Genomic DNA, 52669 nt, shown 5'->3' on the forward strand with positions numbered 1-52669 from the left:
CTCCAGTTGCGCGCGCCCGCCCCGCTGGGACTCCCGCCGCCGCGTCGAGACCGACACCGCGGAGGCGGAAACGAATGAAGTGAGCACACACATGGCATCGCCGAGCGTGGACAAGGTCAATCTTGCCCAGAAGCTGACCCTGTTCTCCGAGCACTGGTCCCCCAAAGTGGTGGGTGAGCTGAACGGACAACACGTCCGGCTGGCGAAGCTGATGGGCCCCTTTACCTGGCACCACCACGAGCACGAGGACGAGCTGTTCCTGGTCCTCCACGGCCGGCTGCGCATGGAGCTGCGCGAGCGCACCGTGGAGGTGGAGCCCGGCGAGTTCATCATCATCCCCCGGGGCGTGGAGCACCGGCCCGTCGCGGAGGAGGAGGTCCATGTCCTCCTCTTCGAGCCGGCCACCACCCTCAACACCGGCAACGTCCGCGAGGAGCGCACCGCGGACACGATGGAGAAGCTCTAGCCTAGGTCGCCCCGGGCGGAGCCGGCTCCATGGCGTCGTCCTCCAGCTCCGCGCCCAGCTCCATCAATGGCAGCTCCACCGTGAAGGTGGAGCCCTCGCCCGGCGTGCTGTCCACGTGGACGGAGCCCGCGTGTGCGTCCACCAGTTGCCGGACGATGTAGAGCCCCAGTCCGAAGCCCGCGTGGCGGCCCGCCGAGGGCACCCGCTCGAAGCGGTCGAAGATGCGCCGCTGCGACTCCAGGGCGATGCCCTCGCCGAAGTCGCGCACCACCAGTCGCGCCCGCGCCAGCCCCGCGCGCTCCACCCGCACCACCACCGGATGTCCCGCGCCGAACTTCAGCGCGTTGGACACCAGGTTCGTCACCACGCGGTCCAATCGCAGCCGGTCCCACTGGCCCACCAGCCCCAGCTCCGCGTCGAAGACAAACTTGCTGCCCACCTCCGCGGCGTGCGCGGCGAAGCGCTCCACCACCTCGTGCGCCAGGTCCGCCAGGTCCACCGGCGCCACGTCCAGCACCAGTCGCCCCGAGGACAGTCGCGACAAGTCCAGCAGGTTGAGCAGCAATTGCCCCAGCCGCTGCGTCTGCTTCAGCGCCGTGCCCAGGCCGTCACGCACCTTCTCCCGCTCCACCGCCTGGTCCGTGCGCAGCAGCCTGCGCAAGAGCAACTGGAGCGTGTTGAGCGGATTGCCCAGGTCATGCGCCGCCACGCCGATGAGCTCCACCGCCTCACGCGCCTCGCGCAAGAGCCGCGCGTTGTCCAGCGCCAGCGCCGCGCGCCCGGCCAGCTCCTCCATGAAGACCTGGTCCGACAGCGTCAGCCGCCGCTCCGGCAGGGACATCAGCAGCACCAGCACCCCCTGCGTCCGCTCTCCGGCGCGCAGCGGTACCGCCAGGTACGAGCGCACGCCCACCTGCTCCATCAGTCTCAAGTGCTCCGCGTCCTGCGCTCCCTGCGTCAGCATCTCCGGCGACACGTCCGGCACCCACTGGGAGCGCCCCGTGCGCACCACCTGCCAGAGGCCCTGGGGGACATCCGGCGGAGGTTGATAGCGCCGCACCGCCTCCCACAGCGAGGGCTCCTTCTGCGCCACCACATGCTTCACCGCCCGGGGCCGCAGCTGTCCGGACGGGGTCAGCATGTACAGCAGACAGACATCCGCCACCTCCGGCACCATCATCCGCGCCAGCTCCGCCACCATCAGGTCCGGGTCCAGGTACTGCTGGAAGACGCGGCCGGCCTCCGCGAACAACCGCTGCGTGCGCTCGGCGCGCTGCCGCTCGGTGATGTCGCGCGTCACCGCCGCGTAGCCCCGCACCTCGCCGTCGTCGTCGAGCAGCGTGTTGATGAGGGCCTCCGCGAAGAAGTGCGTGCCGTCCTTGCGCGTGCGCCACCCCTCCGTGCGCAGCCGCCCGTCCCGCCGCGCGCGCGCCAAATCTTTCTCCGGAAGCCCCAGCGCCACCTCGTCCGGAGGGTAGAAGCGGTCCACCGACTCGCCCACGACCTCCGCCGCCTGATAGCCGGTGATGCGCGTGGCGCCCGGGTTCCAGCTCGCCACCCGGCCCCGCTCGTCCAGCAGCAGCAGCGCGTAGTCCTGCACCCCCTCGACGAGCAGTTGGAAGCGCTTCGTGCTGGCCTCGGCCTCCTCCCGCAAGGGACGCAGCCGCCGCAACAACACCCACGCCAGCACCCCGGCCAGGGCCAGGCCCAGGCTCGCCGCCACCAGGGTGAGCACCAGCACCCGCTCGTCCACCTCCACCGCCGCCTGGATGCCCAGCGCGAGCCGCTCCTCCACGCTCGCGGAGAGCTGCTGGAGCGATTCATAGGCGCGCAGGCGCGTGTCCCCCACCCGCTCCTCGAAGAGGGTCTCCAACCGAGAGCGGGGCACCTGGCTGGCATGCGCCACCACCAGCTCCCGCACGGCCTGCTCATGCTCCTGCTCCGCGCGCATCACGGACTCCAGGAGCGACGCCGAGGGCTCCGTGCCCAGCCGGGGCTTCAGCCGCTCATAGGTGGCGATGAAGCGCTCGCGCGACGCCACCATCTCCTCGGCGAAGAGCGCGTCACCCGACAGCGCATAGCCCCGCTCGCTGGACACCTTGTCGCTGAAGGCCCGGCGCAGGCGCTCCACCTCCAGCAGGTCCATGGACAACTCGAGCAGGCTCGCCTTGTGGCCGGAGCGCACCGACAGCAGCGCCACCGCCGACGTCACCGCCAGCGCCAGCGCCACGAGCAGGGACGCGATGAAGCCAGCGCCGACGCGCTGTGAGAACGTCCACGGCCGCCCCACGCCGCCCCCCTCCGGACATCAGCCTCCAGCCCGAACCTCACCCAGCCCACAAGGTGGCGCTGCCGGCCATGAGCCCACACCCCCGCCCATGGGACGGCTTGGCGTCGGGTGGCGGGCAGTCGGGCCCGCCGCGAGTCAGGGGAGTGCCTGGAGCGGAGGGACTACCGCGAGCCCGCGGTGGACGACGGGGCCGCCGCTTCCGGGGCGCCGGTGGGCGCGGGCGCCACGTCGCCGGACGGGGCCTTGAAGCTGCCCGTCTCCGGCTCCACGGACCACGCGGAGAACTTCTGCTGCTTCACGTCCCTCAGCTTCCCGTCCTCGTAACAGACCGAATAGACGAGGAAGAACTCCTTCTCCACCGACGGCGCGCCGTGGCGGTAGCAGTCCGCGCCCGTCGCGTCGCGCTCGCGCGTCATGGGGCGGCCCAAAAGCGCCATCACCTGGTCCGTCGTCATGCCGCCGTGCATGGACTTGAAGCCATGGGGCGTGACGACCTGGAACGTCGGGCGCTGCTCGCGCACCATCGTCCAGAACACCACCGCGAGCACCACCGGCACCAGGGCGGCCAGGAGCGCCAGCGCCCAGCGGCCTCGGGACGCCTTGCGGTCCTCCTTGTCATAGGCCGTGAAGAGGTTGCCAGCGTCCGTCGGCGCGGAGACCAGGGAGGCATTCAAGGGGTTCTCTGTCGGGCTCACGTCGACTGACATGCCGTTCCAACAGCGCGGATGCAAGAAACTCCACGCGGGGCTTCCGGTAACGCCCGCCCGGCAACTTCCCGGGCGTGTACCGTGCGCTGGAGGGCTTCCTTTCGTGACATCGAAGTTCACAATCGGTGGGAGGCCGGCCTGCTACATCCCCGCCGAGGTAGGAACCAGGAGTCGTGAAAGATGGCGAAGCGAGGCGCCGCCGGACGCAGCGTCCCCCCCCAGAAGTCCTTGGAGCGGGATGCCCTGCCAGCGGGGGCGGAGATGGATGAGGGGCTCTTCTTCAATCGCGAGCTGTCCTGGCTGGCCTTCAACGACAGGGTGCTCCAGCTGGCGGAGTCCGCGGACGAGCCGCTGCTGGAGCGGCTCAAGTTCGTGGCCATCTACGCGCGCAACCTGGACGAATTCTTCATGATTCGCGTCGCGCGCCTGCACGAACAGGTGCGCGCCAACGTGGCTCGGCTGGTGCCGGACGGCGCGGCCCCGGGCAACACGCTCGACAAGCTGCACGAGGGCATCTTCGAGCAGAGCAAGCGCCACAGCGCCATCTTCGAGAAGCTCCTGCGGCCCGCGCTCGCGGAGAAGGGCCTGCGCATCCTCAACGCGAAGGAGCTGGACGCCGACCAGCGCGCCCAGGTGGATCAGCGCTTCCGCGAGCAAATCTTCCCCGTGCTCACCCCGCTGGCCATCGGCCTGGGCCGGCACTTCCCCTACATCTCCAACCTGTCGCTCAGCCTGGCGGTGCTGCTGAGAGACCCGGAGGCCGGCGAGGAGAGCGTGGCCCGGGTGAAGGTGCCCAAGGAGCTGCTCCCCCGCTTCCTGCCCCTGAAGAACAACGTCTTCGTGCCGCTGGAGGAGGTCATCGCCCAGCACCTGGGAGACCTGTTCCCCGGCATGGAGGTGCTCAGCTGGAGCCTGTTCCGAGTCACCCGCGACGCGGACTTCACCGTGTCCGAGGACGCGGAGGACCTGCTCAAGGCGGTGGAGACGGAGCTGCGGCAGCGGCGGTTCGGCGACGTCATCCGCCTGGAGGTGCAGGCGGGCATGAGCCCCAAGCTGCTGGAGCCGCTGGTGGAGGCGCTGGGGCTGGAGTCGCGGCAGGTGTACGAGGAGCAGGGCCTCTTGGGCCTGGGGGACGTGCAGGCCATCGCCTTCGCGCCCGGCTTCCCGGAGCTGAAGGACCCGCCGTGGGTGTCCGTCACCCAGCCCCGGCTGCGTCCGGACACGGACTCGCCCGAGGGCGTCACGGTGATGGCGGCGATGCGGCGCGGGGACTTGCTCGTCCACCACCCCTACGACTCGTTCGCCTCGTCGGTGGAGCGCTTCGTCACGGAGGCGGTGGCGGACCCGGATGTCCTGGCCATCAAGCAGACCGTCTACCGCACGTCCGACAGCTCGCCGCTGGTGCCCGCGCTGATTACCGCCACGGAGAACGGCAAGCAGGCGGTGTGCATGGTGGAGCTGAAGGCCCGCTTCGACGAGCGCACCAACATCAAGTGGGCCAACGCGCTGGAAGAGGCGGGCGTGCACGTCGTGTACGGCATCCCCTCGCTGAAGACACACGCGAAGGCCATCCTCATCGTCCGGCGCGAGGGCGAGCGGGTGCGGCACTACGTGCACATCGGCACCGGCAACTACAATCCGAAGACGGCGCGCCTCTACACGGACATGGGCCTGTTCACCACGGACCCGGACATCGGCGCGGACGTGGCGGACCTGTTCAACTACCTCACCGGCTTCGGACGCCCCAAGAGCTTCCGCAAGCTGCTGGTGGCGCCCCTCACCATGCGCGAGGGCCTGCTGGAGCACATCAAACGCACCGTCGTCGCCCACACGCTGGAGCGCCCCTCGCGCATCCAGATGAAGATGAACGCGCTGGTGGACCCGGGCATCATCCGCGCCCTCTACGACGCGTCGCGCGCCGGAGTGAAGGTCGAACTCAACGTGCGAGGCATCTGCTGCCTGCGCCCCGGCGTCCCCGGCATTTCGGAGAACATCCGCGTCGTGTCCACGCTGGGCCGCTTCCTGGAGCACGCGCGCGTCTACATCTTCGAGCGCGGCACGGAGCTGCGCTGCTACATCGGCTCCGCGGACCTGATGCCTCGCAACCTGGACCACCGTGTGGAAATCCTCGCGCCGGTGGAGGACACCACGCTGGCCGCGCAGGTGCGTGACTCGCTGGAGCGCAGCCTCGCGGACAACACCCACGCGTGGGAGCTGCAGGCCGACGGCGCCTGGCGCCGGCTGACGCCTCCCGCGGGCGCGGAGAAGCGCTGGGCCCAGGGAGAAGTCATGGAGCGCGCCACCCGCCTGGCCCAGTTCCAGGGCGGCCGTCCCCTGCCTTGAACCACGGGGCCCCGACGTCCGGAGCCCCACCGACAGCCCGCTTCAGCGCGCCGACGAGGGCCGCCGCGTCGTCCACCACGAGCACTTCGCCTTGCGGCGCGGGGTGCGCAGGGGCGGACGCTGACGCGCCCTCGGCGCACACACCTGCTTGGGCGTCCTCGAACACCGCCAGACCCCACGCGCCTGGGACCAGCGCGGTGAGTGACCAGCAAAACGGATGCACCAGGTGGCCACGCGAGAACTCGCTTCCCTCAGGGATGTGGAAATAACGGACAGACCGGATAATCAGGTGCGCCTGTGCCACAACTGAAGGTTGGAATTCAAGCATTACTCACAAAATGATGCCGACGCTGTAATTTCGTAAGTCAGCCTCCGAGGTCCCTGGAGACCTCCTCACGACGATGGGCCTCCACCTCGAGGACCTCCTTCCACTGAATCCACCCGGAGCGGGCCGCGTGGCGGGCAGCCGTCGTGGTGTCGTCCACGACGAGCAGCTGGCTGCCGGCGTCGCGGATGTCGGCGGCGATGCGCTCCAGCTCGCGTGCGCGGTCGGGGTGGCCGGGCACGTTGCGGATGTAGACGCAGAGGACGCGGCCGGGGAACTCGCGGACGATGGTGCGGTAGTGCTCCGCGTCCTCCTGGCCGCTGTCGCCGATGAGGATGAAGGGCAGGTGCTCCAAGTCGCCAAGCAGCCCGCGCATCTTGTCCAGCTTGTGGCCGTGGCCGCCGCCGGGCGCGAAGCCCTGGCTGGACAGGCCCCAGTCGCGCAGCAGCAGCGGGCCGGTGGGGATGTGGTGCAGCGCGAGGAACTCGTCCAGGTGCTCGTACAGATTCCACGGGCTGCTGGAGACGTAGAAGATGGGGTTGTCGCCCGTCCCCTCGGCGCCCGCCTGGAGCGCGGCGTAGAAGGCGTCCACGCCCGGGAAGGGCAGGCGCACGCGGTGCTCGGTGAGGAACAGGGCCCAGGCGCGCTTGAGCGGGTCCGTCACGCCAGTGACGATGACGGTGTCGTCGATGTCGCTGATGACGCCGTAGCTCGCGCTCGCGCCGGCCACTCGCACGGGGGCCGCCACGCGAGGCACTCCTTCCGGCTCCGGCGACAACAGCTCCAGCTCCACCATGTGCCAGCCGGAGCGCACGCCCTCCGGAGGGGTCACCCACAGCTCCAGGAAGCCCTCCTCGTCGGTGGTGCCCTCCCAGCGCTTGTCGCCCCAGCGCACCGCCACGTGGGCGCCCGCGATTTCGCGCGTCATGTAGCGCTTGTAGGAGGCCACCGCGCTGCTCCACAGCGTGTGGCGCTGCTTCTGCGGGCGGATGTGGCGGTCCTCCAGGACGCGGGCCTTGATGACGGCGCGCTCGGAGGTGCCATGGCCCCGGTAGGGGAGGATGCGCAGCGGCGGGGCGATGCCCAGCGAGCGGCGCAAGCTCCGGCTCATCGCGTCATAGTGGGCGTCGACGCGGACGGCGAGTCGGTAGAAGGCGAGTCTTGGGTCGGCCATGGCGCGGAGCGTAAGGAGTGGGGGAGCCCGACTGTAGAAGACTCCGGGGCGGCTCGCGGGGCAAAGCCGCGAGGAAGTCGCCGTGGCCCGTGGAGCCGTCGGCCCGCGTATCCCTGGTGCCGTGCCTCTTTCGACAAGGAGTCCTGCCTTGCTGCGTCGTCACTTCCGGTGGTTGCTGGCCGCTGTCTCCGTGCTCGTCGCCTCGGTGGCCGTGTCTCAAACGGCGCCGAGCATCACCTTCCAGTCCCCGTCCCAGGGCTGGAATGTCTTCGCCTCCTCCAACCCGCTGCCCTTCGGCGGCGCCGTGAGCATCGTCTACGACGCCTCGCGATTGACGCAGTGCCGGGGCAACATCAACGCCAACACGCCGGGGTGGACGATTACCGGCCACTACCAGTTCAACAACGGCCCGGTGCAGAGCTTCTGGGTGGCGGGCTTCTCGTCCACGCCCAACCCGCCCGCGCCGTCGATTCCGCTCAACACGCGCGGCGACCTGGCCATCTGGTTCGAGAACACCAGCCGCTGGGGCTGCCAGGCGTGGGACTCCAACTTCGGCAACAACTACCACTTCAACGTGCAGTGACGTGACTCAAGCGCGCGAGGCTTCACGGGCCTCGCGCGCTCCAAAGTCATGAGGGCCGGGTGACGAGCTCCGCGCGGCCGATGGGGTTCTCTCCCTTGGCGAGCAGCGCGCGGGCGGCGAGCACGGACACGCAATCCTCCGTGCTGTGGATGTCGCCGTAGAAGGTGAGCAGCGTGGCCGGGTCCACCACGCGCACGCCGCGCGCCTCCACCGACGGGACGCTCCGGACGAAGACGTCGAGGATGACCTTGCCGCCCGCGTCGTGCCGCGCGTAGCGGTAGAAGTGCGTGCTCGTCGCGTCGAAGCGCGTCCAGATGCGGTGGTAGCCCCGGGCGGTGAGCACCGGGACGACCTCCGGGAAGCGCGAGGGCTCCACGAAGAGGTCCACGTCCTTGTGGTCGTGGAAGAGCTTCAGCTCCTCATGCGGGGGCGCCATGAAGTGCCACGCCCAACCGCCGGACACCGTCACCCACGGCGCCAGCGCGAGCACTTCCTCCTCGCTGACGCGCAGTCGCTCGGGGTTCCAGGGCTCGTTCGCCCGCTTCGGATTGCGTGGGTCTCCCATGGCCGTGTCCTTTCGTGCGCCGGCCGGACGCGGGCGGACAAGGGCGGCTGACACGGGTGGAGACGCGCCGGGCGCCGGGCCTCACATGCCGGCGATGCCGCCGATGCCGGGCTTGAAGCGCCAGATGAAGTAGGGGCCGTTCGCCGCGATGTGCGCCTTGGACTGGAGCATGTGGTGGGGAATGGCGCTGTCGGCCACGTAGAGCCAGCCGTCCGGCCCGTGGTTGAGCGCGTCCGCCCAGCGGATGCGCGGGGACTTCACCAGCGTCTCCAGCCGTCCCTCCGGACTCATGCGCAGCACGGCCCCGTGCTCCACGTCCGTCATCAGCACGTTGCCTTGCGCGTCCGCGCTGAGCCCGTCGTTGAGCGGCTTGCGGCCCACGGCCTGGAGCCGCTGGGCGAGCGCCTCGTCATCCAGGCTGGCGTCGCGCAGGTCCTGGGTGCGCACGCGGTACATGGTGTCGTGGTTCATCGCGGCGAACCACAGCCACTCGTCGCTCGGGTCCAGGGCGATGCCGTCCACGCCGCACTTCAACGCGGCGAGCCCGCCGAAGAACACCATCTCCTTGATGGGATTGCGGATGACGAAGTCGCGCGGGAAGACGGACTCGTGTTTCTCCAACACGCGGCGCGCCTGCTTCGCGGCCACGTCGTAGACGATGAGCGCGGGCGAGCGGCGCCAGAAGCCCACGTCCGCGATGAACACCGTGCCACCCTGGGCATCGACCCGCAGGTCCTGGAGGAAGGAGCCCGGCGGCGCGATTTGCGGCGGGAAGTCGAACTCGTGCGCGAGGTGCCCGTTGGCCAGGTCGAAGGCGAGCAGTCTCGGTACGCCGAGGCCGTGGTTGCCATGGTCGATGGTCCACAGCCAGTCACGCCGGTCGATGGTGATGCCGAGCACCGTGTCGAAGAGCCTCTTCTGGAGCGCCTCCGCGGGGAACGGCACGGCCTTGCCGTCCACCCACTCCCACAGCTTCGCGCCCTCCGGCCGGCTCTCCGGGTGGAGCGTGTAGAACAGGCGCCCCGTCGAGGACACCGCCACGTTGCCGATGGGCTCCGCGCTGCGCACCACCTCTTCGAGCGCGCTGTCCGGCAACAGGGGCATGCCCGTCACGTCCGGGTACGGTTCGCCTCCCCCGTAGCGAAGGCGCACGCCGAGGGTCGCGAGCACCAGCAACCCCACGACGGCGACAACGCCCTTGAGGACCCGGAGGACACGAGCGCCGGGTGCGGGGGAGGACACGGGGACGGACGGAAGCGGAGCGGCCATGAAGGGAACCGGAGAGGTGAGCCCACCTGACGCGGTGGAGCCTCACTCTCCCTCAATACGGAGGCCGACGACGAGTGGTTCTGCGCCCCGTCAGTCCTTGCGCCCCAACGTCCGGTCCAGGTTGTACGCGGCGCTGATGAGCGACAGGTGGGTGAGCGCCTGCGGGAAGTTGCCAAGCGACTCGCCCGACATGCCCGTCTGCTCCGCGTACAGCCCCACGTGGTTGGCGTAGCCCAGCATCCGCTCGAAGGTGAGCCGCGCCTCCTCCAGCAAATCCGGCCGCACCGGGTTCGCTCGCGTCATCGCCTCCACCAACCAGAAGCTGCACAGGTTGAAGGTGCCCTCGCTGCCGGCGATGCCGTCCAGCGTGGCCTCCACGTCGTAGCGGAACACCAGCCCGTCCGACGTCAGCCCGCCCTTCGATGGCGGCTGGCGCATGTGGTCCAGCGTGGAGATCATCCGCGGGTCCACCGGCGACAGGAAGAACACCAGCGGCATCAGCAGATTCGCCGCATCCAGCGTGTCCTTCCCATACGCCTGGATGAAGGAGCCGCGCTCCTCGCTCCAGCCCCGCGCCATGATGTCCTCGAAGATGGCGTCGCGCGTCGCGAGCCACCGGGGTCGGTCCGCCGGGAAGCTGCGCTTGTCCGCCAGCCGGATGGCCCGGTCCACCGCCACCCAGCACATCAGCTTCGAATACACGAAGTGCCGCCGCCCTCCGCGCACCTCCCAGATGCCCTCGTCCGGCTGGTTCCAGTGCTCGCACACCCAATCCACCAGCCTCCGCAGGTGCCGCCAGAAGTCGTAGGAGATGGGCGCCGCGTACTTGTTGAACAGGTACACCGAGTCCATCAGCTCGCCATAGATGTCGAGCTGGAGCTGGTCCGCGGCCCCGTTGCCGATGCGCACCGGCTTCGCGCCGCCGTAGCCCGCAAGGTGCGGCAGCTCCACCTCGTCCGGCACCCGGCTGCCATCCAACGAGAACATCAGCGGCAGCGGCCCATCCCCCTGCTCCGCGCACCGCGCCTCCACCCACCGCATGAAGGCCGCCGCCTCCTTCTTGAAGCCGATGCGCAGGAACGCATAGACGGTGAAGGCCGCGTCCCGCAGCCAGCAGTAACGGTAGTCCCAGTTGCGGGTGCCACCGGGTGACTCGGGCAGGCTGCACGTGGGCGCCGCGACAATCGCGCCCGTCGGGGCGAACGTCATCAGCTTCAGCGCCAGCGCCGAGCGCTGCACCGTCTCCCTCCAGCGCCCCGTGTACTGACAGCCCGACAGCCAGTGGCGCCAGTACTCCACCGTGGCGCGAAAGACCTTCTCCGCCGAGTCGTGGCTGTGCACCAGCTCCTCGCACGACACCCGCATCCCCTCGCGCAGCGTGAAGACGGCGGACTCGTTCTCCCGCAGCACGAAGCTCGCCGTGACACCCCGCTCCGCGCGCCGCATGGGCACGGAGGACGCCAGGGTGAGCTGGAGCTTCTCCGACTCGAAGGCGGCCCCGCCGGCGATGAGGTGCGTCGTGTGCGTGTCCCGCGCGTAGTTGAAGGCCGGGAAGCACTCCATCTCGAACGCCATCTCTCCGCGCACCACGCGCACGCGCCGGAGCACCTCGCGCACGTCCTTCTCGTCATCCCGCCCCATGGGCATGAAGTCGATGAGCTCCCCCACGCCGTCCGGCGTGTAGAAGCGCGTCACCAGCACGTTGGTGTCCGGCCAGTAGAACTGCTTGCACATCACTCCGTCCGGCTGGGGATGGAGGCGCCAGTGGCCACCCTTCTCCGGGTCCAGCAGCGCGGCGAAGACACTGGGACTGTCGAAGTGCGGGTAGCACATCCAGTCGATGGTGCCCTCGTTGCCTATCAGCGCCACCGTGCGCAGGTCGCCAATGACGCCGTGGTCCTCGATGGGCACCGAGCCCCCCGCCACCGAATGTCTGCCTCCCTGCATACGCACCTCGCCCTCAGCTGAAGGTGATGACCTGCTTGATTCCCTTGCCCGCCTTGCCCGTCACCACGTCGAGGAAGGCCTCCGGCGGATGGCGCGAGGTGATGAGCCGCTCCAGCCCCCCCGGCCAGCGCGCACGGAAGCGAGCCAGGTCCTCCAGCGCCGCGTCGAAGTCCGTGGCCGCCGCGTTCACCGTGCCCAGCAGCACCTGGTTGCGCAGCACCACCTGCTTGAGGAACTCCGCGCCCTCGAGCGTCAGCGGCTGTTTGTCCGACGGCACCCCCGTGAAGATGAGGACGCCGTTGTTCGCCAGCGCCTCGAGCGCGTCGAACGCCGGCTTCACCACGCCGGTGGCCTCGTAGATGACGTCCGCGGGACCCACGCGGCGGACCAGCTCAGCCGGGGACACGTCCTGGGTGGAGAGGTAGGGCGCGCCCACCGCCTCCGCCGCGTCCGCCTTCGGGTTCGGCTTGCGGCTGTGCGAGTACACCGTGGTGGCGAAGCCCCGCCGCAGCAGCGTCAGCACCGCGAGCTGTCCCACCGGACCCGCGCCCAGCACCACCGCGCGCCCCGGTGCGGGCCGCCACGGCAGGCGCTCCTGGATGTGCTCCCACTGGCGCAGGCCCTTCTCGGCGATGGTCAGCGGCTCGGTGAGCACGGCGACCTCGCGCAGCTCCGTGGGCACTCGGTGCACATACGCCACGTCCTCCACGAAGTGCTCCGAGCAGAAGCCATGGGCCTCCTTGATGCCGCGCTCGGTGAAGTCCCCGGTGATGCAGAAATCGGGATGACCGCCGCGACACGCGGGACAGGTGGCGTGAGGACACGGCCTGCGCACGCGCGGGACGACGAGGTCCCCGACTTGAAGCCCCTTCACGGCCGAGCCCACCTCCACCACCTCGCCCAGACACTCGTGGCCGAGGATGAGGAAGTCCGAGCCCGGAGGCGGCGAGCCGTAGGTGAACGAGACGATGTCCTTGTCCGTGCCGCACACGCCCACCTCGCGGGTGCGCACCTTCACCTGAGTGGGAGACTGGAGCTGGGGCTCTGGCGCGTCGATGACGCGCACCTCTTTCTTCCCGGGAAAGACGGCGACGGCCTTCATGCGCGGCTCCTGCCCATTCGAGTGCCGAATCCTGGTTGAGGTGTTCACCGCGCGGCTGGGACACCAGGGTCAAGGGTTGGGGGGTACACAGCGCCCGGTCGCCCGCTGACCGGGGGCGGCTGTCGACGAGTGCACGAAACCGCTGCCAGCCGGAGGCTCCCGGTCTATGAGTGGTGACCGTGAGCGAGCCCCTTCCCGCTGCCCCCACCGACGACACGCCCCTCGCCAGCCGCTCCACGGCCATTGGCACCGCGGCCTTCCTCCTCCTCGCCCTGCCCTTCCTGGTGTTCGGCCTGTGGCTCCTGGACGGAAAGTCGCGGATGGACCTCCGCTGTGAGCCGGGTGGGCCCTGCACCCTCACTCGCTCCGGGTGGCTCACGCGCGAGCCTTTGGCCACGCTGCCGCTGGACGCGATTCAGGCCGTCAAGGTGGAGCGCAGCCGCAGCGCCCGCCGCGCGTCCGTGCCCATCTTCCGACCCCAACTGGAGACGACGCAGGGCAAGCTGCCCCTCTTCGCGCAGTGGGCCACCGAGGAGGGCGAGGCCACCGCCGTGAAGGAGCAGGTGGAGCGCTACCTCGCCGCGCCGGGCGCGGGACCGCTGGAGGTGACCCGGGATGACCGGCGCGCGTCCCTGCGCGTGGGCGGCGCCTTCACCGGCGTGGGCGTGGCGCTGTTCATCTTCAGCCTGTGGCTGGCGTGGCGCACGCGGACCCACCGCCGCGTCGAGCGGGCCGCTCAGGCTTCAGCGGCCTGACACGGTCACTCCGCACCCGGTCAACCCCAGACATCCAGCGCGTGTCCCGTGGGCTCGCCGCCCCAGGGGGGTGGATTCCTGTCCACGGCCTCCGTGCTAGCTTTGCCAGACATGGAAGCTTCGACGAACCCGAGAAGCTGGGGGGCCTGGGTGGTGGTGCTGTGGGCCTGGCTCGCGCCGGGACTGGCCACCGCGAATCCCCCCGACGCAGAGAACTCTTCAGGGCTCTTCCGCCACCGCATCGAGCGCGCGGGGACGCTGTACGAGTCGCTGGAGTACGAGAAGGCGCTCAACTGGCTGACGCAGGCGAAGCAGGTCGCGTCCACCACCGACGAGCAGGTGGAGGTGGCGCTCTATCGGGGGCTGGTGCTCGCGGACCTGGGCCGCAGGAAGCAGGCGCTCGAGGAGTTCCGCACCGGCCTCACACTGCGGCCCCTGGCGAAGCTGCCTGTCGCGGCGGCGCCCAAGGTGGAGCGGGACTTCGAGTCGGTGCGCAAGCAGGTGCAGCTCAAGCAGGGCACCGAGTCCGCGAAGGCCGCGCCCGTGGAGGCCCCTCCTCCCGTCGTCGAGGAGCCGAAGGCCGTCGCGCCCGCGCCCGTGGAGAAGCAGGCGGACGCCACGCCCGAGCCGAAGCCGCTGCCCATCCACGAGTCGAAGCCAGGCTTGCGTTCGCGCCTGGGCGCCGCGGGCTCCTCGCTGGGAAAGAATGTCGGCTCGGCGCTGGGCTCCGCGCTGGATACGGTGATGGGCCCGAAAGACAAGCCCGCGACTCCGCCACCATCCGAGCAGCCCGCCGCCGCCGCGAAAGATGAGCCGTAAGCGCTCCGTCCCGCCGCCCGCCACGCGGGATGAATCTCGGCTCAGTCCTCCTGCAACAGATTGAGCTTGAAGACATTGGCCACGCCCGCCTTCACCTCGAAGCTGCGCGTCACCTTCTTCCCCAATCGCGGGTTGGAGGCCGTCACGGTATGGATGCCCGCCGGGACGTCGATGACGGCGAGCGGTGTTTCGCCCAGCAGCCTTTTGTCGAGATACACGACGGCATAGGGGCGGATGCGAAACTCCACCGAGCCCAGCGCGCGCTTCACCGCTGGTGACGCGGGCTCCTTGCTCTCCACATGATTGTCACTCGCGGGAGGCACCACGGGCGCGAGCAGGTCGAAGTCGTCTGTGTCGGGGGGCCCTTCGTCCTGCTCCCGCTTCACCGCGAGCTGGGCCTCCAACTCGGCCTCGTCCGGCTTCTCCTCCACGCCCTTCGTGTCCTTCGTGTCCGCGGGGACCGTGGGCGCGGCGGCCACGAGCGCGGTAGCCCCTGGTGCCTGCGTCGCCGCTCCCGGCTGAGCCTGGGGCACAGGGGACGGAGTTCCTCCGAGCAGCGCGTAACCACCCCCCGCGACGAGCAGCGCCGCACCCACGAGCGCCACCGGCACGAGCCTCTTCTTCCGCGCGGCGCCCGCCTCCGAGCGAGGACGCTGCTCCGTGTCCTGTTCGAACACCGAGGGAGCGGGCGGGTCCTGTGTCTCGGGGTGCTGCCTTCGTGAGGGGCCGGAGGGCACCGTGCGCTCGGGCGTCTCCACCCGAGCGTCCCGCAGCTCGGGCCGAGACGACATCGGCGCGGGCGTCGGAACGAGGCGCTCCTCCACCACCTGCCCGACGGCCTGGGCAATCTGATACGCGCCCACCGGCTCGCCCAGGGACAACACGAAGCGCTCCAGGTCCGCATGGAGCGCGCGACAGTCCGGGTAGCGGTCCTCGCGGTCCTTGTGCAGCGCCCGGGTGATGATGGCTTGAAGGGCGCTGGGAACGTCCTTGCGATGACGGCTCACGGGCACCGGTTCGCTCGAGACGATGGCCTGCATCATCGCCAGCTCCGAGGGCCCATCGAAGGGCAGACGTCCCGTGAGCAGCTCGTACAGCACCACGCCGAGCGCATACACATCCACGCGCCGGTCCAGCGGGTCCGCCCGCACCTGCTCGGGCGGCATGTACGCGACCTTGCCCTTCACGATGCCGGTCTGCGTGCGGTGCTTCTGTCCCGCCACCTTGGCGATGCCGAAGTCCACCACCTTCACCGCGCCCTGCCGGGACACCAGGATGTTGTCCGGGCTCACGTCGCGGTGAATCAACCCGAGCGGCTGGCCCGTCGTCGGGTCCGCGAACTCATGCGCGAAGGCGAGGCCCTCCGCCGCCTGCGCCACGACCTTGGCGCAGATGCCGGGGGCCAGCGGCTGCCCCCGCGTCGCGGCCTGTCGCTGCCAGCGCCGCAGGTTGGGCCCGTCGATGAGCTCCATCGTCAGGAAGTAGCTGCCCTCGGCTTCACCGAAGTCGAAAATCTGGACGACGTTCGGGTGGTTGAGCCCCGCGACGAGCCGCGCTTCGCCGAGGAACATCTCCACGAAGGACGGGTCCTCCGCCAGATGCGGGAGGATGCGCTTGAGCACCAGCGTCTTCTCGAAGCCCCCGGGCCCGGCCGCCTTCGCCAGGAACACCTCCGCCATGCCTCCGGTCGCCAGCTTGCGGACGAGTTCGTATTTCCCCAGGTGCATTGGCGGGAGATTCCCCCAGGTCTCTCTCCAAGGGAACCCCCACACCTGCCCTCCGGTCCGGGACAGCCGGGCGGGCACCGGAAGCAAGCGCCTCCGGAGTCCCTACGTTTCAGAAGCCGAGGTCACGAAGTGCTTGTACCCACGTCCAAGCACCGGGCCTCCCTGGTTGCTGGACGAGGAAGCAGGATGGCGAGCGCTCTCGAAGCGGCTCGCCACCCCCCTTCCGCCCTGCCCACATGTGCCTAGCTTGTGGCCGATGCTGCGTGCCCTCCTTGGCCGATGGCGAAGCTCGCTGCGCCTGCTCCGGCCAGCGCACGTGGAGGCCGACCACGCGAAAATCTCCGTCACCCAGCTGGGCCACCGCTACGCCAACAAGGTCGTGGCGCTCCAGGATGTGGACCTGAACGTCCGCTCGGGGGAGCTCGTCTGCCTTCTGGGGCCTTCGGGCTGCGGCAAGTCCACGCTGCTCTACGCGCTGGCGGGTCATGTGCAGCCCACCGGCGGCACGGTGTCCATTGATGGACAACGCATCCGAGGCCCGGGGCCGGACAGGCTCCTGATGTTCCAGGAGGCGGCGCTCTTCCCGTGGCTCACGGTGCGCGGAAACATCACCTTCGCCCTGGCCGCTCGAGGCGTGCCGCGCTCCCAGCGCAAGGAGCGCGCGGACCAGTACATCCGCCGCGTGCAGCTCCAGGGCTTCGAGGAGACGCTGCCGCACCAGCTCTCCGGCGGCATGAAGATGCGCGCCAGCCTGGCCCGAGCGCTCGCGGTGGACCCGACGGTGCTGCTCATGGACGAGCCCTTCGGCTCGCTGGACGCGCAGACGCGCATCCACATGCAGGAGATGCTTCAGTCCATCTGGATGCGCACCCACAAGACGATTGTGTTCGTCACGCACGACGTGCACGAGGCGCTGATGCTGGGCACCCGCGTCGTCCTGATGGCGCCGCGGCCGGGGCGCGTCGTGAGGGACTTGGAGGTCCACCTGCCCATGCCGCGCCACCCCGAGGACGCGGCGCTCACGGAGATGGTCCGCCACGTCCAGGGCCTCTTGCGCGAGGTGGAGCGAAACGCCCTGCCGGAAGCGACACCGCCGCGAGCCGCGCCCTCGGCGTCGAGCGCCGCGATGCCCGCGTCGGGACTGCCTCGGCCCGTGAGGTGAGCCATGAAGCGCGATGCCCCCTTGAAGAACTACGGGCAGAAGCTGGGCCTGATGCTGTTGCTGCTGGGCGCCTGGGAGGGCCTGTCCCGGCTGGGCATCTGGTCTCCGTATCTCTTCCCCGGTCCGGTGACGGTGGCCAAGAGCCTCTGGACCATGGCGGCCGACGGGCGGCTGTTGGATGCCACGCTGCGCTCCCTGGGGCGACTGGGCCGTGCCTATCTGATGTCGGTGGCCATCGGCGTTCCCCTGGGCCTGCTGATGGCGCGGCTGGCCTTCTTCCGCAACGCGGTGAAGCCGGTGGTGATGGGGCTGCAGGCGCTGCCGTCCATCTGCTGGCTGCCGCTGGCGCTCCTGTGGTTCGGGCTGACGGACACGTCCATCCTCTTCGTCGTGGTGATGGGCAGTGTGCTGGGCATCGCCATCGCCACGGAGGACAGCGTGCAGGGCGTGGACCCGCAGCTGTTGCGAGTGGCCAGCACGCTGGGCGTTCGCGGCCTGCGCTTCCAGTTCGGCGTGTTGTTGCCGGCGGCGCTGCCGGGCATCGTCACGGGGCTCAAGCTGGGGTGGAGCTTCGCGTGGCGCGCGTTGCTGGCTGGCGAGCTGTTGTTCGTCTCGGGAGGCTTGGGACAGCTGCTCACGGTGGGGCGCGAGCTGATGGATGTTCCTCAAGTGATGGCGGTGATGGTGGCCATCATCCTCATCGGCATCACCGTGGACCGTGTCTTCTTCCAGACGGTGGAGGGGCGGTTGCGGCGTCGGTGGGGGCTGGAAGGCACGCTGTGAGGCGTGGGACGTGAAGCGCCCGACGCTTGTGTTTCGACACCCGTTGCCAACCCGTCCCGCCGTCCCACTCTTGGGTGCCTATGCGCGCCTTTCGTTCCCTGGCTGTCCTCGTGCTCGCCGGCCTTGTGGGGCTGGGTGTCGGTTGCAAGCGTGACGCGTCTGGCGGTGCCGACGCGCCCTTGCGCATGGGGTTCTTCCCCAACATCACGCATGCGCAGGCGCTGGTGGGCAACGCGGAGGGCGCCTTCGCGGCGGAGCCTGGCGTGGGGAAGCTGGAGGTGAAGCAGTTCAACGCGGGGCCCGCGGCCATGGAGGCGCTGGTGGGCGGCTCGCTGGACGTGTCGTATGTGGGCACGGGGCCCGCCATCAACACGTACCTCAAGGCGGGCAAGGACCTGCGCATCATCGCGGGCGCGGTGAATGGCGGGGCGGTGCTGGTGACGCGCACGGCGAAGTCGGCGGCGGAGCTGAAGGGGAAGAAAATCGCGACGCCCCAGCTTGGCAACACGCAGGACATCGCGCTGCGCCACTGGCTGAAGCAGCAGGGCTTGAGCACGAACCTGGATGGACAGGGCGACGTGCAGATTGTGCCGCTGACGAACTCGGACATCCTGGTGCAGTACCTGCGGGGAGGAATCGAGGGCGCGTGGGTGCCGGAGCCCTGGGGCACGCGGATGCTGCTGGAGCCGGAGGGTGGCGGACAGATTCTCGTGGACGAGAAGACGCTGTGGCCCGAGGGGCGCTTTCCCACCACGGTGATAGTGACGACGCGCAAGGTGCTGGAGACGCAGCGGCCACGCATCGTCGCGCTGCTGCGCGCGCACGTGAAGCTGACCGAGCGGTGGCAGCAGAACCCGAAGGGTTTCACGGCGGAGGTGAATCAGGCGTTCGGGAAGCTGACGCAGAAGCCGTTGCAGCCGGCGATTCTGCAGGGAGCGTTCTCACGACTGGAGCCGAGTCTGGACCCGGTGCCCACGGCGCTGAGCACCGCCGCGAAGCATGCGCAGGAGCTGGGCTTCATTCCCACCTCGGACATCAACGGGCTGGTGGATTTGAGCGCGCTGAATGAGGCGCGGGGGAGCGGGGCGAAGAACTGAGGGGCTGGCTCTGGTCCGACACGAAGGGCGTGCGCGGGGCCTCAGGGGATGGGTGCGTCAGCCGGGGGATAGACGAGCACCCGAACGGAGGGGATTCGCGCGAAGAACTCCTGGATGAGGGGGAAGACCTCCGTCCACGCCAGGCCTCCGTTTCCGCAGCCCAGGGCGGGAACAGCCAGTGATTGAATCCCCTGGCGTTGGACCTCCTCGACGAGGGACTCGAGGCCCGTGCGAATCCACTCCAGGCGCGAAGGCTGGCGCCAGCTCCGCTTCGTCGGGAAGTTGATGATCCACCGCGGGCCCTTCAGCGCTCCCAGGTCGAAGACATGGACGCGGCCCGTCTCGAGGCGACCCGCCTTCGCCTCGCGTTCGTACTCCTTGAACATCGCGGGGAAGGCCCGCTTGAACTGGAGCGCGATGCCCTTGCCCATCACTCCTTCCGTGTTGACGGCGTTGATGAGCGCCTGGACGTCCGCTTGAAGGAGATTGCCTTCGGCGAGTTCAATCATGGGTGTTCCTCTTGATGGGTTTTCGCGGCGGGAGCGACACCTTCCTGTCGGGCGCACCACTCGCATGCCTCTGGCGTCAGCGATGCTAGAAGTACGACTCCTGCCATCGAAGAGGGAGCACTACCGAAGCCCCTTCAACGGAACGTTCATGAGCGTTCGACCCGGATGTGCCGCAGCGTTCTGTGTATTCCTGGCCTGCTCCACGAGCACGCCCGTTCCTGGTGGAGAACGCGACTACTGGAGAGAAGGCCCCCATGTGCATGTTCGTGGGCCCTGGACCGCTGTTACCCCATCGACGGACGTAGATGAGGTCATCGACCAACTCTGCCCGGCCATCATGTCGCAACCACGCGCACGGGACCGTGACTACGGCCAGGAGTACTGCGGCGTCATCTACTCTCTGAGCGATGGCCAGTACTACGCGAGCATGCCTTCTCCCTTGGGAGAGCCCGTTCCTGTCGGTCCCTCGAAACAGAAGAAGTGCATTCCCCCTCGCTACGTTGTCGATGCGCGAGGCCGCCCCGTCGTCCTCGCGGACTTCCACAGCCATCCCTGGGCACCCTCTCCCATGTCTGCGACAGACCGGATTGCCGCGACTCAGGTCTGGAGCATCCGCATCCAATTCGACAATGCATGCACCGTCATGAAGCTGGTTCCTCATCTGGGCAGTTCGCTGCCAGGAGAAGTCTACGTGCGGACGGAGAAGCAGTGGAGTCTGGTCGGCATCATCAGGCCCGCCGACAAGCGGTATGGCATCGTCATCGCGGTAGACCAGAACTGAAGGCGTACCGTGCGGACGACCCAGGTTCGTGACACAAGAGGCACCGCAGCCACGAGGACCCCATGACGCGCGCGTTGATGATTCTTCTATTCCTCCTGCCCGCCTGCGCTCTCTTCCAACGCCCTCCTCGCCCTGTTCACGCGTCCCAGGCAGAGGCAGCAAAGGTCGAGATCCCGCTCGCGTTTCCTGAAGAGGGGCGTCAGATCATCCCCGGAACAACGCTGAGGGCCATCCAGCTCGCGATGGAGGACTACCTGCCCTGGGACTACAAACTCCCCGGAACGGCGACTCCTCTTCAGCAGTGCCTCGCTCGCCGCGAGGCCTACGATGTCGTGGCCGCACCGGGTCCTCACGGTGTCGTGTTCGTCAGCATCGTTCCCAACCCGGAGGTCTGCGACGTCGGCGGCCCTCCGCTGCTGGACATCGGCGCCACCTACGCCATTGATGTCACAGGCTGGCGGATCCTCTCCGTGCAGCAGTAGCGACTCAGTGACCCAGGCTGTCCACGCCGCGCAGTGGGCGCATCAGCGCGGAGATGAGCCGCTCGCGTCGCACGACGAATTCCGCAGTGCCCGTCATCCCCGGACGCAGCCGCACGGGCACTCCCGCCGTGGAGCGGGGCTCACCGGGGACTTTCACGTCGACGCGATAGGGCGCGGCGCCCAGCGTGTCCTCCTGCCGCCGCGTCGTGTCCCCCGCGATTCGCGACAGCTCCCCCAACAGAACGCCGAAGTCCTGGAAGGGATACGCGTCCAGCTTGATGCGCACCGGCTGCCCGTCTCGCAGGAAGGCGATGCCCTCCGATGCCACCACCGTGCGCAGCACGAGCCCATCCTCCGATGGCACCACCAGCGCGAGCACACTCCCCGCCTGCACCACGTCCCCTCGGTCGAACACCGTCAACCCCTGCACCGTGCCCGCTCGCGGCGCCACCACCTCCAGCCGCGCGGCCTCCAATCGCGTCTCCTCCAGTTCCCCCGTGTAGCGCTCCAACTCCACCTTCGCCGCCGACAGCGCAGCTCCATCAGAGAGCGAAGCCACGCGGGAGTCACCCTCCAGCCCACGCTGCTCCAACTCCAATCGCCCCAGGCTCGCTTCCAGCTCGCGCACGGAGGCCTGCGCCGCCACCACCTGCGAGCGAGCCACCTCCGCTTGCACGGACGCGTTCTCCGCTTCCACCGAGGCGACGAATTCCTTCTCGCGCAGATGTTCAGCGTTCCGAGCATCCCTTGAGCGCGCCTCCGCCTCACGCTCCTTCGCGTGGATGAGCGCTCGCGCCGCCTCCAGCCGAGCCGCTGTCTCCAACGCCGTCGCCTTGCGCACGCGAACCTGCATCCCGAACGACTCCGTCCGCGACGCCACCAGCGCCTCCAGCATCACCACCCGCGAGCGCGCTTCCACCACCTGCTGCTCCAGCAACCTCACCCGCGAGCGCACCTGCGCATCGTCCAGTCGAAGTAGGACCGCTCCCTGCTCCACCTGCTGTCCCTCGCGCACCGCGATGTCCAACACCACACCGGAGCGCGGCGCCTGCACTCGCGCCGTCTCCCCCACGGGAGCCACCACGGCCTGGCCCCGGACCACCACATCCATCTCGACGAAGAACAGCGCACCGAAACCCAGCAGCGCCAGCGCCGCGCACACCGCATACAGCCCACGCAGCACGCGGCGCGTCCGAGGAAAGTCGAGGACCGGCAACAACTCCCGATAGGTGTCCTCAATCACCGCCATGAGCATCCTCCGCTCCATGGAGCTTCCCCGCGCCGCTTCCCCGCCGCGTTCTCAGTCAGAACCATGAGCACCCTCCGCTCCATGGTGCTTCCCCGCGCTGCGTCCTCAGTCGGCACCATGAGCATCTCCGCTCCATGGCGCGTCCCCGCCCCATTCTCAGTCACCGCCATGAGCACCCTCCGCTCCATGGCGCTTCCAGTTCGGTGTCGCCTGCGCGAGCGCGCTGTACAACTTGCCCTGCGCGGACATGAGCGACTCGTGCGTCCCCATCTGGGAGATATGTCCCTCGTTCATCACCACGATGCGGTCCGCGTGCTGCAACGTCTGGAGCCGGTGACTGATGATGAGCGTGGTGCGCCCTCGGACGATGTCGCGCAGCCGGTCATGAATCGCCTGCTCCGCCAGCGGGTCCAGCGCCGCCGTCGCCTCGTCGAAGATGAGGATGCGTGGGTCCGTCACCAACGCTCGAGCGATGATGACCCGCTGACGCTGTCCCCCCGACAACGTCAACCCACGCTCCCCCACCAGCGTCTGGAACCCATACGGCAGCTCCGTGACGAAGTCATACGCCCCCGCGAGCCTCGCCGCCCGCACCACCGCTTCCTCCGTCACCGGACGCCCACAGGCGATGTTGTCGAACACCGTCCCGGAGAACAGCTGCGTCTCCTGCGTCACCATCCCTATCTGCCCACGCACCGACTCCGGCGTCACGTCCCGCAGGTTGTACCCATCAATCGAGACCGTCCCCTCGCTCGGGTCATGCAACCTCAGCAGCAGCCGCACCAGCGTGCTCTTTCCACACCCCGATGGCCCCACCAGCGCCACCACTTCCCCTGGCGCGAACTCCAGGTCCAGCCGCTCCAATGTGTTGGACTCACGGCCAAGCCCATAGCGGAAGCTCACCCCCCGGAAGCGGATGTGCCCCTTCACCTGCGGCAGCTCCAGCACCGCCGACGCCCGCTTGTCCCCCTCCCCCGCCACGTCCTGCACCGCACCCACTCGCTCCAGATGCGCCTGCACCCGCTGGTAGTCCCGCCACTGCGTCGCCAGTCGCACCACCGGCCCACTCATCTGCCTTGCGAACAAGGTCGCCGCGATGAGCGCTCCCACCGTCAGCTCCCCCCGCAACACCGCGCGCGAGCCCACCCACAACACCAACGCACTGCCCACCAGGTCCAACGTCTGCGACACACTCGCGCCAATCGCCCCGTGCATCGAGGCCTTGAAGCCATGCTGCAGCGACGGCGCCAGCAAGCGCTGCATCGTGCGCAGGAACGGCAACTCCAGCGCATGCGCCTTGAGCGACTCGAAGCCCTTGAACGAGTCCATCAGGTGCGTCTGGTACAGGTCATGCTGTGACAGGTACGCCACCGTGTGGTTCCGCACCCAGCGGCCCACCACGGCCGACACCAAGAGGTGCAGCGGCATCAACCCCAGTGCGAGCACCGCCAGCGTGGGCGAGTACATCATCAACACCCCCGCCGTGCTCAACACCAGCGCCACATCGATGGTGATGGCGATGGCGTTGTCCACGATGAAGCCTCGAATCAGCCCCACCTCCATGAACCGGTTCAGGATGTCGCTCGTCGTGAAGCGCTGGAACAACCCCGACGCCCCATCCAGCACCCGTCGATAGAGCGTCTCCACCACGTCGCGTTCGATTCGCGTGGACACCTCCAGCACCAGATAGCTCCGCGCGAAGGCCAGCACTCCCGACAACAGCGCCGTGCCCACCAACCCCGCCAACAACACATCGAGCAGCTGCGCATCCGCCCGCATCAACACCCGGTCGATGACCACCTGACTTCCCAGCGGAAACGCCAACGCCAGCACCTGCAACAACAACGACAGACCCACCAACTCCGCGATGACCCCTCGGTACGGTCGCAGCAACACGGAGAAGCGCGCCAGCGCGGACTTCTCCTGCTGCTTCGGCGGAAGCGCCGCCACCGCCGTCGCCATCCGGTCCGACGGCTTGAGCAACAACAGCACCCCACGCCAGGAGCGCAGGAACTCCTCCCTCGGAATGAAGCGCGTGGAGAACGACGGGTCACCCACGACGACACCCTTCCGGGTGACTCGCCACACCACGACGAAGTGGTGCCGGTCTTGAAGATGCGCGATGGCCGGCAGGTCCACCGAGCGCAACAGCTCCCAGTCCGCCTGGACGCCCGTGGTGATGAACCCGAGCTGCTCACCCGTGCGCGACAAGTCCAACAGGCTGGTGCCATACCGGCTCACACCCGCGAGCTTCATCAGCGACGGGTAGTCCAGCTCGTGCCCGTAGTACCGCGCCACCATCCGCAGGCACGCGGCACCACAGTCCATGTGCTCCTGCTGCCGATAGAACGGCACCTGTTTCCACGGCGACGCGGCCGTGGGGCGCTCCGGCAGCTCCATCGAGGACTCCTCTTCGGGAGGTGCCTCGGGTGGAGCATTCACGTCCGTGAGGACCACGTGCGGCCAGCGATTGAACTGCGCGCTGCTCCTCGCCACACGCCGACCCAGCGCGCGTCGCACGCCCGGGAAGCGCAGCAACACCTCCGCCGCGGCGCCTCTGGGAGCGGACAGCAGGGTGCTGGTCTCCAGCGCTGTCGCCGCCGCGAAGACGGGTGCGTCCAGCAGCAGCGCATCCAACGCGAAGTCCTCGCCCGGCCCCAGCGCCCGCTCGCCATAGCGCACCGAGCCCTGCCTCAACACCCACCACTCCGCCGCCGTCGCTCCCGCCGGCATCAACACCGTGCCCTCCGGAACCGCGCCCTCCCGGAAGCACGCCGCGAGCCGCAACACACCCTCCGGCTCCACATCGTCCCCGAACAAGTCGAGCAGCGCCCGGCGCAACGCGGGACACAGCAGCGCCGTCAGCCCACCCGTCTCGTCCAGCGCCAACGCCTCCCGGAAGTCCGCGCCGGGCACCTCCAGCACGCGCGTCCCTCCACCCGTCACGACGTCGAAGCCGTGCGTCGCTCCGTCTTCACGCGCATGCGCGCCATACAGCTCGCCCGCCGCCACATGCGTCACCCGGAGGAAGGCCCCGTGATTGGCACCCAGGTGCCCCATCACCAACATGCCCTCAAGGACCAGGCGCACCGTGTCGCAAGGCTGACCCCGATTCGCGACGAGTTCCTGCGACACGTACTCACGCACGCGGCCCGTCTTCATCAAGTGTCGGCGCACCTCATCCGGCAGAATGCGCAGCACGCCGGACACGCGGCGCGCGTCCAGCGGGGAGACCTCAACGGAGTCCGCGAGCACACTCATCTCGGGTGGACTCAGTCCTCCACGGTGAAGACCGTCGGCCCTTCCTCCGGGCCGTAGAAGTCGAGCAGCTCGCGGTGATAGGCCATCGTCAGCCGGCAGAAGGTGATGAGCCGTCGCCGGATGCGCGCCTGGTCCGCCGCGGTGAGAGGGCCCGCGTCCGCGAAGGGCTCGCGACCGAACTGGTCATGGTCGTCGCTGCAATCCCCCACGTCGTGGTCCCTGAACGGCCCGAACGCCTCCACCGGCAACACCGCGTGCTCCGTGAAGCGCTCCCAGAACTTCCCCACCGTGGCCAGCGCCGTCGGGTCTCCCTCACCCACGCCGATGCAGGCCGAATACGACAGCGGGTCCGCCATCCCCAGCCAGCGCAGGTGGTTGATGAGCGCCTGCATCGCGATGAGCGGCGACGCGCGCTCCAGGTCCGCCTCCGTCAACCCCGCCGCGAGCAACCCGCGCTTCAACCACGCGTGGTGCCAGTACTCGAACGACAGGTGCTCGCTCAGGATGGTCTTCAGCCGCTCCGTCGGCTGCGACGCCACCGCCGCGCTCTGATGCGACGAGGCCGCCGCCGCGAAGTGGTAGTTCTCCAGCAGGTAGCCCACCGCCAGACGCCGCGACACCGGCCCCGTCCAGAACCGACGCAGCATCGACGACGGCCCCCAGCGCTGCTGCGCGATGCCCGCCAGCGAGCGCAGGTGCTCGTAGTACGTCAGCGCATCCACCTCCAGCCCGCTCGTCTGCACCAGCACCGCGCGGTGATACAGGTCCTGCGCCACCGACGACACCAGCTCAAGCCCCAGCCGCGTCTCCTTCGCGATGTCCGCCAGGGTCCGCTTGCCATCCAACAACTGAATCACGCGCCACGCCTGGTCGGCGCTCTCGCTGTCGATGGTCATCACCTCCCAGGGCTCACCCTCCGCCGCGCCGAGCACCAGCTCGCGCCGCGCCAGTCCCTCCGGGCGCACCCAGTTCGCCAGGGCAAGTCGAGTCGCCGGCAAGAGCGGCCCCGGCTCACGGGTAGAGGGATGCCAGGCACGTCCGATGATGGGAAGGTGGCCGTTGTTGTCACTCATGGGTTTCACCGCCTGCGGATGGGTTGCTTGTGGAAGGGTGGGCGACGAGCGAGACGAGCTCCTGCTCGGCGAAGGCACTCAGCGTGTCGCGGGTGATGGACCGGGCCAGCTCCAGCGCCCAGCCCCGCTCGCTGTGCAGCGCCTCCGCCACCTGGGCCACCGTCCTCACGCCGTCACAGGCGCGCCAGACGGCGTCGGTGCCTTCGTCCAAATCGAAGTAGTAGTTGTCGAGGATGAGGTGCACCTGCCCCTCGGCTCGACGGCGCCGCACACGCAGGTGTGTGACGGGAACGAGCGTGTCCAAATCCATGGCGCTCATTCCTCGATGACATCCGTGAGCTGGTTGCACAGCCGGATGCATGTCTCCAGATAGGTCTTCAAATCCTCCGGACGCTGACGCAGCCGCGCGCCATCCGGGAACTGGAGCTCCCAGAAGCGCTGCTCGAACTTGCGCGCCTCTTCGTCCCCACTCGCGACGAGCTGCCCCAGGATGCGCGTGCGCCACTTGCGCCGGATGTTCGTGCTACCCCGGTAGTGACAGAAGGCGTCGCAGGTGGAGTTGAGCAACTCCCGCGCGCGCATCAGCGCCACGTCCGGCTGCTCCATCATCCCGTAGAGGTCCTCGAGCGCGTCGTCGACCTCGCGAATCTTCACCTCCAAGAGCCACCGCGACAGGCGACGGAAGTCGAAGCGCGAGCGCAGCCTGTCCAGCCGGCCGTCATGCATCAGCGCCACCCCCGTGCGCACGCGGTGCAGGAAGACGATTTCGTCCTCCGTCATCCGCCGCTCCATCATCACGTTGTCCCGCCCGCCTTCTTTCAGGTCCAACGCGGCGAGCTTCGCGGCGAGCACCTCCACCGACGCCTCGCTCCAGTACTCGAAGTCCACGCGGCGCTTGCCGAGCATGTGCACGGAGAAGAGCGCGTCCCCGGCCTTGTGCAGGCTGGTGCCCGTCGGTTCGCCTCCGCCGACGACGAACACGTCGATGTCGGAGAAGGCATTGCCCATGCCCTCCACCAGGGAGCCGGACAGGAACACGGCGGCCTCGATTGCGGGCGTCAGCGACTCCAGCGCCAGCAGGTGGCCAAGGTCCACGCCAAGCAGGTTCATCAGTTCGTCACGCGAGGGCTGAGTCATGAGGGCGGCGACACCAGAAGCGAGAAGAGGAAGGAAGGCGCGAGCCGGGTTCAGTGGCCCGCGCCTCCCCTGCATGAGCCTCAACGGCTCACGCGGTCAGCCTTCACCCGGCAATCACAGCACCGGGAAGACGCGGCCCGGCCCGATGACGATGGGACCGGGCAGCGTGACGATGGGGCCGGGCAGCGTGACGACGGGACCCGGGATGGTGGAGATGGAACCACCGACGACGCACTTCATGGTGTCGGCGGACAGCTTGATGGCAACGCTACGGGGCTTGTTCATGGTGTTGCTCCTTGAGGTGTCTGCGTTTCACTACGTGCTGCGTGCTGCACCTGGCGCGGCCAGGACTCGGGCCGCTTGAATCGGAAGAGACGTGGGAGACACACGACACGGCGGCCATGCGAGGATGGGCCCCTGGAACCCGGAGGTCCGTCGATGCGTGCCCCTGTGCCGACACCCCTGCTGCGCGTGGGTCTCAACAAGGTCGCCCTGCTGCGCTCGTCGCGCGGCGGCGCCGTGCCTGATTTGACGGAGGCCGCGCGCACGCTCATCGAAGGCGGCTGCCGCGCGCTGATGGTCCACCAGTGGTCCGACCACCGGCACGTGAAGCCCCATGACATCACCGCGCTCGCCGCCCTGGACGCCGTGCGCGACGGCCACGCCACGCTGCATGTCGGAGGAGACCTGCGCGAGGACCTCGGCGCGCTGCTGGAGCGCACCCCCGGCGTCGGCTGCTGGGTGGTGACACCCTTCGAGGCCCAGCACCTCACCACCCAGCGCGGGTGGCGCCCCGAGGACGACCAGCCTCGGCTGGCGCACTGGGCCCAGACGCTGAGAGGCCGCACGCGCATCTCCGTGTTCGTGGACCCGGAGCCAGAGGCCGTGGACCTGGTCGCGCGTGCCGGCGTCGCCGCCGTGGAACTGAACTGTCGCGACTATGTGGAGGGCTTCGGCACACCCACGCAGGAGCGTGCGCTGGAGGCCCTGTCGCGCGCCGCGGACCGCGCACGCGAGCACGGCCTGGACGTCAATGCCGCGCATGACCTGGACCGCCGCCACCTGTCTCCGCTGATTCGCGCCGTGCGCCCCACGCTCGTCTCCGTGGGACACGCCTTCGTGGCCGCCGCCGTCATCGCGGGCCTGCGGGCGGTGCTGCCCGGCTTCCTCCACGCGGCCTCGCGGGACTGAGGGCTTCTTCGCGGCGCGCGTCATCGCGACACCTCCGCGCCCCGGGTGCCGTGACGCTCCAGCGCCTCCGCGAGCAGCCGCACACCCGTGGCATGCAGCACCAGCGCGATGTCCTCGGTGCGAGGAGTCACCGGCGCCAGTTGGAACGGCGCGTTGGCCAAAAGCAGCAGCGGCGTGACGAAGTCCCACCGCACGCGCCAATCCGTGTCCCCTCGCGCCAGTGCCCGCGCGGGCAGCTCTTCACCCAGCCACACATCCAGCGCGGCGAAGCGCTCCAGGGCGGGACGCGCCCACAAGGCCCACTCCCACGACAGGCGCCCTTCCTCCTCGGACACCCGGGCCGCTCCGGCGCGCGCCAAATCGTAGAGGCCGCTCGTACACGTGCGCAGCTTGGCCAGGTCCTCCAGGTAGTCGCTGTCGGAGTCCCCCGTGGCGGTCGAGCCTCTCGGGTCCAACAACAGGAAGCGACCCGTGGCCGGCTCCAGCAGGACGTTGTCGAACTTGAAGTCGCCGTGGAACCGCCCCACCCCGGGCGGGTGCAAGCGCGCGAGCAGCGCCGTGTCTCGCTCCAGCTCACGCACCAGCTCGGCCGCGCTCCGGTGAAGCCGGCCGTTGAGGTCCAGGCTCCCCGCGGCGCACAGCCGGTCGAAGCGCGCGGACAGCCCCCGGCCCGCGCTCGCGCGACGCCAGTACTTGTCCACGTAGTTGGCGTGGAAGAAGCCCTCGGGTGCGGGACGGTGGTGGTCCGCATAGAGCGTGTCGAAGGCGAAGGACACGATGCTCCGGGTGCCGCTCACGGCCTCGCCCACCGTCAGCGTGCCGTCCACCAGCACGCGCGACAACTCCGGCCACGGACAGAAGTCCATGTCGTATTCGGCCCAGTCCCCGCCGGTGCGCACCTCCAGCACTCGAGGGAAACGCTCCGCCGCGCGCGGAGGCAGCTCGCGCAGCCACGCCACCTCACGCAGCAGCTTGTCGCGCCCATGCGTGGCGCGCTTGGTGACGCGACTGCCCGACACGCGCACGTCGCGCACCACCCCGCGCCAGTCGCCCTCGGCTCGCGCGCCGCTCACAGGCCCGCCTCCCGCTGGTGCCGGAGGACATCCAGTCCCTCGGAGAGAGAGAACGGCGTCTTCAGTCCCAGCGCCGTCAGTCGCGTGGACACCAGGCGGTTGTCCCGAGGCCGCACCGCGAGCGACGACTCCTTGCGCGCGCGCACCAGCGACACATCCAGGTTGAAGGCATGGGCCAGCCGCCGCGCCCACGCGTACTTGGTGGTGGCCTCGGCGCCACTGAAGTGCAGCACGCCGCGCACGCCGCCGCCCGCGAGCCGCGCCAGCAGTCCCGCCACCTCGTCCACCAGCACCGGGTAGCGCACCTGCTCGCCGTCCACGTACACGGGCAGGCCCGTGGACAAGTGCTCCAGCGTGGACGTGACGAAGGTGGACTTCTCGTCCGGGCCGGTGAGGCCGTAGAGCAACGGCACGCGCAGCACCAGCGCGTCCTCCAGCGTCAGCGCCAGCAATTCCCCCTCGCGCTTGGTGACGCCGTAGTGCTGGAGCGGCCGGGGTGCGTCCGTCTCCACGTACGTGCGGGCGGGGGCACCATCGAAGACATGGTCGGTGGACACGTAGAGCAGCCGCGTGCGCGTGCGTCGGCACGCCTCCACCACGTGGCCCGTGCCTCCCACGTTGATGCTCGTCGCGGCGGACCGGTGACGCTCGCAGTCGTCCAGGTTGCAGCGCGCCGCCGCGTGGATGCACACGTCGAAGCCGCCCTCCACGAAGGCCGCGTCCACGGCGCGTGCGTCGGTGATGTCCAGGCGCATGAGCCCCTGGCGCGGCGTCGTGCTCCAGGTCCCCTGGGCCTGGACGCCCTCCATCAACAGCGCGCGCATCACCCTGCGCCCCAGAAATCCGCTCGCCCCCGTGACGATGACCTTCATGGCCAGCCCCCCGTGTCCCCGCCGCCGCTAGAGCAGCGACAGAGACGCGCCCCCGCTCGTGCCCAGTCCCACGCCCAGCAGCGCCAGCCGGTCCACTCCCGCGCGCGGCCCCGGGACTGCGCACTTCACCGCCGCCACCTTCGTCGCGAAGCGCAGCGCCTCACCAAAGCCATGCCCCGCCTGCACCGCCGCGATGTAGCCCGCGTGGAACGCGTCCCCCGCTCCCGTCGTGTCCACCACCTCGCAGCGCTCCGCCGCGACGCGGTGGTGCTCACCCTGCGCCGTCCACCCCTCGCAGCCCTCCGCGCCCAGCGTCCCCACCACCACGCGCAGTCCCCCGGCCAGCAGCGTGCGCGCGGCGGCGGACAGCTCGCGCTCCCCCGTCAGCTCGCGCAGCACCTTGCCCGGCGCGACCAGGCTCGTGAGGTACGGCAAGAGCGGCCGTGCCTCCTCCGCGACCTCCGCGTCCGCCAGCACCGGCAGTCCCTGGGCCCGCGCGCGCTTCGCCAGCGCCCGCGAGAAGGCGGGCTCGTGCCCGTCCAGGTACACCAGCCCGCATTGCTCCAGCGGCGCGGCGTCCGCGGGGATGCCGTCCATGCGCAGCCGCGCGTCCTTGTGCATCACCAGCGAGCGCGTGCCGTGCGTGGTGTCCACGATGATGGCGGCCGAGTGCTGCGGACAGTCCGCCACCGTGAGGCTGCCCTCCACCACCACGCCGGACTCCACCAGCGAGCCGCGCGCCAGCCGCCCGAAGTCCCCGCCCCCGAAGACGCCGAAGTAGCGCGTGCGCACGCCCAGCGCGCCCAGCATCGCCGCGACGTTGGCGCCCTGCCCGCCTCCGAAGAAGCGCAGCCCGTCCGCCTGCACCTTGCCGTCCGTCACCAGCGCGTCGCGCGTGGAGAAGACGATGTCCACCGTGTTGTTGCCGATGACGAGCACTTCCATGGTGCCTTCCCGTGCCTGCATTGCCTGCCCTTTCCTGGCGCTGCGCCGCTCCCCCGCCCTGGCCACCTAGCGAGCCACCACCGGCCGCACCTGCGCCGGGGCCTCCGCATGCAGTCGGCGCAGCACGTCCGTCGCGATGCGCTCCGCCACCTGCTCCGGCCGCAGCTCGCTGGTGTCCACCACCGTCCAGCGCTCCTCGGCGGGCAGCAGCGACACGAGGTACTCGTCGTAGGCCTGGTGCCGCTCCGGGTTGTCGCGCAGGTACGTGTCACGCACCGACTTGGAGGGACGCAGCAGCGCCCGCTCCCGCTTCGCCTTCGGCGTGGACGTCAGGTAGTAGTTGAACGCGAACGGCAGGTGCTCATCCCAGATGAGCTGGCTGGGCAGCCCCGACACATCCGGATGGAAGAAGCGGTTGCGCCCCACCTGGCTGAGCCAGTGTCTGTCCTGGACGAGGAAGCCCGACGGCAACCCGCGGTGACAGCGCGCCAGGTCGAGCAGGATGTTCGCCGAGTAGAACCAGTCAATCTCAAGCAGGTCCGGCGTGCGCTTCGCCTCGGCCAGGAAGTGGTCGAGGATGGGCATGTCGAACACGTAGCAATGCCCCAGCCGCGCCGGCAGCCCCGCCGCCGTCAGGCGCGCGCCCAACAGCTTGCACACCGTCGTCTTGCCCGCGTAGTCCGTGCCTTCAATCAGCAGTCCGTGAATCATGTGCGCCTCGCTCGGGCTTCAGGGTTGGAGGACGACCTTCAGCGCGCCGGCGGGAGGGCCCTGACGCCGGGCGCCCACGTCACAGCCCACCAGCGCCAGTCCCTCGCGGAACGACGCCAATGGCAGGCGGTGCGACACCAGCCGGCGCGCGGGCACCACGCCCGAGGCGATGAGGTGCAGCGCGGTGGCGAAGCTGCCATCCAGCGAATCGATGGAGCCCTGCACGGACAGGCTGCGGTCCGCGATGCCGCCCACGTCCAGCGCCACCTCGTGTCGCTTGAGGCCCACCAGCAACAACTGCCCGCCGCGAGACAGCTTCGTCAGCGCCTCACCCGCCAGTCGCCCCGTGGTGTCCACCACCACGTCGAGCGGCGTCGCATCCGAGGCGTGGCGCGCGCAGACCTCATCCAGTGACTCCGCCACCGTCCAGCGCCGGTCCACCACTTCGCGGCACAGCTCCCGCCGCGCGGCCGAGCGCTCCACCAACGTGCCCGTCAACCCCAGGCCCGCCAGCACCCACGCGTACAACACGCCCATGGGCCCACCGCCGAGCACCACCGTGCGCAGCGACGGACGCAGGCGCAGCTGGTTGGCGCCCGTGACGGCGCAGCTCAGCGGCTCGGTGAGGCTGGCCTCCTCGAAGCCCACGTGCGCGGGCAGCGTGTAGAGGAAGCGCTCCGTCGTCTTGTGCAGCGGCGCCATGGTGCCGTCGGCGCTGACGCCCGTCTCCGTCTCACCCTTGCGCTGGCAGTGATTCTGCCGTCCGGTGCGGCACAGCCGGCACTGGCCGCAGTGGAAGGTCGGGTCGATGACGACGCGGTCCCCCACCTGGACATGGCGCACGGAGGGGCCCACGGCGACGACTTCGCCCGCGGACTCGTGGCCCAGCACCACACCGGGCTTCGCCGTGTACTCGCCGCCGATGATGCCCAGGTCCGTGCCGCAGATGCCGGTGGCGCGAACGCGCACCATCACCTCGTCGTGCACGGGCGCGGACGGCTCGGCACGCTCGCGCAGCTCCAGCTCCCAGGCTGTCGTGTACACCACTGCCCTCATGTGCTCCCCCTCGAGTCCCGACTCAGCCCACGTCCGCGAGCGCGCGTGACAGCCGCGCGACGATTTCTTCCAGGTCGTCCTGCGTCGCGATGAGCGGAGGCCGCACCTTCACCACGTTGCCGAAGCTGTAGCGGGAGCCGCGCAGCACCAGTTGGTGTCGCTCACCCGCCACGCGAATGAGCGCCAGCGTCTTCTCCACGTCCGGCGAGCCATCCGCGCGCACGATTTCCAGGCCCCACATGTACCCGAGGCCCCGCACGTCGCCGATGCACGGGTAGCGCGTGGCGAGCTGCCCCAGCAGCTCTCCCAACACGATTCCGTTGCGCCGCACGTTGGCCAGCAGGTGGCCGGACGTCATCGCCTTCAACGTCGCGGACGCCGCGGTGAGCGCCAGCGGATTGCACCCCGAGGTGAAGGAGTGCTCGTGGCTCTCCATCACATCCAGCGCGCCCTCGAAGAGCACCGCCGCCACGGGGATGCCGATGCCGCCCAGGCCCTTGGCCAGCGTGACGATGTTCGGCTTGAAGCCGAGCGCCTCCGAAGCGAACAGGTGCCCGGTGCGCCCCATCCCCGTCTGCACCTCGTCCGCGATGAGGAGGATGCCCTTCTCTTCACAGAGCTTGTTGAGCGCCTGGAAGTAGCCGGGGGGAGGCACCACGTTGCCGCCGTTTCCCAGCACGGGCTCCACCAGCATGCACGCCACCGAGCCGCTGCTCGCGTACTCGACGAAGTCGCTGATGCGCTCCACGCACAGCATCCCGCAGCCGGGGTACTTCGCCTTGTAGAAGCAGCGATAACAGTACGGCGCCGGCACCTTCACCGAGTGCGGTGACACCGACTCCGGGAAGCCCTTGCGACGAAACGCGTTGCCCGAAATCGCCGTGGTGAACTGCGTCTGTCCATGGTGGGAGAGAAAGAGGCTGAGGATGTCCGTCTTCCCCGTGGCCTTCTGCGCCACCTGCACCGCGCACTCGTTGGCGGTGGAGCCGGTGATGTCTCGCATCCACCCGGCCGTCAGGTGCGCGGGCGCATGCGCGAGCAGCTCCGAGAGCACCTGCTTCGCCTGCCCCGCCATCAGCGAAGAGCTGGCGTGCGCCATGCGCCGCAGCTGCTCCATCACGGCGTTCGTCACCTCCGGATGGTCGTACCCCAGAGGCACGTTGAAGGTGCCGGAAGCCGCGTCGAGGAAGGCCGTGCCATCCTCGCGGATCAACCGGATGCCCCGCCCCCGGACGAACTCCTCCCCCGAGCGAGCCCCTCCTGACGCGACTTCGGACGCACCCTCTCGTACATCCGGCCCTTCCCCAGAAAGGACCTTCAGGTTGAGATTGGACAAGCGTGTTCCCCCAACGGCGTGAAACGTCCCCCCTTGGACGTTTCAATTCCCCGCGCTGCTGGAGAGTGAACGGAGCCTCGAAAAATCCTTCGGTGAATCAACGGGGGTTGGCCACGCGAAGGCGTCCGGCCAGGATGTCACGCCATGAAGATGGAGCACGTGGAGCAGACGCTGGAGCGCATCGCTCGCGAGGCGCGGGCCACGCCGGGGGGCCTCCTGGCGTTCGACGGAGACGGCACGCTGTGGAGCGGTGACGTCGGGGACGACTTGTTCATGGCCGTGACGGGGCGCGACGCCGTGCGCGACGCGGCCCGCCCCCGGATGGAGCAGGTGGCCGCCGCGCACGGCCTGGAGCTGGAGGGCAGCAACAGCACGCTGGCCCGCAGGCTGTTCACCGCCTTCCAGGCCGGCCGCATCGCCGAGCACGACATCTGCGAGATGGCGACGTGGCTGTTCGCCGGCTGGGAGGTGGAGGAGCTGCGCGCCTTCGCTCGCGGCGTGGTGGAGTCACACGGCGTGGCCGAGCGCGTCCACCCGGAGGTGCGCCGCGTGGTGGACTGGGCCCGTGAGAATGACGTCCCCTGTTACGTGGTGAGCGCCTCGCCGCTCGCCGTCGTGGAGGCCGCCGCGCGCGTGGTGGGCATCCCCTCCGAGCACGTCATCGCCAGCACCCCCCAGTCCTCGGGCGGCACGGTGCTGCCGGACGTCATCGCCCCCATCCCCTACGGCCCCGGGAAGGTGACGTGTCTGAGGGCGCGCACCGAGCGGCCCTTGTATGCCGCCTTCGGGGACAACGTGTTCGATTTGGAGCTGCTCACCGAGTCCCGGGTGCCTGTCGCGGTGCGTCCCAAGCCCCGCCTGCTGGAGCGCGCGGACCGCCTGCCCCCGCTGGTCCAATTGCACCCAGTGACCACCCGCTGACAGCGTCGGCTGGGGAACGCGTCCGGCGAGCTTTTGGCGGCGCCCTCGGGCGCGTCCGTGCTAACTCAGGCGCCGCACTTACTCGAAACAACCGCCACGGAGAGACACAGTCATGCCGCTCATCGCCCTGCGTCCCCTGCTCGACTACGCCGCCGCCAACAACTTCGGGGTCGCCGCGCTCAACGTCAACAACATGGAGCAGATCCAGGCCATCATGGAGGCCGCTCGCGCCACCCAGAGCCCGGCCATCATCCAGGCGTCGCGCGGGGCGCGGAAGTACACCAATGACTTGTTCCTCCGGAACCTGATGCAGGCCGCGGTGGAGCTCTACCCGGAGATTCCGGTGGTCATGCACCAGGACCACGGCAACTCGCCGGAGACCTGCATCAGCGCCATCCGCATGGGCTTCACCAGCGTGATGATGGACGGCTCGCTGGAAGAGGACGGCAAGTCGCCCTCCACCTACGAGTACAACGTCGCCGTCACGCGCGAAGTCGTCAACGTGGCCCACCGCTTCGGCGTGTCGGTGGAAGGTGAGCTGGGCGTGCTGGGCTCGCTCGAGAGCGGCATGGGCGAGAAGGAGGACGGCCACGGCGCCGAGGGCAAGCTCACGCTGGAGCAGCTCCTCACGGACCCGGACCAGGCGGTGGACTTCGTCAACCGCACGGGCATCGACGCGCTCGCCGTCGCCATGGGCACCAGCCACGGCGCCTACAAGTTCTCCCGCAAGCCCAGTGGTGATGTGCTCGCCATGAGCCGCATCGAGGAGATCCACAAGAAGATCCCCAACTGCCACCTGGTGATGCACGGCTCCAGCTCCGTGCCCAAGGAGCTGTGCGACATCATCAACGCCAACGGCGGTCGCATCAAGGAGACCTACGGCGTGCCGGTGGAGGAGATTCAGCGCGGCATCCGCGCGGGCGTGCGCAAAATCAACGTCGACACCGACAACCGGCTCGCCATCACCGGCGCCATCCGCAAGGCCTTCTTCGCCAAGCCGGAGGAGTTCGACCCGCGCTACTACCTGACGCCCGCGCGCGCGGCCATGCAGGCCATCTGCGAGGAGCGGATGAAGCAGTTCGGTCAGGCCGGCCACGCGAAGAAGGTGCCGCACGTCACGCTGGAGCAGATGGCGCGCGACTACACGGCCGGCAAGTTCGGCGAGAACGCGCGGCCCGACACCGTCGTCGGCGCCCAGAAGAAGTAGTTCAACGCGTCGGGAGCTTCGGGGGAGGACCGCCTGCCGTGGCGGCTCCCCCGAACTGCTTCATGAGGCGACCGTGGCTCACTTCTTCTCGCCCGCGAGCGCCGTCGCCATGTTCTGCGTCTCGTTCTCCACCTGGTAGTCGGCAATCACACGCCGGCCCTCCTCGGGAGTCTGCTTCAGCCTGAGTGCCTCCAGGCTCAGGGGCACCACCGCGCCCTCGTCGGGTTGGACGTAGAGGACGCTGCCCTCCAGCGCCACGACGTCGCCCTCAATCTGACGGGTGCGCTTGGGGTCTGGCGTCAGGTCCACGTCGGGCCCCTGGACGATGCGGGTCATGCCCTGGGTGGGCGTGACGTCGGCGCCAATCATGCCGCCCACGTTGAGCGGGGGGACGTTGCCGGCGAGGTTGCCCGTGCGGTCCAAATCTATCTCCAACTGCTCCTGTTCCGCCGTGTTCTGCTGGGGGTCCCTCGCCAGACCCGCGGTGGGCGCCGCCAGTGCCGCCAACACCGGGGCGGCCAGGGCGATGCGCTTCCACCGACTGGACATCGTTTTTCGCGTCATGACTCGTACTCCGGCTGGGGGTCCTTGGACCCGTCTCCCCCGAAGGTAGGCCACGACGTGACGCTCACGCCTGGACCGTGCCCCGGCCACCTCCCAGCGAGGCGGGCCACCGCTCCCGCCGAGTGTTCAGCCGTCGAACGCCACCGCCCCAGGGGGCCGGGAACAGGCTAGGGTGCACCCGCAGGGCCCGGCGGGCGCCCTCCTGACGGAGGAAGCGCCGGGGCTCCATCCGCGCCGCACATCGGCGCCCTATCGCGCCGTACACCGGCGCCTATCGCAGAGGCCGCACGTGAACGGTCGCACCAACGAGCACCGCATCGCCCTTTTTCTCGACTTCGAGAACCTCGTCACCAACACCGGTATCAGCGCTTCCAACTTCGACCTCCAGCCCTCGCTCGACCGGCTGCTGGAGAAGGGGAAGGTGGTCTTCCGTCGCGCCTACTGCGACTGGTCCCGCTTCAACGAAGCGAAGATGGGCCTGCACCGGTTCGGTGTGGAGCTCATCGACGTGCCCCCCTCCACCCGCGCGGGGAAGAACGGCGCGGACATGCGCCTGGTCATCGACGCGCTGGAGCTGTGCTACGCGCGCGAGAGCATCGACACGTTCGTCATCGCCTCCGGCGACAGCGACTTCTGCCCGCTCGCCTACAAGCTGCGTGAGAACGGGCGCACCGTCATCGGGTTGGCGGTGAAGGAGTCCACCTCCCCCCTCTTCGTCAACGCGTGCGACGAGTTCATCTACCTGCGCACCACGCGCCAGCGCTCGGAGAAGGGCGACAAGGGCCGTCATGGCGCCGCGGCCGAGGAAGCGGGGCATGGCAAGCGGGGCCGCCATGGCCGCGACGCGACGGGCAAGGCCGGCAAGGCCGAGGTGGAGAAGGCCGCGCCCTCGGGTGGCAAGGGCCACTCCAAGACGGAGGTCCCGGAGATTGCCCGCGAGGTGGTGCAGAACCTGATTGCCCGCGCCACCGGCCCGGTCAATCCCTCGCTCATCAAGGAGACCATCGTCCGCAAGGAGCCGGACTTCGACGAGCGCGAGCACGGCTTCCCCACGTTCGCCAAGCTGCTCGCCGCGCTGGAGACGGAAGGCGTGCTGCGCCGCATCCAGCAGGGCCGCCAGTGGTACGTCGTCGGTCCGGACGCGGACCTCGCGGGTGGCAGCGAAGCCAAGAGCGAAGGCAAGGGCAAGAAGCAGGGCCGGGGCCGCAACACCGAAGAGTCTGAAGACGAGCTCGAGTCGTACCCGGACCCCGAAGAGGACGACGGGCTCTAGTCGTCGCTCCCGCTCCGCCTCCCCTGAGTCAAACCTCGGGGAGGCGTGAGCCCAGGGCAAAGGTCGGGCCCGCGCTGCCCCAGGACCTGCTGGAGCACATGCGGGCCCAGGACTGGCACTGTCCCGTGCTCACCCAGCGGCGGCTGATTGAGGTCTCCGAGGAGCTCTTCAAGGAGCTGAAGAAATCCAAGAAGTTACGGCGACGTTCCTGACGTCGTCTGTAACACGCGACGCTACAAGCGCCCCGCCGTTGTAACGGCGGACGCTACAGCGCTTCCGAGTCTTGCTCGGAAGACTTCATTGGCACGTCCACTGCTCTGTGCGGGGTAGCCGGTTCTCTGTCCCCCCGCCGGCTTCATCCCCAGAGCAGGAGTACACATGTCACAGGGTTATTTCCGCCGCCGCCTCACCCAGGCGTTGGTGCTGATGGGAGCGCTGAGCGCTCCCTCCGCCTTCGCCGTCGTGCAGGACTCTCACGGCGCTCGCAACCACGACGCCCGCATCGCCCACAACGTCGGCGTGAAGAAGGCCGTGAGCGCGCTGCAGAAGGACCGGGAAGCCTCGCTGCGCCGCGACGTGCCCGAGCTGCGCGTGGAGCATGACGCCTCCACGGGCCTGGTCCGCTCGCTCGTCAACCCGGTGGGCGCGCTGTCCGGCCGCAGCAGCGGTGACGCGCTCGCCATCGGCCTCTCCTTCGTCCAGTCGCAGCGGGAGCTCCTGGGCCTGGAGCTGACGGACCTGGCGAACCTGGAGGTCACCGACCGCGTCTACTCGCGGCAGAGCGGTGTCACCCACCTGTACCTGCGCCAGACGCACCAGGGCCTGCCGCTCTACAACGGCCAGCTGCAAATCAACGTGGACGGCGAAGGCCGCGTGGTCAGCGTGCACAGCGACTTCCTGCCCTCGCTGGCCCGCGCCGTGCCGAGCACCCAGCCCCGCCTGGACGCCGCCGCCGCTGTCTCCGGGGCCGCGCGTCACCTGGGTCTGAAGCCGCTGACGGCGCCTCGCGCGCTGGAGAAGGACACAGGCCCGCGCCAGCGCACCCGCGTGGAGCAGTCCGGTGTGTCCACCGAGCCCATCGAAGCGCAGTTGGCGCTGCTGCCCGTCAACCAGGGCGACGCCCGGCTGGTGTGGAACTTCCAGGTACACACGCCCGACCGGCGGCACGTCTACGACCTCACGGTGGACGCCACCACGGGCGAGGTGTGGACGCGCTTCGACTGGATTGCCTCGGACGCCTACTCCGTCTATCCGCGCCCCGTGGAGAGCCCCATCCACACCACGCCGCTGCCGCCCATGGACGCGCGGCTCAGCCTCCTCAATCCCGCCAACACCACGGCGTCGCCGTTCGGCTGGCATGACACCGACGGCGTCGTCGGCGCCGAGTACACCCTCCACCGCGGCAACAACGTCCATGCCTACGACGACATCGACGACAACAACCTGCCGCCCGCCGTGGAGCCCGACTGCGGGACGGCGCTCACCTGCAGCTTCCTGTTGGACTTGAGCCTCGGCCCGAGCGCGTACACGTCGGCAGCCGTCACCAACCTGTTCTACTGGAACAACATCATCCACGACATCCAGTACCAGTACGGCTTCGACGAGGCGGGCGGCAACTTCCAGGTCAACAACTACGGCAACCCCGGCCTGGGCAACGACTACGTGCGCGCCGAGGCGCAGGACGGCGAGGACGTCAACAACGCCAACTTCTACACCCCGCCGGATGGCCAGCGTCCGCGCATGCAGATGTACACGTGGACCACCACCTCCCCGGGTCGGGATGGTGATTTGGACAGCGGCATCATCGTCCACGAGGCCGGCCACGGCATCTCCAACCGCCTCGTCGGCGGCCCCAGCAACGTGTCCTGCCTCAACAACAACCAGGCGCCGGGCGAGGGCATCAGCGACTTCCTCGCGCTCGTCTACACCGCGCGCCCCACGCACACGGGCCCCCAGGGGCGCGGCATGGGCACCTACGCGCTGGGCCAGCCCACCACCGGCCTGGGCATCCGCGCGAAGCGCTACAGCACGAACCAGACGGTGAACAACTGGACGTACGCGAGCATCAGCGGCATGGCCGTTCCGCACGGCGTGGGCTCCGTCTTCGCCCAGGCGGCGTGGGAGGCGTACTGGGCCCTGGTGGACCGCTGGGGCTTCAACAGCAACCTCTACAACGCGACGGGCAGCGCCGGTAACCAGCGCATGATGCTGTACCTGACCGAGGGCCTGAAGAACACGCCCTGCAGCCCCACCTTCACCCAGGTGCGCGACGGCATCATCGCCGCGGCGACGACGCTGCACGGCGGCGAGGACGTGTGCCGGCTGTGGACTGCCTTCGCTGGCTTCGGACTCGGCTCGAACGCGGTGTCGGGCACCGCCAACAGCACCTCGCCCACCAACGGCTTCGCCGTGCCCGCCGCCTGCGAGACGGACGTGTGGGGCAAGGACAAGCCGTGGGACACGGGCAACGAGCCGGATGCCGCCACCGCGTCCAACGGCATGTGGGAGAGCGAGGACATCTGGGTCCGCAACTCGACCACCAACGGTCCGCACGAGAACCCGGAGTTCGGTCAGACGAACTACGTCCACGTGAAGGTGCGCAACCGCAGCACGGTGGCCGCGCACAACGTGGTGGTGAAGGTGTACGGCACCAACGCGGCCACCAGCACCTCGTGGCCGGCCGGTTGGACGGAGCTGGGCCAGGCGACGGTGGTGTACCTGCCGGGCGGCGCGGATGACGAAGTCGTCGTCGAGTGGAACCCGGCCGTCCAGGGCCACTACTGCCTGCTGGCGCGGCTGGTGACGCCGGCCGACCCGATGACGACGTTGGAGATTGGCAACCCGGACTACAACACCCGCCAGAACAACAACATCATCTGGCGCAACACCAACGTGGTGAACATGGTGCCGTTCGGCTTCTCCAACGCCACGTTCATCCTGCGCAACACGCTGCGCGAGGCGCGCCAGTTCAACGTGCGCTTCCGTGAGCTGAACGTGGACGTGAAGCGGCCGTTCATCGGGCGCGGCACCATCGTCGTGGACCTGGGCCAGGAGCTGACGGCGCTGTGGGAGAAGAACGGCGGCAAGGCCGAGGGCATCGAGCGCGTGGGTGAGACGCAGTTCCGCGTCGCCGACCCGACCCGCGCGGTGTTCCAGATTCCCCTGCAGCCGCTGCAGGAGTTCAACGTCGGCCTGGAGTTCAAGGACAACGAGTTCACCGGCAAGCAGACGGAGGACTTCGAGCAGTTCGACTTCGCGGCGGTGCTGGAAGACCCGGCGGCCGAGGGGAAGACCCGCGATATCGGCGGCGTGACGTACTACCTGCGCGTGGCGAAGCAGTAGGCGCCTCGCCAGCCGCTTGAAATGAATGAGGCCGGGTGGAGCCGTTCGGGCCACCCGGCCTTTTCATGTCCGCCGACCCAGGCCCGCGGTCAGCGTTCCGTCGGCCCGCTCAGGACGCGGCGCGGGGCGTGGTCGCCTCGCACAGGTGCTCCAGGAACTCGGGCAGCAGGGCGGAGGAGATGATCCACAGCTTGCCCTCGCCCAGGTCGGCCAGGGCGGCGCGCTCGACGTACTCCACGCACGTGGACTCCACGTAGTGGACGAACACGCGGCGGCCGCGCGGCCGGTACCACTCCGCCGCGTGCGCCAGGAGCGCCAGCATGGCCCGCTGCGCCTCCGGCAGCGCGTCATCCACCAGCGGGAACAGGCGCACGCCGTCCAGCACGTTGAAGAGGTTGAGGCCCGGCTGCGCGGACTCCAGCACCGCCAGCGCCACCGCGCGGCCGTCGACACGGGCCACGCGCAGCTCGCGCTCACGGCCCAGGCCCGCCTCGCCCCACTTCGTCCGCGCGCGCGACAGGTCGAAGCGCTCCTCCACCAAATCGAGCGCCTCGCGGTAGGCCACCGGACGGGTGCGCTCCACTTCCTGGAAGAAGCGCGCGCGCTCGGCGTCGGTGGGCACTCCGACGTCGACGTCCGCGGGCACCTCCCACTGGCGCTCCACCTCCGCCTCCATCAGCCGGAAGGGCGTGAGGGACGCCTGGCCGGTGTGCTCGTACCAGTGGGCGAAGTCGAACTTGGTGAAGCGCACCCAGCGCACGTTCGCCTCGCAGAAGGCGATGAACCACTTCACGTCCGGGTCCACCTGCGTGGGCTCGTAGCCGCGCAGGTAGATGTCGCGCAGCGCCTCGCGCGCCGAGGAGCGCTGACCGGGCACGGCCTGGCGCGCGAGCTGATGCGCCATCCACGTCCCCTCGTACGGCTTCACCACCGACAGCGTGGCCTCCAGCGAGTCACCCGACGGGCGCACCACCCGGTAGCCCAGCTTGGTGCGGCCTTCGAGCCGCTCCTGCGTGGCGTCGAACCAGGGACGCTCCTCCACGAAGTCCTCGGGCGACTTGCCCGGCAGGCCGAAGTAGCCGGAGCCCTGGAAGAGCTTCCACGTCGCGTCGCCCCAGTCGCCCTCCACGCGGGTGGACGGGTGCATCTGCGCCTCCACCAGCGCGCGCCACGCCCGAGCGCCCTCCGCGTCCAGCGGCCGCACGGACATGCCGCACCGACGTCCCGCCGCGGTGCCGGAGATGTTGCGCACCTCCGCGCGAAGCCGCACCGGCGCCAGGCCCTCCATGGCCACCTCGAGCACCGGCTGACGCAGGCCCGGGTACAGCAGGTCCTCGCCCGGCTCCGTCATGAAGGCCAGGCCCTCGTAGGACAAGTCGAGCACGGGCCGCTTCACATGCACTTGCGGCCACATGGGGTGGTTGAAGGACAGCGTGCACGGGCTGCTCGGCGGCGCGCGACGCAGCCAGCGGTGGCGGTAGCGCACCAGCTCCGAGGGCACCGGCATCACCACCCAGCCGTCCTCCTCGCGCGCCTCGCTCACGTCCAGGTGCACCACGCTGCTGTAGCCGAACGCCTCCAGCACGAAGGGGCCCTGGAGCATGGGGCCATCGAAGCGCCAGCCCATGCGGTTGTTGAGCGCGTCGAAGAAGACCGCCGTGACGGAGACCTTCTGCCCGTCCGCGGTGCGCGCCATGCCGCGCGCCTGACGACCCGCGAGCGCCTCGCAGATGCGCGCGACGCGCTCCTTGCGGTCGATGCGCTCCTTCCACACCGGCCGCGTCTCCGGCGGCAACAAGAGGCCGTTGTCGCGCAGCGCCTCCAGCACCGTGACGATGCGACGGCCCGCGTCCAGCGGCGGCGACACGAAGCGAAGGCTGACCTCCGGCCTTGTGCCGCGCACCTCCATCACCTCCGCGTCCAGCGACGTCACCCAGCGCTCACCCTGGCCCAGCACCACCGACGCGGCCTGCCCCGGACGCGGCAGCGCGTTCGAGTCCAGGTGCAGCGTCAGGTGCTCCAGCGAGAGCTGAATCAGCCGGCCCGGCGTGTCGCTGTTGCCGAACGAAGCCACCGCGGTCAGCTCCGTCCCCACCCGGTAGCCGAGCACCGACTCCCGGCCGCGCGTCCCGTCCCGTGTGTCCGCCTGCATGCCAGCTCCGTTGTGTGAATGGAGACGAGTGTACGACTTCGGGCGAAAGGAAGCAGTCCCCCGGTATGGGTACCACCAGGGTGAACCGGGGTTCATATAGCCTGACCATTCTCAACAGGCTGGAAACTTGTTCCTCGGTACAGGCGTGGCGGAACCACATTGGGTGCGGGCCACCCCTGGGATTCAAGGACAGCGCGGCTCGATGAACGAGGACAGACCGTCCGGACCGGCGTCGGGTCTGCTTCCACCCACGGCATAAACGCGTCCGTCGGCGCCTCCCACGAGGGTATGGCCCAGACGGGGCGTCGACATTGACGCAGCAGGAGTAAAGCGCTCCGACGCGGGGTCGAACCATGCGGCAGAAGCCCCTTCCCTGTCCTCGACGTACACCCAACCGTTGCCCGCGAGAACCGCACGCGGCGCGGCGCGAGGTGCGTCCATGGAGGACAGCTCCCGCGCCCTCACCACCCCGGCATTCCGCTCCAGGAGGAATGCGCGCGAGGACGGGACGATGCCGCCTTCGCGTCCGCCGAGGATGAGCGCCCGTCCCGACTTCAGCTCCACCACCGCGGGCGACATCAGCGAGGTGGGCAGGAGCGGCCCGGCGCCGAGCAGTCCTGGGGGTGCCACGACATCCGTCCGCTCGGAGGGGGTGAGGCTGGTACAGCCTCCCGCGAGCACGAAGGCGTCTCCCAGCACCGCGCCTCCCGTGGGGCATTTCAGGGAGAGCCTGCCCAGACTCTCCCAGGCCCCCGCGTTCTCGCCGCGCAGCGTCATGCGGATCGCCGAGTCCGTCGTGGGCCTGCCGAGCCCCGCGGTGAGCTCTCCTCCGGCGATCACCCCATCCGCTCCGAGCCGGCCCGCGAGCACGCGGCGAAAGCCCAGGGGTGGGGAGAAGGGGATGAGGGTGGTGCCGCCATCGGTGTCGAGCCACTCGGCGCTCGGCTCGAGCACATCTCCCTCGCGCACGCCGCCGAGCACCACCACCGCGCCGTCATCCAGGACCAGGGCGGCGGCCTCCGCGCGGCCCACGGCGAGGTCGCTCGCGATGAAGCGGCCGGTTTCGGGGAAGAAGATCTCCACGGTGGAGACGGGCTTGCCCGCGCCATCGCGGCCTCCCAGCATCACCAGCGCTCCGGCATGGGGGCCCGTGGAGGGAGCGACGACCAGGGGGTCCGAGCGACGCGCGAAGCCCGGGCGTTCGGTGATGACGCCCGTGACGCCACCGGGACAGGCGCACACGCTGTTCGCGCAGACGAGTCCTCCGGGCTGACAGCTGGCGCCGACACAGTCGGGGTCGGCGCAGTCACCGAGTCCGTCACCGTCGTCGTCCACGCCGTTGTCGCAGGACTCCACGGGAGGACCGGCGTCTGGCGGCTCGGGGACGGCGGGCAGGGTGAGCGACAGCCTGGCGCCGGAGCCGGGAGTGAGCGCGGCTTCGCCAGAGGCGGTGGACTGGATGATGCCGGAGCGCTCGGCGGTGGCGCGCACGAAGACGCGGGTGCCTTCCGGCGTGGCGGGGCCGGACTCGAAGTTGAAGGTGGCGGGGAGGCGGAGTGCGGCGCCCTCCAGCGTGGCCACGGCGAGGGGCGTGCCATCTGGAAGGGAGGCGATGACGGACAGACGGTCGAAGTCCACGACAGGCGTCAGTGGACCGTCGACCACCACATGGACGCCACCGGGCGTCTTCTCGCACGCGAGCAGCGTCGACAGCAGAGCGAGCGTCAGGACTCGGAACGCGGCACGCATTTGCCCCACTGTAGTGCAGCCCGGCGCGCGAGCGAGGGCCCCCCTCGCGCGAGGGTCGTACCTCTCGGGACAGCACAGGCTCTCTCACGAGAGCATCTGCCTCCTCGGTCCGGTAGCTGGCCCCCACGAGAGTGCCGCCTTGCGGTCTGGCACTGCTCCTCTCGACAAAGCATCTGCATCCTCGAGCCAGGACCGGACCGGCCCCCACGAGAGTGCCGCCCTCGAACCCGGTACGACTCATCTGACGTGCGGGCGCCTCGCGGACGAGGGAGCGTGCGTGCCTTCCCCGCCTCGCCGCGATGGAACGTCGTCGCGCGACGGGTTAGTGGAGGGATTCCTTCCCGTTCCGAGGCCCCATGCCCCTGTCCACCCTCTGCCTGCGCTGCGGCATGTGCTGCGACGGAACCCTCTTCACCCACGTCTCGCTCCAACCAGAGGAAGCCCAGGCACTGGAGCGGCGCGGAGTGCCCCTCGACCGGCGCGAGGACGGAGTTCCCGCGCTCGCGCAGCACTGCTCCGCGCTGGATGGGCGCACGTGCACCGTCTATGCGGACCGCCCGGGGAGCTGCCGCCGCTACCACTGCCAGCTCTTCGCCGCGCTGTCGGAGAAGGAAGTCACGCTCGACGAGGCGCTCGGCATCGTCGACCAGGCACACGCATGGGTGGACGCCATCGCACGAGAGCTGCCTCCCGCCACCGAAGGCGAGCCTCGCTCGGTGATGCAGCGAGCCCGCCGCGCCGCCAAGGCCCACCCCGAGCAACCCCTGTCCTCCAAGGCCCAGGACGCCTACGCGAGCGCCGAGTACTACCTCGACAAGCACTTCCGCGGACGCTTCGGCCGTCGCGGCTGACGTCGGTGGGAATCCAGGTGCCTGGTGGGCCCGCGTGGATACGATGCGCATCCGCTTCCGCGCCCGGGACTGTCACGCGCTCGCATGCACGCGGCACCCGCGCCCTCACGAGGTCCCTTTCATGAAGACGCAGCTTCCCGCCCTCGCCGTGACGACCTTCGCGCTGCTCGGCGCGCCGCTGGCCCAGGCCGGTGACGAGCTCCCCACGCAGTCCGCGTCCGCCGACCTGAATGGCGACGGCAAGCCGGAGGCCATCGCCGTGAAGTGGAAGGAGGGCGACGAGGAGTTCGTCCTCACCGCCGGCACCGCCACGCTCCGCGGCAAGACGGACTCGGAGGTCCTCGGCCTCTCCATCATCGACGTGGACAGCGGCGACAAGCGCAAGGAAGTCGCCGTGCACACGGGCATGACGGACAACGACCGGCTCACCACCGTCTACGCCTTCGATGGCAAGAGCCTCAAGGCACTGGGCAGCGTCCACGCCCTCACCGAGGTGAAGGGCAACGGCATCATCCTCTCCGACAGCTGGGAGCAGTTCTGGAACCGGCGCGACAAGTTCGCCCTGGATGCCAAGGCCGGCAAGCTCTCCCTGGTACCGCAGGAGCTGTACTACGTCGGCCAGGAAGCCACCGTGCGAGAGGGCTTCCCCATCACCCACTCGCGCACCGACAAGAAGCCCGTGGCCACCCTCGCGGCGGCATCGAAGATTCTCGTGCTCGCCGCCGCGCCCGTCTCCGTGCAGGGCGGACGCTCCACGTCGTTCGTCTACCTCGTGAAGTCCTCCACCGGGCTGCTCGGCTGGGTGAGCCACGACACGCTGCTGGCGAAGACCGAGGGACTGACGGTCGCCGGGTAGTCCCGCTCACCGTGACGCATCGAGCGACGCGCGCGCGAGCAGGGCTTCTTCCAGCAGGGGCAGGCGCTCATCCTCGGGCCGGGCCTGACGCAGCCACTCCAGCGCGCGCTTCGCCCGGCCCAGGTCTCCCTCGAACACGAGGAAGCCCGTCGCCTGCAAGCGCTGCTCGGCCGTCGCATCCTTCGCGCCCAGCACCGCCTCCCAGCTCAGCGCCGCCTCATGGGGCGCGCCCAGCTCCTGGAACAACTTCGCCCGTGTCTCCGCCACCGACGCGGCCTCCACCCCACCCGGCGTCCCGCGCGGAAGCCGGGCCAGGGTGTCACGCGAGCGCTCGAACAACGCGCGCAGCTCCGGGATGACGGTGTCACCCGGGGACATCGACTCCAATCGCTGAAGCTGAGTGAGCGCGGAGTCGAAGCGCCCCGCGCGCGCGAAGGCCATGGCCAGATTGAGATGCCCTCTCCGGTAACCGGGCTGCTGTCGCACCATGTCTTCAAAAATGGTGATGGCCTCCGTGTGCTGGCCCAGCTTCGTCAGGCACAGCGCCAGGTTGTTGTAGCCCTTGATGCCCGTGAAGCGACTCTTCTGGCGCACCGACTGGCGCAGGTGTCCGAGCGCCTCCTCGTACCGGTGCGCTTCCATGTAGAGCCCGCCCAGTTGCTGCTGGACGAAGGCGTCATCGGGGCCAGACACCTGCTCCGCCACCCGCCACAGCCGAAGCTCGTCCATCCAGTCGCGGTTGCGCAGGTGCGTCGCCCCGGCGAAGGCCGTGAGCGTCACGACGGCCACGGCCAGCCCCGCCCTCGGACGCAACCGGGCGGCTCGCTCGAGCGGTGCCGCCAGCGCCACCACGCCCATCGCCACGGGCACGTAGAGGAAGCGGTCCGAGGCCAACGTGTGCAGGCCCAGGGGAATGGCATGGAGCACCAGCGCCAGCGCGCACGCGGCCGTCGCCAACGCGGCCTTCTCCAGCGGCGTGAGCCGGCCTCCCCACTTCCACAGGGACAGCCCCAGCGCGACGAGGACCCCCGCGCCCAAGAGGACCCAGGCGAGGGGATGCTCGCCCAGGACTCCCTGCTGGAGACGCGGGCGCAGCGCATCCACGAGCATCACCGCGTAGTGCCCCAGCGCGGCGAGCCCGGCCTCGGCGCGCTCGAGCAGCGACAACCCCGACGAGGCTCCCGCATCCAGCTCCCGCACGTCCGAGCGCAGCGCGTTCAACCGCAGGCCGCCATACAGCGCGAGCGCCACGCCCATGGGCAGCAGGTTTCGCACGGCCTGTCCGAAGCGGCGCTCCCGCGCGCGCACGGCGGTGAGCTCCAGCACGACGAGCCCCACCACGCCGGCCACCGCCACCTCCTTGCAGAGCAGGCCCGGCAGCACCAGCGCCGCCGCGCCCCAGCGCCGTGAGGCCGTGTCCGCGCGGTACACGAGCAGCGCCCCCAACGTGAAGACCGCCGCCAGCACATCCGTGCGTCCGGCAATCCACGCCACCGACTCCGTCAACCGGGGGAAGACACCAAACGCCGCGGCGCCCACCGCCGCGCCCCAGGGCGAGGCACCCGCTCGTCGGCACAGCAGGAACACCCACGCCACCACCACCAGGTGGAAGAGCAGGTTCATCAGGTGGAAGCCCTCGGGCGCGCCTCCAAAGAGCGCGTACTCCACCGCGTAGCCGAGCGTCACCAGCGGCCGGTAATAGCCGCGAGAGACGCCCATCGGGTCGCTCCAGAACATCCGCGTGAAGTAGTCCGGCAGCGGCGCCAGCTCGCGCACCACCTCCTGCTCCTCGATGAGCGAGTGGTCATCCCAGACGAAGCCGCCTCGCACCGCGTTGCCGTACGCGAGCGCCACCAGCAGCAACGGCAGCAGCACGGCCCGGCGCCGCAAGCGGGCGCGCGCGTCCTCGACGACGGGAGGGGAGGGTTCGCTCATGAAGAGGGCGGGAGTCTATCGCCCCCCGCTCGAAGGGCGGCGACCTTCCCTTGGGGGGCGAGCGGGAAGCCCGCCGTGCGTCCGCCTACTCGACCAGGGACAGCTCCACGCGGCCAAGCTGCTCGTCGGTGGCGGCCACCTTCACCTTCACCGGCATGCCCACGGTGAAGGTCCGCGTCTTGCCGACGAGGGACAGCTCGCGCGCATCCGGACGGAAGGGGCCGCCCGGCAGTCCTTCCGCCGGCAACATCCCCTCCACCAACATGCCGTCCAGCTGTGCCACCAGCCCGAAGGGCCGCACCCGGACGAGGCGCGCGGAGAACTCCCTGCCCACGTGCCCCGCCAACCACCGCGCTTCCAGCACGTGGTGCCGGTCCGCCTCGGCGCGATTCGCGGCGCGGGCGCGCGCGTTGATGTGCACCGCCAGCGCCTCCATCTCCGGGTCCTCGTCCAGGTAGTCGCGGCGGCCGTGCAGGTAGCCCTTCAGCGTGCGATGCACCGCGAGGTCCGCGTACCGACGGATGGGCGACGTGAAGTGCAGGTACAGCGGCGCCGCCAGTCCGAAGTGCGGCCCCGGCTTCACCGTGTAGCGAGACGGGCCCAGCGAGCGCCGCAACACCGAGCGCAGCGCGGGCTCCGCCGCCGCACCCGCGATTTGCCGGTCGAACGCCGTCAGCGCCAGCGGCGTCAGCTCGCGTCCGAAGCCCGCCGCGAAGCCCGAGTGTTCCGCGAACGCATTCAGGTCCGCCACGCGCAGCGGGTCCGGCTGCTCATGCACGCGGAACACGCCCGGCAGGCCGCGCACCAGCATCCACATGGCGATGGCCTCGTTCGCCGCCACCATGAAGCGCTCAATCATCCCGTGCGCGGACGTGGGCTGCTCGTTCACCAGTCCGGAGAGTTCGCCCGTCGCCGCGTCGAAGGTGAACCGCGCTTCATCTCGCGCGAACTCCATGCCGCCGCGAGCGCCGCGCGCCACCGCCAGTCGCGCCGCCGCCAACCGGAACCACGGCATGACGTCCCGCACCGGCTCCATGGGCGCGGACACCTCACCCCGGTCCAGGAAGGCCGCGACTTCTTCGTAGTTCAGCCGCGCCCAGGAGCGGATGACGCTCTCGTACACGTCCGCCGCCGTCACCCGGCCCTGCGGGTCGATGCGCAACTCCACCGTGAGGCAGCGTCGCTCCTTGCCCGGCACCAGGCTCAGCCAGTCCGAGGACAGCGACTCCGGCAACATCGGCAGCACGCGCCCCGCCATGTACACACTGGTGGCCCGCTCGCGCGCCTGCGAATCCAGCGCGGTGCCCTCCTTCACCAGCTCGCTCACGTCCGCGATGGACACCAGCAGTCGCAGCGCTCCATCCGGCCCCGCGGGCAGCACGGAAATCGCGTCGTCGATGTCTCGCGTGGACGGCGCATCCACCGTCACCGTCGGCACGTCGCGCAGGTCACGTCGCGCGCCCACCTCGTGCGGCACCTCGCGGGCGACTCGCGCGTCCTCCAGCGACTCGGGGGAGAAGTCCTTGCTCAGCGCGTGCCGGGCGATGATGCGCTCCAGCGAGCGGTCCTCTCCAGGCTCGATGCGGTAGAGCAGCGAGAGCTTGCCGTCGGTGATGCTCGCCACCACCGCGTCGCCGTGCTGGACGCGCGTGGTGCCTGGGTCGAGCACCCAGTCCGCGTTGCCCACCTCGCGGTCGATGCGCAGGTAGAACAGGCCCTTGCGGGCGACGACTTCGCCGTAGACGCGGGTGCGGGGCCGCTCCACCAGCGTCAGCCCGCTGGCCGTCCAGCGCCCGTCCGCGCCCGCCGTCACGGTGCCGGTGACGATGTCTCCGGCCAGCAGCGGGTTGAGGTCAAAAGGAGGAATGAAGGCGGACAGCACCTCTTGCGTGCCGGGCGCCTGCACGGTGAGGAAGCCGAAGCCCCGGGGGTGAACGTCGATACGGCCGGTGACAGCGCGGGGAGAAACAGAAGTATCCATGGAACCTTGGGAGCGCGTCTTAGCCCAGGTCCACCGAGGGACGGGCAGGAGGGACGCGCGGAGTGTGAAGTGAAAGGGGGGGCAGCTCCGGGGCCGACTCTCGTAAGGAGCCTGTGCTCGCCGGAGCGCGGAAACCTGAGATGAACGCCGGCCAGGACGCGCGGCCACCGTCTCTCCTGACGCCCCTACTCCTTGGGCTTGTCGAGCATCGCCCGTCGATTCTCGAGCGGGCCGAACAGCGTCTCCACCATCTGCTTCATGGAGACACCCCGAGGAAGGGGCGGGGCGCGCATCCCCTCCTCCGTGTAGACCACGCGTCCCTCCTCGACGACCCGGAACCACGCGCCCCACCAGGCGTACAGGGTGACGTGGCCCTCGGGGTGACGCTCCACCTCGAGCTCTCCCTCCTCCGGTCCCTCGCAGATGACGTCGAGGCGGCCTCCCGGCGGGATTTTGAACGGCATCCCCGAGGGCTCGAACCAGACGTCGACCGACGTGTCCAGCGTGTTCTCGAAGTCGAACCGCACCGTCTTCACACCCATCGCCGAGCCCTCTTCCCGGGCCACTCCCTCCAGCGGCCGTCGGCCCGTTCTCACACAGGTGTTCCCCGAGGTGCCACCGAGGCCTCGGACCACGAGCCCCGGCCCTCGTCCACGGCGTCACGGGTACACCTCCGTCACACATGGTGCCACGACAGAGTCTTCACGGAGGGTGCGTCCCGCGAGGAGCGCGGAGTAGGGTGCCCTTTTGCGGTGGCGAGCGAGCCCCGCGTCCTTCCCGACGGGCGACGAATGAAGACCGAGCTTGGAGTCCACCTGGGCCTGTCCGCGCGGATGGCCCGAAGGAACCTGGGACTGACCCAGGCCGCCGTCGCCGAGCGCCTCGGTGTGGCCCGTGAGGTGTACGCCCGCCTGGAGCGCGGCCACATGCTCCCGAGCATCCACACCCTGCGCGGCCTGTGCACCGTGCTCCACGTCCCACCCCACGCGCTGCTCGCCCTGGACGCCACCATCGAAACGCCCCCCGGCCGCAAGCGCCCACCCCAACC

Annotated in this window: 45 protein-coding genes; 18 read left to right on the top strand and 27 right to left on the bottom strand. The window is 69.5% G+C overall.

Features of this window, described 5'->3' with window-relative positions; all coding sequences use genetic code 11:
- On the top strand, positions 1–466 hold a 466-nt coding region (locus HR086_RS07475; RefSeq protein ID WP_305794052.1), incomplete at its 5' end, for a cupin domain-containing protein.
- A 1-nt stretch (position 467) separates the two neighbouring features.
- Here the strand turns inward: HR086_RS07475 and HR086_RS49395 are convergent.
- Both HR086_RS49395 and HR086_RS07485 read right to left on the bottom strand, forming a co-directional pair.
- The gene (locus HR086_RS49395; protein ID WP_174460320.1) at positions 468–2756 is read right to left on the bottom strand and encodes an ATP-binding protein; all 2289 of its coding nucleotides are present in this window, start codon (positions 2754–2756) and stop codon (positions 468–470) included.
- A 161-nt stretch (positions 2757–2917) separates the two neighbouring features.
- Complete coding sequence (locus HR086_RS07485; RefSeq protein WP_174456041.1) at positions 2918–3430, bottom strand: hypothetical protein; 513 nt, start codon at positions 3428–3430, stop codon at positions 2918–2920.
- A 213-nt stretch (positions 3431–3643) separates the two neighbouring features.
- Here HR086_RS07485 and ppk1 point away from each other — a divergent pair, with 213 nt between their 5' ends.
- The gene (ppk1, locus tag HR086_RS07490) at positions 3644–5806 is read left to right on the top strand and encodes a polyphosphate kinase 1 (RefSeq protein ID WP_174456042.1); all 2163 of its coding nucleotides are present in this window, start codon (positions 3644–3646) and stop codon (positions 5804–5806) included.
- A 365-nt stretch (positions 5807–6171) separates the two neighbouring features.
- Here ppk1 and HR086_RS07495 read toward each other — a convergent pair whose 3' ends face one another.
- The gene (locus HR086_RS07495; protein ID WP_141641880.1) at positions 6172–7305 is read right to left on the bottom strand and encodes an App1 family protein; all 1134 of its coding nucleotides are present in this window, start codon (positions 7303–7305) and stop codon (positions 6172–6174) included.
- 148 nt (positions 7306–7453) lie between these two features.
- On the opposite strand from HR086_RS07495, the gene HR086_RS07500 reads away from it, so the two are divergent.
- On the top strand, positions 7454–7888 hold the full coding sequence (locus HR086_RS07500) for a DUF6209 family protein (protein WP_174460321.1): 435 nt from the start codon (positions 7454–7456) through the stop codon (positions 7886–7888).
- 46 nt (positions 7889–7934) lie between these two features.
- Here the strand turns inward: HR086_RS07500 and HR086_RS07505 are convergent, their stop codons facing one another.
- The 4 genes from HR086_RS07505 to HR086_RS07520 form a co-directional block, all read right to left on the bottom strand.
- Positions 7935–8453, bottom strand: a complete 519-nt coding sequence (locus HR086_RS07505) for a hypothetical protein (RefSeq protein ID WP_174465238.1) — start codon at positions 8451–8453, stop codon at positions 7935–7937.
- A gap of 81 nt (positions 8454–8534) precedes the next feature.
- Positions 8535–9722 carry an L-dopachrome tautomerase-related protein gene (locus HR086_RS07510; RefSeq protein WP_174465239.1) on the bottom strand — a complete coding sequence of 396 codons (1188 nt, stop codon included), beginning with the start codon at positions 9720–9722 and terminating at the stop codon, positions 8535–8537.
- A 90-nt stretch (positions 9723–9812) separates the two neighbouring features.
- Positions 9813–11669 (bottom strand): glycoside hydrolase family 15 protein, encoded by a 1857-nt coding sequence (locus HR086_RS07515; RefSeq protein ID WP_174456045.1) that lies wholly within the window; start codon positions 11667–11669, stop codon positions 9813–9815.
- Between the two features lie 13 nt (positions 11670–11682).
- A complete protein-coding gene (locus HR086_RS07520; RefSeq protein WP_174456046.1) occupies positions 11683–12771 on the bottom strand; it encodes a glucose 1-dehydrogenase in 1089 nt (362 codons plus the stop codon).
- Positions 12772–12950: 179 nt separating this feature from the next.
- Here HR086_RS07520 and HR086_RS07525 point away from each other — a divergent pair, with 179 nt between their 5' ends.
- Together HR086_RS07525 and HR086_RS07530 are read left to right on the top strand one after the other, a co-directional pair.
- Positions 12951–13526: a hypothetical protein gene (locus tag HR086_RS07525; RefSeq protein ID WP_174465240.1), complete on the top strand. Its 576-nt coding sequence runs from the start codon at positions 12951–12953 to the stop codon at positions 13524–13526.
- A 111-nt stretch (positions 13527–13637) separates the two neighbouring features.
- Positions 13638–14345 (top strand): tetratricopeptide repeat protein, encoded by a 708-nt coding sequence (locus HR086_RS07530; protein ID WP_174456048.1) that lies wholly within the window; start codon positions 13638–13640, stop codon positions 14343–14345.
- A gap of 41 nt (positions 14346–14386) precedes the next feature.
- Here HR086_RS07530 and HR086_RS07535 read toward each other — a convergent pair whose 3' ends face one another.
- Positions 14387–16072, bottom strand: coding sequence for a serine/threonine-protein kinase (locus tag HR086_RS07535; protein WP_174465241.1), 1686 nt, complete (start codon positions 16070–16072; stop codon positions 14387–14389).
- A gap of 256 nt (positions 16073–16328) precedes the next feature.
- On the opposite strand from HR086_RS07535, the gene HR086_RS07540 reads away from it, so the two are divergent.
- The 3 genes from HR086_RS07540 to HR086_RS07550 all read left to right on the top strand — a co-directional run bounded on the left by HR086_RS07540 (position 16329) and on the right by HR086_RS07550 (position 19114).
- Complete coding sequence (locus HR086_RS07540) at positions 16329–17234, top strand: ABC transporter ATP-binding protein (RefSeq protein ID WP_174465242.1); 906 nt, start codon at positions 16329–16331, stop codon at positions 17232–17234.
- Positions 17235–17237: 3 nt separating this feature from the next.
- Positions 17238–18017: an ABC transporter permease gene (locus tag HR086_RS07545; protein ID WP_373564270.1), complete on the top strand. Its 780-nt coding sequence runs from the start codon at positions 17238–17240 to the stop codon at positions 18015–18017.
- 80 nt (positions 18018–18097) lie between these two features.
- Positions 18098–19114, top strand: coding sequence for an ABC transporter substrate-binding protein (locus HR086_RS07550; protein ID WP_174465243.1), 1017 nt, complete (start codon positions 18098–18100; stop codon positions 19112–19114).
- 41 nt (positions 19115–19155) lie between these two features.
- Here the strand turns inward: HR086_RS07550 and HR086_RS07555 are convergent, their stop codons facing one another.
- A complete protein-coding gene (locus HR086_RS07555; RefSeq protein ID WP_174465244.1) occupies positions 19156–19623 on the bottom strand; it encodes a macro domain-containing protein in 468 nt (155 codons plus the stop codon).
- Between the two features lie 337 nt (positions 19624–19960).
- Between HR086_RS07555 and HR086_RS07560 the strand changes: the two genes are divergently transcribed.
- On the top strand, positions 19961–20404 hold the full coding sequence (locus HR086_RS07560; protein ID WP_217441712.1) for a hypothetical protein: 444 nt from the start codon (positions 19961–19963) through the stop codon (positions 20402–20404).
- Between the two features lie 62 nt (positions 20405–20466).
- Positions 20467–20886, top strand: a complete 420-nt coding sequence (locus tag HR086_RS07565) for a hypothetical protein (RefSeq protein WP_174460325.1) — start codon at positions 20467–20469, stop codon at positions 20884–20886.
- A 4-nt stretch (positions 20887–20890) separates the two neighbouring features.
- On the opposite strand, the gene HR086_RS07570 is transcribed toward HR086_RS07565, so the two are convergent.
- The 6 genes from HR086_RS07570 to HR086_RS07595 all read right to left on the bottom strand — a co-directional run bounded on the left by HR086_RS07570 (position 20891) and on the right by HR086_RS07595 (position 27891).
- Positions 20891–22135: an HlyD family efflux transporter periplasmic adaptor subunit gene (locus HR086_RS07570; protein ID WP_174465246.1), complete on the bottom strand. Its 1245-nt coding sequence runs from the start codon at positions 22133–22135 to the stop codon at positions 20891–20893.
- Between the two features lie 156 nt (positions 22136–22291).
- Entirely contained in the window at positions 22292–25396 is a 3105-nt protein-coding gene (locus tag HR086_RS07575; protein ID WP_174460327.1) for an ABC transporter transmembrane domain-containing protein, read from the bottom strand.
- A gap of 11 nt (positions 25397–25407) precedes the next feature.
- Positions 25408–26469, bottom strand: a complete 1062-nt coding sequence (locus HR086_RS07580; protein WP_141641865.1) for a hypothetical protein — start codon at positions 26467–26469, stop codon at positions 25408–25410.
- Positions 26462–26779, bottom strand: a complete 318-nt coding sequence (locus tag HR086_RS07585; RefSeq protein WP_174456055.1) for a hypothetical protein — start codon at positions 26777–26779, stop codon at positions 26462–26464. The genes HR086_RS07580 and HR086_RS07585 overlap by 8 nt, the downstream gene beginning before the upstream one ends.
- 5 nt (positions 26780–26784) lie before the next feature.
- Positions 26785–27606, bottom strand: coding sequence for a hypothetical protein (locus tag HR086_RS07590; protein WP_174465247.1), 822 nt, complete (start codon positions 27604–27606; stop codon positions 26785–26787).
- 114 nt (positions 27607–27720) lie between these two features.
- Positions 27721–27891, bottom strand: coding sequence for a hypothetical protein (locus tag HR086_RS07595; protein ID WP_174456057.1), 171 nt, complete (start codon positions 27889–27891; stop codon positions 27721–27723).
- 153 nt (positions 27892–28044) lie between these two features.
- Between HR086_RS07595 and HR086_RS07600 the strand changes: the two genes are divergently transcribed.
- Positions 28045–28797 carry a pyridoxine 5'-phosphate synthase gene (locus tag HR086_RS07600; RefSeq protein ID WP_174465248.1) on the top strand — a complete coding sequence of 251 codons (753 nt, stop codon included), beginning with the start codon at positions 28045–28047 and terminating at the stop codon, positions 28795–28797.
- 20 nt (positions 28798–28817) lie between these two features.
- Here the strand turns inward: HR086_RS07600 and HR086_RS07605 are convergent, their stop codons facing one another.
- From HR086_RS07605 to HR086_RS07630, 6 genes are read right to left on the bottom strand one after another with little or no spacing between them, the layout of a single operon-like run.
- Complete coding sequence (locus HR086_RS07605) at positions 28818–29870, bottom strand: phosphotransferase (protein ID WP_174465249.1); 1053 nt, start codon at positions 29868–29870, stop codon at positions 28818–28820.
- Positions 29867–30742, bottom strand: coding sequence for an SDR family oxidoreductase (locus HR086_RS07610; protein WP_174456060.1), 876 nt, complete (start codon positions 30740–30742; stop codon positions 29867–29869). Before HR086_RS07610 ends, HR086_RS07605 begins: the two co-directional genes overlap by 4 nt.
- A 27-nt stretch (positions 30743–30769) precedes the next feature.
- Complete coding sequence (locus HR086_RS07615; RefSeq protein WP_174465250.1) at positions 30770–31708, bottom strand: carbohydrate kinase family protein; 939 nt, start codon at positions 31706–31708, stop codon at positions 30770–30772.
- Positions 31709–31753: 45 nt separating this feature from the next.
- Entirely contained in the window at positions 31754–32398 is a 645-nt protein-coding gene (locus HR086_RS07620) for a hypothetical protein (RefSeq protein WP_174456062.1), read from the bottom strand.
- Between the two features lie 18 nt (positions 32399–32416).
- Positions 32417–33454, bottom strand: a complete 1038-nt coding sequence (locus tag HR086_RS07625) for a zinc-binding dehydrogenase (RefSeq protein ID WP_174465251.1) — start codon at positions 33452–33454, stop codon at positions 32417–32419.
- A 22-nt stretch (positions 33455–33476) separates the two neighbouring features.
- Positions 33477–34790, bottom strand: coding sequence for an aspartate aminotransferase family protein (locus HR086_RS07630; protein ID WP_217439248.1), 1314 nt, complete (start codon positions 34788–34790; stop codon positions 33477–33479).
- A gap of 144 nt (positions 34791–34934) precedes the next feature.
- Between HR086_RS07630 and HR086_RS07635 the strand changes: the two genes are divergently transcribed.
- Both HR086_RS07635 and fba read left to right on the top strand, forming a co-directional pair.
- Positions 34935–35711: an HAD family phosphatase gene (locus tag HR086_RS07635; protein ID WP_174460332.1), complete on the top strand. Its 777-nt coding sequence runs from the start codon at positions 34935–34937 to the stop codon at positions 35709–35711.
- 112 nt (positions 35712–35823) lie between these two features.
- Entirely contained in the window at positions 35824–36918 is a 1095-nt protein-coding gene (gene fba, locus HR086_RS07640; protein WP_174456064.1) for a class II fructose-bisphosphate aldolase, read from the top strand.
- A gap of 78 nt (positions 36919–36996) precedes the next feature.
- Here the strand turns inward: fba and HR086_RS07645 are convergent, their stop codons facing one another.
- Entirely contained in the window at positions 36997–37482 is a 486-nt protein-coding gene (locus HR086_RS07645) for a hypothetical protein (protein ID WP_174456065.1), read from the bottom strand.
- A gap of 289 nt (positions 37483–37771) precedes the next feature.
- Between HR086_RS07645 and HR086_RS07650 the strand changes: the two genes are divergently transcribed.
- Both HR086_RS07650 and HR086_RS07655 read left to right on the top strand, forming a co-directional pair.
- On the top strand, positions 37772–38755 hold the full coding sequence (locus HR086_RS07650; RefSeq protein ID WP_141641853.1) for an NYN domain-containing protein: 984 nt from the start codon (positions 37772–37774) through the stop codon (positions 38753–38755).
- A gap of 378 nt (positions 38756–39133) precedes the next feature.
- Complete coding sequence (locus tag HR086_RS07655) at positions 39134–42097, top strand: M36 family metallopeptidase (protein ID WP_254626233.1); 2964 nt, start codon at positions 39134–39136, stop codon at positions 42095–42097.
- A 109-nt stretch (positions 42098–42206) separates the two neighbouring features.
- Here the strand turns inward: HR086_RS07655 and HR086_RS07660 are convergent, their stop codons facing one another.
- Positions 42207–44249 (bottom strand): PilZ domain-containing protein, encoded by a 2043-nt coding sequence (locus tag HR086_RS07660; protein WP_174465252.1) that lies wholly within the window; start codon positions 44247–44249, stop codon positions 42207–42209.
- Positions 44250–44432: 183 nt separating this feature from the next.
- Positions 44433–45998 (bottom strand): hypothetical protein, encoded by a 1566-nt coding sequence (locus HR086_RS07665; RefSeq protein WP_174460334.1) that lies wholly within the window; start codon positions 45996–45998, stop codon positions 44433–44435.
- Positions 45999–46354: 356 nt separating this feature from the next.
- Between HR086_RS07665 and HR086_RS07670 the strand changes: the two genes are divergently transcribed.
- Positions 46355–46849 carry a YkgJ family cysteine cluster protein gene (locus tag HR086_RS07670; protein ID WP_141641849.1) on the top strand — a complete coding sequence of 165 codons (495 nt, stop codon included), beginning with the start codon at positions 46355–46357 and terminating at the stop codon, positions 46847–46849.
- A gap of 121 nt (positions 46850–46970) precedes the next feature.
- Positions 46971–47705 carry a hypothetical protein gene (locus tag HR086_RS07675; protein WP_174460335.1) on the top strand — a complete coding sequence of 245 codons (735 nt, stop codon included), beginning with the start codon at positions 46971–46973 and terminating at the stop codon, positions 47703–47705.
- Positions 47706–47711: 6 nt separating this feature from the next.
- On the opposite strand, the gene HR086_RS07680 is transcribed toward HR086_RS07675, so the two are convergent.
- From HR086_RS07680 to HR086_RS07690, 3 genes are all read right to left on the bottom strand, one after another.
- Complete coding sequence (locus tag HR086_RS07680) at positions 47712–49640, bottom strand: tetratricopeptide repeat protein (RefSeq protein WP_174465253.1); 1929 nt, start codon at positions 49638–49640, stop codon at positions 47712–47714.
- Between the two features lie 85 nt (positions 49641–49725).
- On the bottom strand, positions 49726–51621 hold the full coding sequence (locus HR086_RS07685; RefSeq protein WP_174465254.1) for a ribonuclease R family protein: 1896 nt from the start codon (positions 51619–51621) through the stop codon (positions 49726–49728).
- Between the two features lie 185 nt (positions 51622–51806).
- Complete coding sequence (locus HR086_RS07690) at positions 51807–52217, bottom strand: hypothetical protein (protein ID WP_174465255.1); 411 nt, start codon at positions 52215–52217, stop codon at positions 51807–51809.
- Between the two features lie 195 nt (positions 52218–52412).
- Here HR086_RS07690 and HR086_RS07695 point away from each other — a divergent pair.
- Positions 52413–52669, top strand: a 257-nt coding sequence (locus HR086_RS07695; protein WP_174465256.1) for a helix-turn-helix transcriptional regulator, incomplete at its 3' end; no start/stop codon positions are given.

The organism is Myxococcus sp. CA039A (assembly GCF_013336645.1).
GTDB lineage: Bacteria > Myxococcota > Myxococcia > Myxococcales > Myxococcaceae > Myxococcus > Myxococcus llanfairpwllgwyngyllgogerychwyrndrobwllllantysiliogogogochensis.

Excerpts from the sequence above, each read along its gene's own strand:
- ppk1 (WP_174456042.1), top strand. The coding sequence starts at position 3,644 with ATGGCGAAGCGAGGCGCCGCCGGACGCAGCGTCCCCCCCCAGAAGTCC.
- HR086_RS07495 (WP_141641880.1), bottom strand. The coding sequence starts at position 7,305 with ATGGCCGACCCAAGACTCGCCTTCTACCGACTCGCCGTCCGCGTCGAC.
- HR086_RS07505 (WP_174465238.1), bottom strand. The coding sequence starts at position 8,453 with ATGGGAGACCCACGCAATCCGAAGCGGGCGAACGAGCCCTGGAACCCC.
- HR086_RS07510 (WP_174465239.1), bottom strand. The coding sequence starts at position 9,722 with ATGGCCGCTCCGCTTCCGTCCGTCCCCGTGTCCTCCCCCGCACCCGGC.
- HR086_RS07515 (WP_174456045.1), bottom strand. The coding sequence starts at position 11,669 with ATGCAGGGAGGCAGACATTCGGTGGCGGGGGGCTCGGTGCCCATCGAG.
- HR086_RS07520 (WP_174456046.1), bottom strand. The coding sequence starts at position 12,771 with ATGAAGGCCGTCGCCGTCTTTCCCGGGAAGAAAGAGGTGCGCGTCATC.
- HR086_RS07530 (WP_174456048.1), top strand. The coding sequence starts at position 13,638 with ATGGAAGCTTCGACGAACCCGAGAAGCTGGGGGGCCTGGGTGGTGGTG.
- HR086_RS07535 (WP_174465241.1), bottom strand. The coding sequence starts at position 16,072 with ATGCACCTGGGGAAATACGAACTCGTCCGCAAGCTGGCGACCGGAGGC.
- HR086_RS07540 (WP_174465242.1), top strand. The coding sequence starts at position 16,329 with ATGCTGCGTGCCCTCCTTGGCCGATGGCGAAGCTCGCTGCGCCTGCTC.
- HR086_RS07545 (WP_373564270.1), top strand. The coding sequence starts at position 17,238 with ATGAAGCGCGATGCCCCCTTGAAGAACTACGGGCAGAAGCTGGGCCTG.
- HR086_RS07550 (WP_174465243.1), top strand. The coding sequence starts at position 18,098 with ATGCGCGCCTTTCGTTCCCTGGCTGTCCTCGTGCTCGCCGGCCTTGTG.
- HR086_RS07555 (WP_174465244.1), bottom strand. The coding sequence starts at position 19,623 with ATGATTGAACTCGCCGAAGGCAATCTCCTTCAAGCGGACGTCCAGGCG.
- HR086_RS07560 (WP_217441712.1), top strand. The coding sequence starts at position 19,961 with ATGTCGCAACCACGCGCACGGGACCGTGACTACGGCCAGGAGTACTGC.
- HR086_RS07565 (WP_174460325.1), top strand. The coding sequence starts at position 20,467 with ATGACGCGCGCGTTGATGATTCTTCTATTCCTCCTGCCCGCCTGCGCT.
- HR086_RS07570 (WP_174465246.1), bottom strand. The coding sequence starts at position 22,135 with ATGGCGGTGATTGAGGACACCTATCGGGAGTTGTTGCCGGTCCTCGAC.
- HR086_RS07575 (WP_174460327.1), bottom strand. The coding sequence starts at position 25,396 with ATGAGTGTGCTCGCGGACTCCGTTGAGGTCTCCCCGCTGGACGCGCGC.
- HR086_RS07580 (WP_141641865.1), bottom strand. The coding sequence starts at position 26,469 with ATGAGTGACAACAACGGCCACCTTCCCATCATCGGACGTGCCTGGCAT.
- HR086_RS07585 (WP_174456055.1), bottom strand. The coding sequence starts at position 26,779 with ATGGATTTGGACACGCTCGTTCCCGTCACACACCTGCGTGTGCGGCGC.
- HR086_RS07590 (WP_174465247.1), bottom strand. The coding sequence starts at position 27,606 with ATGACTCAGCCCTCGCGTGACGAACTGATGAACCTGCTTGGCGTGGAC.
- HR086_RS07595 (WP_174456057.1), bottom strand. The coding sequence starts at position 27,891 with ATGAACAAGCCCCGTAGCGTTGCCATCAAGCTGTCCGCCGACACCATG.
- HR086_RS07600 (WP_174465248.1), top strand. The coding sequence starts at position 28,045 with ATGCGTGCCCCTGTGCCGACACCCCTGCTGCGCGTGGGTCTCAACAAG.
- HR086_RS07610 (WP_174456060.1), bottom strand. The coding sequence starts at position 30,742 with ATGAAGGTCATCGTCACGGGGGCGAGCGGATTTCTGGGGCGCAGGGTG.
- HR086_RS07615 (WP_174465250.1), bottom strand. The coding sequence starts at position 31,708 with ATGCAGGCACGGGAAGGCACCATGGAAGTGCTCGTCATCGGCAACAAC.
- HR086_RS07620 (WP_174456062.1), bottom strand. The coding sequence starts at position 32,398 with ATGATTCACGGACTGCTGATTGAAGGCACGGACTACGCGGGCAAGACG.
- HR086_RS07625 (WP_174465251.1), bottom strand. The coding sequence starts at position 33,454 with ATGAGGGCAGTGGTGTACACGACAGCCTGGGAGCTGGAGCTGCGCGAG.
- HR086_RS07635 (WP_174460332.1), top strand. The coding sequence starts at position 34,935 with ATGAAGATGGAGCACGTGGAGCAGACGCTGGAGCGCATCGCTCGCGAG.
- fba (WP_174456064.1), top strand. The coding sequence starts at position 35,824 with ATGCCGCTCATCGCCCTGCGTCCCCTGCTCGACTACGCCGCCGCCAAC.
- HR086_RS07645 (WP_174456065.1), bottom strand. The coding sequence starts at position 37,482 with ATGACGCGAAAAACGATGTCCAGTCGGTGGAAGCGCATCGCCCTGGCC.
- HR086_RS07655 (WP_254626233.1), top strand. The coding sequence starts at position 39,134 with ATGTCACAGGGTTATTTCCGCCGCCGCCTCACCCAGGCGTTGGTGCTG.
- HR086_RS07660 (WP_174465252.1), bottom strand. The coding sequence starts at position 44,249 with ATGCAGGCGGACACACGGGACGGGACGCGCGGCCGGGAGTCGGTGCTC.
- HR086_RS07665 (WP_174460334.1), bottom strand. The coding sequence starts at position 45,998 with ATGCGTGCCGCGTTCCGAGTCCTGACGCTCGCTCTGCTGTCGACGCTG.
- HR086_RS07670 (WP_141641849.1), top strand. The coding sequence starts at position 46,355 with ATGCCCCTGTCCACCCTCTGCCTGCGCTGCGGCATGTGCTGCGACGGA.
- HR086_RS07675 (WP_174460335.1), top strand. The coding sequence starts at position 46,971 with ATGAAGACGCAGCTTCCCGCCCTCGCCGTGACGACCTTCGCGCTGCTC.
- HR086_RS07680 (WP_174465253.1), bottom strand. The coding sequence starts at position 49,640 with ATGAGCGAACCCTCCCCTCCCGTCGTCGAGGACGCGCGCGCCCGCTTG.
- HR086_RS07685 (WP_174465254.1), bottom strand. The coding sequence starts at position 51,621 with ATGGATACTTCTGTTTCTCCCCGCGCTGTCACCGGCCGTATCGACGTT.